42 protein-coding genes and 1 riboswitch (1 of these 43 running past the window's edge) are annotated in these 57,671 nt (G+C 69.4%); of the genes, 29 read left to right on the top strand and 13 right to left on the bottom strand.

Features of this window, described 5'->3' with window-relative positions:
* On the bottom strand, positions 1 to 1,438 hold the 5' portion of the coding sequence (gene ilvG / locus H9658_RS04745; RefSeq protein ID WP_191824527.1) for an acetolactate synthase 2 catalytic subunit. It extends 284 nt beyond the left edge of the window; 1,438 of the gene's 1,722 nt are visible here — the first part of the coding sequence; the start codon lies at positions 1,436 to 1,438; its stop codon lies off the left edge, out of view.
* A 43-nt stretch (positions 1,439 to 1,481) separates the two neighbouring features.
* The gene (gene ilvC / locus H9658_RS04740; protein ID WP_191824526.1) at positions 1,482 to 2,492 is read right to left on the bottom strand and encodes a ketol-acid reductoisomerase; all 1,011 of its coding nucleotides are present in this window, start codon (positions 2,490 to 2,492) and stop codon (positions 1,482 to 1,484) included.
* A 522-nt stretch (positions 2,493 to 3,014) separates the two neighbouring features.
* On the opposite strand from ilvC, the gene H9658_RS04735 reads away from it, so the two are divergent.
* From H9658_RS04735 to ggt, 3 genes are all read left to right on the top strand, one after another.
* The gene (locus tag H9658_RS04735) at positions 3,015 to 3,650 is read left to right on the top strand and encodes an ECF-type sigma factor (RefSeq protein ID WP_191824525.1); all 636 of its coding nucleotides are present in this window, start codon (positions 3,015 to 3,017) and stop codon (positions 3,648 to 3,650) included.
* Positions 3,647 to 6,397: a serine/threonine-protein kinase gene (locus H9658_RS04730; RefSeq protein WP_191824524.1), complete on the top strand. Its 2,751-nt coding sequence runs from the start codon at positions 3,647 to 3,649 to the stop codon at positions 6,395 to 6,397. The genes H9658_RS04735 and H9658_RS04730 overlap by 4 nt, the downstream gene beginning before the upstream one ends.
* A gap of 136 nt (positions 6,398 to 6,533) precedes the next feature.
* Entirely contained in the window at positions 6,534 to 8,249 is a 1,716-nt protein-coding gene (gene ggt / locus H9658_RS04725; RefSeq protein ID WP_225209737.1) for a gamma-glutamyltransferase, read from the top strand.
* Between the two features lie 82 nt (positions 8,250 to 8,331).
* Here ggt and H9658_RS04720 read toward each other — a convergent pair whose 3' ends face one another.
* Positions 8,332 to 9,909 carry a BCCT family transporter gene (locus H9658_RS04720; RefSeq protein WP_191824523.1) on the bottom strand — a complete coding sequence of 526 codons (1,578 nt, stop codon included), beginning with the start codon at positions 9,907 to 9,909 and terminating at the stop codon, positions 8,332 to 8,334.
* A gap of 462 nt (positions 9,910 to 10,371) precedes the next feature.
* Here H9658_RS04720 and H9658_RS04715 point away from each other — a divergent pair, with 462 nt between their 5' ends.
* The 6 genes from H9658_RS04715 (at position 10,372) to H9658_RS04690 (ending at position 21,798) form a co-directional block, all read left to right on the top strand.
* A complete protein-coding gene (locus H9658_RS04715; RefSeq protein ID WP_179567059.1) occupies positions 10,372 to 12,222 on the top strand; it encodes a methyl-accepting chemotaxis protein in 1,851 nt (616 codons plus the stop codon).
* Between the two features lie 217 nt (positions 12,223 to 12,439).
* Positions 12,440 to 12,540, top strand: a riboswitch (TPP riboswitch).
* Between the two features lie 109 nt (positions 12,541 to 12,649).
* Positions 12,650 to 14,560 (top strand): phosphomethylpyrimidine synthase ThiC, encoded by a 1,911-nt coding sequence (thiC, locus tag H9658_RS04710; protein WP_191824522.1) that lies wholly within the window; start codon positions 12,650 to 12,652, stop codon positions 14,558 to 14,560.
* 68 nt (positions 14,561 to 14,628) lie between these two features.
* The gene (locus H9658_RS04705) at positions 14,629 to 15,294 is read left to right on the top strand and encodes a two pore domain potassium channel family protein (protein ID WP_191824521.1); all 666 of its coding nucleotides are present in this window, start codon (positions 14,629 to 14,631) and stop codon (positions 15,292 to 15,294) included.
* Between the two features lie 253 nt (positions 15,295 to 15,547).
* Positions 15,548 to 17,878 carry a winged helix-turn-helix domain-containing protein gene (locus H9658_RS04700; protein WP_191824520.1) on the top strand — a complete coding sequence of 777 codons (2,331 nt, stop codon included), beginning with the start codon at positions 15,548 to 15,550 and terminating at the stop codon, positions 17,876 to 17,878.
* A gap of 121 nt (positions 17,879 to 17,999) precedes the next feature.
* Positions 18,000 to 18,896 carry a helix-turn-helix transcriptional regulator gene (locus H9658_RS04695; protein ID WP_191824519.1) on the top strand — a complete coding sequence of 299 codons (897 nt, stop codon included), beginning with the start codon at positions 18,000 to 18,002 and terminating at the stop codon, positions 18,894 to 18,896.
* A gap of 49 nt (positions 18,897 to 18,945) precedes the next feature.
* Positions 18,946 to 21,798 (top strand): TonB-dependent receptor plug domain-containing protein, encoded by a 2,853-nt coding sequence (locus H9658_RS04690; RefSeq protein ID WP_179567043.1) that lies wholly within the window; start codon positions 18,946 to 18,948, stop codon positions 21,796 to 21,798.
* Positions 21,799 to 22,254: 456 nt separating this feature from the next.
* Here H9658_RS04690 and H9658_RS04685 read toward each other — a convergent pair whose 3' ends face one another.
* Positions 22,255 to 23,370 carry an HDOD domain-containing protein gene (locus tag H9658_RS04685; RefSeq protein WP_179567041.1) on the bottom strand — a complete coding sequence of 372 codons (1,116 nt, stop codon included), beginning with the start codon at positions 23,368 to 23,370 and terminating at the stop codon, positions 22,255 to 22,257.
* A 162-nt stretch (positions 23,371 to 23,532) separates the two neighbouring features.
* Entirely contained in the window at positions 23,533 to 24,066 is a 534-nt protein-coding gene (gene ppa / locus H9658_RS04680) for an inorganic diphosphatase (RefSeq protein ID WP_179567039.1), read from the bottom strand.
* Between the two features lie 194 nt (positions 24,067 to 24,260).
* Between ppa and H9658_RS04675 the strand changes: the two genes are divergently transcribed.
* Positions 24,261 to 24,746 (top strand): hypothetical protein, encoded by a 486-nt coding sequence (locus H9658_RS04675; RefSeq protein ID WP_191824518.1) that lies wholly within the window; start codon positions 24,261 to 24,263, stop codon positions 24,744 to 24,746.
* 59 nt (positions 24,747 to 24,805) lie between these two features.
* Here H9658_RS04675 and H9658_RS04670 read toward each other — a convergent pair whose 3' ends face one another.
* Entirely contained in the window at positions 24,806 to 26,833 is a 2,028-nt protein-coding gene (locus H9658_RS04670) for a sodium-translocating pyrophosphatase (RefSeq protein ID WP_179567035.1), read from the bottom strand.
* Between the two features lie 256 nt (positions 26,834 to 27,089).
* On the opposite strand from H9658_RS04670, the gene H9658_RS04665 reads away from it, so the two are divergent.
* Positions 27,090 to 27,629 carry a hypothetical protein gene (locus tag H9658_RS04665; RefSeq protein ID WP_225209736.1) on the top strand — a complete coding sequence of 180 codons (540 nt, stop codon included), beginning with the start codon at positions 27,090 to 27,092 and terminating at the stop codon, positions 27,627 to 27,629.
* 289 nt (positions 27,630 to 27,918) lie between these two features.
* Here H9658_RS04665 and H9658_RS04660 read toward each other — a convergent pair whose 3' ends face one another.
* Positions 27,919 to 28,146 carry a DUF6434 domain-containing protein gene (locus tag H9658_RS04660; RefSeq protein ID WP_191824517.1) on the bottom strand — a complete coding sequence of 76 codons (228 nt, stop codon included), beginning with the start codon at positions 28,144 to 28,146 and terminating at the stop codon, positions 27,919 to 27,921.
* A 92-nt stretch (positions 28,147 to 28,238) separates the two neighbouring features.
* Between H9658_RS04660 and H9658_RS04655 the strand changes: the two genes are divergently transcribed.
* Positions 28,239 to 29,552, top strand: a complete 1,314-nt coding sequence (locus H9658_RS04655; protein WP_191824516.1) for a hypothetical protein — start codon at positions 28,239 to 28,241, stop codon at positions 29,550 to 29,552.
* A 195-nt stretch (positions 29,553 to 29,747) separates the two neighbouring features.
* Here H9658_RS04655 and H9658_RS04650 read toward each other — a convergent pair whose 3' ends face one another.
* Together H9658_RS04650 and H9658_RS04645 are read right to left on the bottom strand one after the other, a co-directional pair.
* Positions 29,748 to 29,975: a DUF6434 domain-containing protein gene (locus H9658_RS04650; protein ID WP_191824515.1), complete on the bottom strand. Its 228-nt coding sequence runs from the start codon at positions 29,973 to 29,975 to the stop codon at positions 29,748 to 29,750.
* Positions 29,976 to 30,116: 141 nt separating this feature from the next.
* Entirely contained in the window at positions 30,117 to 30,656 is a 540-nt protein-coding gene (locus tag H9658_RS04645; protein WP_218848141.1) for a hypothetical protein, read from the bottom strand.
* A gap of 136 nt (positions 30,657 to 30,792) precedes the next feature.
* On the opposite strand from H9658_RS04645, the gene H9658_RS04640 reads away from it, so the two are divergent.
* A complete protein-coding gene (locus tag H9658_RS04640) occupies positions 30,793 to 31,368 on the top strand; it encodes a TetR/AcrR family transcriptional regulator (RefSeq protein ID WP_179567025.1) in 576 nt (191 codons plus the stop codon).
* Between the two features lie 147 nt (positions 31,369 to 31,515).
* On the opposite strand, the gene H9658_RS04635 is transcribed toward H9658_RS04640, so the two are convergent.
* The gene (locus H9658_RS04635; protein WP_191824514.1) at positions 31,516 to 32,775 is read right to left on the bottom strand and encodes a 6-phosphofructokinase; all 1,260 of its coding nucleotides are present in this window, start codon (positions 32,773 to 32,775) and stop codon (positions 31,516 to 31,518) included.
* 145 nt (positions 32,776 to 32,920) lie between these two features.
* On the opposite strand from H9658_RS04635, the gene H9658_RS04630 reads away from it, so the two are divergent.
* The 3 genes from H9658_RS04630 to H9658_RS04620 all read left to right on the top strand — a co-directional run bounded on the left by H9658_RS04630 (position 32,921) and on the right by H9658_RS04620 (position 36,978).
* Positions 32,921 to 33,484, top strand: coding sequence for an adenylate kinase (locus tag H9658_RS04630; protein ID WP_179567021.1), 564 nt, complete (start codon positions 32,921 to 32,923; stop codon positions 33,482 to 33,484).
* 1,396 nt (positions 33,485 to 34,880) lie between these two features.
* Positions 34,881 to 36,368: a UDP-N-acetylmuramate:L-alanyl-gamma-D-glutamyl-meso-diaminopimelate ligase gene (mpl, locus tag H9658_RS04625; RefSeq protein ID WP_191824513.1), complete on the top strand. Its 1,488-nt coding sequence runs from the start codon at positions 34,881 to 34,883 to the stop codon at positions 36,366 to 36,368.
* A 28-nt stretch (positions 36,369 to 36,396) separates the two neighbouring features.
* The gene (locus tag H9658_RS04620; RefSeq protein ID WP_179567017.1) at positions 36,397 to 36,978 is read left to right on the top strand and encodes an LON peptidase substrate-binding domain-containing protein; all 582 of its coding nucleotides are present in this window, start codon (positions 36,397 to 36,399) and stop codon (positions 36,976 to 36,978) included.
* 504 nt (positions 36,979 to 37,482) lie between these two features.
* Here the strand turns inward: H9658_RS04620 and H9658_RS04615 are convergent.
* Positions 37,483 to 39,498: a bifunctional DedA family/phosphatase PAP2 family protein gene (locus H9658_RS04615; protein ID WP_191824512.1), complete on the bottom strand. Its 2,016-nt coding sequence runs from the start codon at positions 39,496 to 39,498 to the stop codon at positions 37,483 to 37,485.
* Positions 39,499 to 39,546: 48 nt separating this feature from the next.
* On the opposite strand from H9658_RS04615, the gene H9658_RS04610 reads away from it, so the two are divergent.
* From H9658_RS04610 to H9658_RS04595, 4 genes are all read left to right on the top strand, one after another.
* The gene (locus H9658_RS04610; RefSeq protein ID WP_191824511.1) at positions 39,547 to 40,221 is read left to right on the top strand and encodes a serine/threonine-protein kinase; all 675 of its coding nucleotides are present in this window, start codon (positions 39,547 to 39,549) and stop codon (positions 40,219 to 40,221) included.
* A 124-nt stretch (positions 40,222 to 40,345) separates the two neighbouring features.
* The gene (locus tag H9658_RS04605) at positions 40,346 to 41,161 is read left to right on the top strand and encodes an SDR family oxidoreductase (RefSeq protein ID WP_191824510.1); all 816 of its coding nucleotides are present in this window, start codon (positions 40,346 to 40,348) and stop codon (positions 41,159 to 41,161) included.
* A gap of 296 nt (positions 41,162 to 41,457) precedes the next feature.
* Positions 41,458 to 42,618: an ROK family transcriptional regulator gene (locus H9658_RS04600; protein ID WP_406848095.1), complete on the top strand. Its 1,161-nt coding sequence runs from the start codon at positions 41,458 to 41,460 to the stop codon at positions 42,616 to 42,618.
* Between the two features lie 161 nt (positions 42,619 to 42,779).
* Entirely contained in the window at positions 42,780 to 43,202 is a 423-nt protein-coding gene (locus H9658_RS04595; protein WP_179567002.1) for a VOC family protein, read from the top strand.
* A gap of 4 nt (positions 43,203 to 43,206) precedes the next feature.
* Here H9658_RS04595 and H9658_RS04590 read toward each other — a convergent pair whose 3' ends face one another.
* Complete coding sequence (locus H9658_RS04590) at positions 43,207 to 44,079, bottom strand: ion transporter (protein WP_179567001.1); 873 nt, start codon at positions 44,077 to 44,079, stop codon at positions 43,207 to 43,209.
* Positions 44,080 to 44,612: 533 nt separating this feature from the next.
* On the opposite strand from H9658_RS04590, the gene H9658_RS04585 reads away from it, so the two are divergent.
* The 3 genes from H9658_RS04585 (at position 44,613) to H9658_RS04575 (ending at position 48,837) form a co-directional block, all read left to right on the top strand.
* Entirely contained in the window at positions 44,613 to 45,788 is a 1,176-nt protein-coding gene (locus H9658_RS04585) for a glycosyltransferase (RefSeq protein WP_191824509.1), read from the top strand.
* Positions 45,785 to 47,536: a glycosyltransferase family 39 protein gene (locus H9658_RS04580; RefSeq protein ID WP_191824508.1), complete on the top strand. Its 1,752-nt coding sequence runs from the start codon at positions 45,785 to 45,787 to the stop codon at positions 47,534 to 47,536. Before H9658_RS04585 ends, H9658_RS04580 begins: the two co-directional genes overlap by 4 nt.
* Positions 47,537 to 47,604: 68 nt before the next feature.
* The gene (locus tag H9658_RS04575; RefSeq protein ID WP_191824507.1) at positions 47,605 to 48,837 is read left to right on the top strand and encodes an acetylornithine transaminase; all 1,233 of its coding nucleotides are present in this window, start codon (positions 47,605 to 47,607) and stop codon (positions 48,835 to 48,837) included.
* A 474-nt stretch (positions 48,838 to 49,311) separates the two neighbouring features.
* Here H9658_RS04575 and H9658_RS04570 read toward each other — a convergent pair whose 3' ends face one another.
* A complete protein-coding gene (locus H9658_RS04570) occupies positions 49,312 to 49,926 on the bottom strand; it encodes an HAD-IA family hydrolase (protein WP_191824587.1) in 615 nt (204 codons plus the stop codon).
* Positions 49,927 to 50,219: 293 nt separating this feature from the next.
* Between H9658_RS04570 and H9658_RS04565 the strand changes: the two genes are divergently transcribed.
* The 6 genes from H9658_RS04565 to azu all read left to right on the top strand — a co-directional run bounded on the left by H9658_RS04565 (position 50,220) and on the right by azu (position 57,523).
* Positions 50,220 to 52,916, top strand: a complete 2,697-nt coding sequence (locus H9658_RS04565) for a TonB-dependent receptor plug domain-containing protein (RefSeq protein WP_225209734.1) — start codon at positions 50,220 to 50,222, stop codon at positions 52,914 to 52,916.
* Between the two features lie 201 nt (positions 52,917 to 53,117).
* Positions 53,118 to 54,716 carry an NAD(P)/FAD-dependent oxidoreductase gene (locus tag H9658_RS04560; protein ID WP_406848094.1) on the top strand — a complete coding sequence of 533 codons (1,599 nt, stop codon included), beginning with the start codon at positions 53,118 to 53,120 and terminating at the stop codon, positions 54,714 to 54,716.
* Positions 54,713 to 55,141, top strand: coding sequence for a c-type cytochrome (locus H9658_RS04555; protein ID WP_225209733.1), 429 nt, complete (start codon positions 54,713 to 54,715; stop codon positions 55,139 to 55,141). The genes H9658_RS04560 and H9658_RS04555 overlap by 4 nt, the downstream gene beginning before the upstream one ends.
* Positions 55,142 to 55,185: 44 nt before the next feature.
* On the top strand, positions 55,186 to 55,695 hold the full coding sequence (locus H9658_RS04550; RefSeq protein WP_179566996.1) for a RidA family protein: 510 nt from the start codon (positions 55,186 to 55,188) through the stop codon (positions 55,693 to 55,695).
* 31 nt (positions 55,696 to 55,726) lie between these two features.
* On the top strand, positions 55,727 to 56,917 hold the full coding sequence (locus tag H9658_RS04545) for a pyridoxal phosphate-dependent aminotransferase (RefSeq protein ID WP_191824505.1): 1,191 nt from the start codon (positions 55,727 to 55,729) through the stop codon (positions 56,915 to 56,917).
* Between the two features lie 165 nt (positions 56,918 to 57,082).
* A complete protein-coding gene (azu, locus tag H9658_RS04540) occupies positions 57,083 to 57,523 on the top strand; it encodes an azurin (RefSeq protein ID WP_318241178.1) in 441 nt (146 codons plus the stop codon).
* Positions 57,524 to 57,671 lie beyond the last annotated feature (148 nt).

Raw genomic sequence — 57,671 nt, 5'->3', positions numbered from 1 at the left:
ACAGCTCCTGCCACTGCCGCACCATGCCCAGCGAACTGTTGTCCAGCAGCACGATCTTCACCGGCAGCTTGCAGCGCGCGATGGTCACCAGCTCCTGCACGTTCATCATGAAACTGCCGTCGCCGCTGACCAGCACCACGGTGCGGTCGGGGCAGGCGAACTGCGCGCCCATCGCCGCCGGCAGGCCGAAGCCCATCGTGCCTAGCGCGCCGCTGGTCAGGTGGTTGCGCGGATGGTTGAAGCGGCAATGCTGGGCCACCCACATCTGGTGCTGGCCGACGTCGCAGGCGATCACGGTGTCGGCCGGCGCCAGCTCGCTCAGCCGCTTCAGCAGGCCGGGCGCGTAGATGTCGTCGCCCGGCGCGTCGTAGCGCGCGCCGAACTTCTCGCGATGGCCGATGCAGCGCGCGTGCCACGCCTCGCAGGTGCTGGTCGCCGCGCTCAGCGCGCGCAGCGCCTCGGCCACGTCGCCGGGCACGGCGATGTCGGCATGGCGCAGCTTGGAGATCTCGCAGGCGTCGGCGTCCAGATGGATGACCCGCGCGAACGGGGCGAACTCGGCCAGCTTGCCGGTGGCGCGGTCGTCGAAGCGCGCGCCGACCACGATCAGCAGGTCCGACTCCTGCACCGCCATGTTGGCGGCGCGGGTGCCGTGCATGCCGAGCATGCCCAGGTAGTGCGGATGCCCATGCGGCAGCGCGCCCAGCCCGCGCAGGGTCAGCACGGTCGGAATGCGGGTGGTGTCGACGAACTGGCGGAACGCGTCCACCGCATCGGCCAGGGCGATGCCGCCGCCGCCGTAGATCACCGGCTTGTCGGCGCCGGCGATCGCCGCCAGCGCTTCGGCCAGGGCCGCAGCGTGCGGCGCCGGCGGTGCCGGCACCGCGGCCGGCACGTGGTCGGGCAAGTGCGAGGCGTCGCCCAACTGCACGTCCTTGGGCAGATCGATCAGCACCGGTCCCGGACGCCCTTCGCGGGCGATGCGGAACGCGTCGCGCACCACCTGCGGCAGGTCGTCCACGCGGCGCACCAGGAAGCTGTGCTTGACGATCGGCAGGGTCAGCCCGAACACGTCCAGTTCCTGGAACGCGTCGGTGCCCAGCAGCGGCGTGGCGACCTGCCCGGTCAGGCAGATCATCGGCACCGAGTCCAGCATCGCATCGGCGATGCCGGTGACCAGGTTGGAGGCGCCCGGGCCGGACGTGGCGACGCAGACCCCGACCCGCCCGCTGGCGCGGGCGTAGCCGTTGGCGGCCAGCGCCGCGCCCTGCTCGTGGCGGACCAGGATGTGCTTGAGCTGGCTGTCTACCAGCGCGTCGTAGAACGGCATGATGGTGCCGCCCGGATAGCCGAACAGCGTGTCCACGCCTTCGGCTTCCAGGGCCTGCGTCAGCCAGCGCGCGCCGTTGCGGGGCGTGCCGTGAGCGGAGGAGTTCATACGGTGGCGACCTTTCGGTGGAAGCGGGTGGGGGAGCCGCGGGTTACGCGGCTTGGCCTGTCGCGGCCGGCTTGGCGGCAGCAGCGGCGTCGCCGTTCAGCCAGACCATCTTGGCGCGCAGCTGCTTGCCGACCACTTCGATCGGGTGCTCCAGGTCGGCCTGCTTGAACTTGTTGTAGTTCGGCAGCCCGGCTTCGTACTCGGCGACCCAGTTCTTGGTGAAGGTGCCGTTCTGGATGTCGGTCAGCACGTCGCGCATGCGCTCCTTGGTGGCCGCGTCGATGACCCGCGGGCCGCTGACGTAGTCGCCGTACTGCGCGGTCTCGGAGACGAACTCCAGCATGCGGGTGATGCCGCCTTCGTAGAACAGGTCCACGATCAGCTTCAGTTCGTGCAGCACTTCGTAGTAGGCGATTTCCGGCTGGTAGCCGGCTTCCACCAGCACTTCGAAGCCGGCCTGGACCAGCGACGAGGCGCCGCCGCACAGCACCGCCTGCTCGCCGAACAGATCGGTCTCGGTCTCTTCCTTGAAGGTGGTCTTGATCAGGTTGGCGCGCGCGCCGCCCAGGCCGGCGGCGTACTCGAGCGCGAACTGCTCGGCCTTGCCGCTCTTGTCCTGGTACACCGCCCAGATGCACGGCACGCCGCGGCCGATCTCGTACTCGCGGCGCACCAGCGCGCCCGGGCCCTTCGGCGCGACCAGCACCACGTCCAGGTCGGCGCGCGGCTTGATCATGTCGAAATGCACGTTCAGGCCGTGCGCGAACAGCAGGCAGGCGCCCTGCTTCATGTTCGGCGCCAGCACGTCGTCGTACAGCTTCTTCTGCACCATGTCCGGGGTCAGCACCGCGACCAGGTCGGCATCCTTGACCGCCTCGGCGGGGCTCTTCACCACGAAGCCGTCGGCCTGCGCCTTGGCTTCGGTCGGGCCGCCCGCGCGCAGGCCGACGGTGACATCGAAGCCGGACTCGCGCAGGTTCAGCGCGTGCGCGCGGCCCTGGCTGCCGTAACCGACGATGGCGATCTTGGTGGTGGGCTGGGCGGAACTGGTCATGGGGCGAATGTCCTCGGAACGGTGTGGGTAGGAAGGGAACGTGTGTTTCGCGGTTACTAAAATGAAAAACCCCGCGCCGTTGCCGGTGCGGGGTCTGATCGAATCCAGGCTGCTTGTCGCTTACACGCCGGTTCGTCCCGCACTTGTGGGCGAGGTAATAAGCACGAGTACGAGGAGCGACGCGGCGGCGTCCGCGCGCAGCGCGGCGGGCAGGCGGGTCGGCTTCGGGCTGGTGTGGCGATGCAACATGCAGCGAGATAAACATGGCCTTTGCGGGGCTGTCAACCCTGCCGCCGGCGCGCAACCGCGAATGTGCCGAAAGCCGCACCAACACAGCATCGTTACGCCTGAAACGGTGCGCCGGCGCAGTGCGCGCGCGGCCGATTGCGCGGAAAATCGGCGCGTCCCGGGCCTGCCACGCGGCGTCAACAGGCGGCCGCCCTCCTGCGGTAATCTGGCGCGGCTGCCACGGCCCGGCCGTTGCCGGCCACCTTCAATCACTCCCGTTCGACGATCCGGCGCATGCATTCCGAATCTCTTCCCGTGGCGGTCGCTCCGCGCAAGGCCTCCGCGTCGGCCGTGGCCGAGAGCGAGCAGGTCACCAGCCTGCTGCAGCGCTGGCGCAGCGGCGACGCGCAGGCCGAAACGCAATTGCTGGAACTGGTCTATGCCGCGCTGCGCGAGATGGCCGCCGCGCGCATGGCGGCGCGCCAGGGCGACGCCTTGCTGCAGCCGACCGCGCTGGTCCACGAAGCCTTGCTGCGCATGCTCGATGCCGACGTGGAGTACCGCGACCGGGTGCATTTCTTCGCCCTGGCCTCGCTGAAGATGCGCGCGGTGCTGGTCGACTACGCGCGCGCCAACCTGGCCGCCAAGCGCGGCGGCGGGGCGATGATGATGACCCTGTCGCATGCCGACCGCGACGGCGCCGCGCCCAGCGAGGAATACCAGGTGCTGGCCCTGCACCAGTCGCTGCAGCGCTTCGCCGGTTTCGACCCGCGCGCGGCGCATGCGGTGGAGCTGGCCTATTTCGGCGGCATGACCCATGACGAGATCGCCTGCCTGCTGGAGGTGTCGGTGCCGACCGTCGAGCGCGACCTGCGCATCGCCCGCGCCTGGCTCAAGCGCGAACTCAGCGCCGATCCGGGCCGCCCATGAGCGAGGACCGCTGGCAACAGGTGCGCCAGCTGTTCGAATCGGTCTGCGACCTGCCGCCGGCGCAGTGGCAGCCGACCCTGGAGCGGCTCAGCCAGGATCCGGCGCTGGTGCAGGAGGCGCTGGCCCTGCTCGCCGCGCAGACCGTGCAGCTGCAGCAGTTGGCCGCGCCGTTGCGGGCGCTGGCCGGACGCATGGCCGCGCCGGAACTGGGCGTGGGCGACCGGCTCGGCCCGTGGCGGCTGACCCGCTTCCTGGCCAGCGGCGGCATGGGCAGCGTGTTCGTCGCCGAGCGCGCGGACGAGCAGTATCAGCAGCAGGTGGCGGTGAAACTGCTGCGTGGCCTGCCCGACGCGCTGACCGCGCAGCGGCTGGCCGCCGAACGGCAGATCCTGGCCAGCCTGCAGCATCCCAATATCGCGCGCCTGTACGACGGCGGCGCCACCCCGGGCGGGCAGCCGTACCTGGTGATGGAGTACGTCGACGGCATCGCCCTGGACCGCTATCTGCAAGAGCAGGCGCCGGACCTGCCGGCGCGGCTGCAGCTGTTCCTGCGCATCTGTCGCGCGGTGCAGGCGGCGCACCAGCGCCTGGTGCTGCATTGCGACCTGAAGCCGGGCAACGTGCTGGTGCGCGCCGACGGCGAGCCGGTGCTGCTGGACTTCGGCATCGCCCGGCTGCAGGACGCGGCCGACGGCGCCGAGCGCGGCCGCTTCTGCACGCCGCCCTACGCCAGCCCGGAACTGCTGGCCGGGCAGCCGGTGGGCGTGGCCGGCGACGTCTACAGCCTGGGCGTGATGCTGATCGAAGTGCTGTCCGGGCAGCGCCTGCCGGCGCAGACCGGGGCCGGCGCGGCGTGTCCGCGGCCCAGCGCGCTGGCGCGGCTTCCTGCCTTGCGCCGGCGCCTGCGCGGCGATCTCGACGCGATCGTGGCCAAGGCCTGCGCGCAGGATCCGGCGCAGCGCTATGCCAACGTCGCCGAACTGGCCGCCGATCTGCAGCGCCATCTCGGCCACCGCCCGGTGCAGGCGCGCCGCGGCGGCCGCCGCTATGCGCTGGCCCGCCTGCTGCGCCGGCGCTGGCGCGAAAGCGCGGTGGCCGCGGCGGTGCTGCTGCTCAGCGCCGGCTTCATGTGGCGCCTGCTGGAGACCCGCGCGCAGGCGCAGCGCGAGGCGGCGATCGCGCAGCAGGTCAGCCAGTTCATGACCGACGCGTTCGATGCCGCCGACCCGCGCAGCCGCGGCGCGCAGGGCACCGCGACGATCAGCGCGCAGCAGGTGTTGGACCGCTCCGCCGCGCAGCTCGACCGGGGCCTGGCGCAATCGCCGGCGGTGCGCGCGCGGCTGCGGGCCACGCTCGGCCGCGCCTACCTGAACCTGGGCCAGGAAGCGCGTGCCGAGGCGTTGCTGCGCCAGGCCGCGCGCGAACTGCGCAGCCCCCAGGTGGACGAACCGGCGTCGGCATCGCAGGCGCTCAGCGACCTGGCGGTGCTGCTGTACAACCAGGATCATGGCGATGCGGCCCTGGCGGCGGCGACCGAGGCGCTGCGCCTGGCCGAACGCAGCGAAGCGCGCGACCCCCTGGCCAAGGCGACCAATGCGTTGGGCCTGGCCTTGAGCCGTATCGGCCGCGCCGACGAGGCGGTGGCGATGCTGCAGCGTTCGCTGGCGCTGCGCATGCAGCCGGGTGTGAAGACCGACGGCGGCCCGTCGACGGCAATGCACAACCTGGGCCAGGTGTTCAAGGCCAAGGGCGACCAGGCGCAGGCCGAGCAGTGGTACCGGCGCGCGCTGGCGCTGAAGGAACGCGAATTCGGCGTGCGCAGCGTCGACTACCTGCACAGCGCCGAAGGCCTGGCGAAGGCGCTGGCCGCGCGTGGCGCCTTGCCCGAGGCGAGCGCGCTGATGCAGCGCAACCTGGAGCTGGCGCGCGCGCTGTACGGCGCGCACAGTCCGCTGCTGGCCGATGCGGAAAACGAACTGGCGTCGGTGTACCAGGATGCCGGCGATTTCGCCGCCGCACGCACGCACTATCTGCGGGCGCTGGCGATGCTGCCGGCGCTGGGCCTGGCGCAAAGCGTCGACCATGCGCGCTATCTCAACAACCTGGCCACGCTCGAGGAATCGCGCGGCGACCTGGCGGCGGCCGAAGACCTGTATCGGCAGTCCTGGCAGATCCGCCGCCAGCGTCTGGACGCGGACGATCCGATGACGCTCAACGCCGAAGGCAACCTCGGCCGCATGCTGCTGCGCCAGGACCGGCTGGGCGAGGCCGAGCCGTTGCTGCGGCACGCCTACGCGGGCATGGCGCGGCTGTATCCCGCCGATCATCCGCGGCAACTGGTGCAGCGCCTGAGCCAGGTGGAACTGCGCATGCGCCGCGGCGAGCTGGCGCGCGCGCAACGCGAACTGGACGCGCTGCGACCCGCGGCCGGCTGGCCATCGACGCAGCTGCAGCGGCGCCGCGACATGTTGGCCGCGGAACTGGCGCAGCGCGCCGGCGACCGCGCCGCGGCGCTGCGCGGCTGGGAACGGGTGGTGCAGGCGAACCAGGCCGAACTGGGCAGCGCGGCGGTGCCCACCGCGATGGCGCGGGTGTCGCTGGCCGAAGCCCTGCTCGCCGTGGAGCGGCGCGACGAAGCGCGTGCGCAGCTGCAACAGGCGCGTCCGGTGCTGGTCGCGCAGCTGGCGCCGCAGGCCGAGTTGCTGCGGCGGCTGGACGCCGGGCAACAGACGCTGGCGCTGCGCTGAGCGGGCGCGCGGCGCACGCAGCGCCGATACGTGCGCGGTCGCAGGCGCTCCCGTCGAGAGGGCGGATACGCCGCCGCAGCTGCGCGCGCGGCTCCGCTCGGGTAGGGTGGCGCGGTATCCGCTGTGGGGAATGCGCATGTCCGTTTCGAAGTTTTCCGTGGCATGCCTGGCGCTCGCGCTGGGCCTGCCGTCGCTGGCCGCTGCGGCCGACCGCGTCACCGGCCAGGCGTTCGCCACGCGCTCGGAAGTGATCGCGCCGCACGCGATGGCCGCCACCTCGCAGCCGCTGGCCACGCAGATCGCGCTGGACACGATGAAGGCCGGCGGTTCGGCGGTGGATGCGGCGATCGCCGCCAACGCCGCGCTCGGACTGATGGAACCGACCGGCAACGGCGTCGGCGGCGACCTGTTCGCGATCGTGTGGGATCCGAAGACCCACAAGCTCTACGGCTACAACGGTTCGGGCCGTTCGCCCAAATCGCTGACCCTGGCCGAGTTCCAGCGCCGCGGCTTGAAGGACATTCCGCCGACCGGGCCGCTGCCGGTGTCGGTGCCGGGCGCGGTGGACGGCTGGTTCGCGCTGCACGAGCGCTTCGGACGCCGGCCGATGGCGCAGAACCTGGCGCCGGCGATCCGCTACGCCCGCGAGGGCCACCCGGTGGCCGAGACGATTGCCTATTACTGGGACCGCTCGGTGCCGCGGCTGTCGCAGTATCCCGGCTTCAAGGAACAGTTCACCATCGACGGCCATGCGCCGCGCAAGGGCGAGCTGTGGAAGAACCCGAACCTGGCCGATACGCTGCAGCAGATCGCCGACGGCGGCCGCGACGCGTTCTACAAGGGGCCGATCGCGCGCACCATCGATGCCTATTTCAAGGCCAACGGCGGCTTCCTGAGCTACGACGACCTGGCCAGCCACCACGGCGAATGGGTCGAGCCGGTCAGCAGCAACTATCGCGGCTACGACGTGTGGGAACTGCCGCCCAACAGCCAGGGCATCGCCGCGCTGCAGATGCTCAACATCCTGGAGGGCTACGACTTCTCCAAGATCCCGTTCGGCTCGGCCGAGCACATCCACCTGTTCGCCGAGGCCAAGAAACTGGCCTTCGCCGACCGCGCGCGCTTCTACGCCGATCCGGCGTTCCAGCCGGCGCCGCTGGCCAAGCTGATCTCCAAGGACTACGCCGCGCAGCGCCGTGCGCTGATCTCGATGGACAAGGCCCTGAAGGAAGTGCAGCCGGGCACGCCGAAACAGTTGGAGGAAGGCGACACCATCTACCTGACCGTGGCCGATGCCGACGGCATGATGGTGTCGCTGATCCAGTCCAACTACCGCGGCATGGGCAGCGGCATGGCGCCGCCGGGGCTGGGCTTCATCCTGCAGGACCGCGGCGAGATGTTCGTGCTCAAGAAGGACCATCCCAACGGCTACGCGCCGGGCAAGCGCCCGTTCCAGACCATCATCCCGGCGTTCGTGACCAAGGACGGCAAGCCGTGGCTCAGCTTCGGCGTGATGGGCGGGGCGATGCAGCCGCAAGGGCATGTGCAGATCGTGATGAACCTGATCGATTTCCACATGAACCTGCAGGAAGCCGGCGATGCGCCGCGGATCCAGCACGAAGGGTCGACCGAACCGACCGGGCAGGCCACGGCGATGAGCGACGGCGGCGAGCTGAATCTGGAAACCGGGTTTTCCTACGACGCGATCCGCGCGCTGATGCGCAAGGGCCACCGCGTGATCTTCGCCGACGGCCCGTACGGCGGCTACCAGGCGATCGCGCGCGACCCGGTCAGCGGCGTGTACTACGGCGCCTCGGAAAGCCGCAAGGACGGGCAGGCCGCAGGCTACTGAGCCTGCGCCGCGGCAGTGCCGCCGTCGGCTCGCGTGCGGTAGCCGGCGCGCTGCGGCGGTGCGCGCGCCGGCGCCGGCGCGCTCACTCCTGCGCTTGCGCGCCGCCCACCTCGGTGCGCGTCTGCTCCTGCGCCGCCTGTTCGCGCGCGATCCATGCCTCGATCATGTGCCTGGCGCGTCGAGCGCGGCGGCGTTCCCGGGTGTGCTCGGCGTCCAGCACGCGGTAGAGCGAAACGATCACCAGCACCATCAGCAGCGCGAACGGCAGCGCGGCGATGGTGATCATGCCCTGCAGCGCGTCCAGGCCGCCGGCCAGCAACAGGACCGCCGCGATCAGCGCCACCGCCACACCCCAGACCAGCTTGCGCGCCAGCGGCGGGTCGCCGGCCTCGTCGGTGGACATGCTGGCCAGCACCAGTACCGCCGAGTCGGCCGAGCTGACGAAGAAGATCATCAGCAACAGCAGGGCCAGGCCGGACAGCAGCAGCGACCCCGGCAGGCTGTCGAACAGGGTGAACAGTACCGTTTCGTAGCCGTTGCCCAGCGCCTGCAGCATGTCGACGTGGCCGAACAGCTGCGACCACAGCGCGGTGCCGCCGAACACCGAGAACCATACGAAGCCGAGCAGAGTGGGAGCCAGCACCACGCCCACCACGAACTCGCGGATGCTGCGTCCGCGCGACACGCGGGCGATGAACGCGCCGACGAACGGCGCCCAGGCGATCCACCAGGCCCAGTAGAAAATGGTCCATTCGGCCACCCACTTGCTGCCGGAGAACGGCGACATGCGCAGGCTCATCGTCACCAGCTGGTTGAGATAGGAACCCAGCGTGGTGGTGAAGGTGTCGAAGATGAAGCCGGTCGGGCCGAGCACCAGCACCGCGGCCAGTAGCAACGCGGCCAGCGCCAGGTTGAAGTTGGACAGCCACTTGATGCCGCGCTCCACGCCGCTGGCGGTGGAGGCCATGTACAGCACGAAGGCCACGGCGATGATGGCCATCTGCACGGGGATGCTCGCCTGCACGCCGAACACGCGGTGCAGGCCGGCGGCGATCTGGATCGTGCCGAAGCCCAGCGTGGTGGCGACGCCGATCGCGGTGGCCACCACTGCGGCGATGTTCACCGCCTGCCCGATCCAGCCGCGATGATGGCGGCCGATGACCGGCTGCAGCATGTCGCTGACCAGTCCGCGGCCGTTGCGGTTGTACTGGAACCAGGCCATCGCCAGGCCGATCAGCGCATAGATCGCCCAGGGATGCAGGCCCCAGTGGAAGAACGCGTAGCGCATCGACGCGCGCGCCGCCTCCATGCTTTGCGGCGGCAAGCCTTCCGGCGGTTTGAGGAAGTGCGAGATCGGCTCGGCCGCACCCCAGAACACCAGGCCGATGCCCATGCCGGCAGCGAACAGCATCGACAGCCAGCTGGCGCGGGAGAAGTCCGGCTCGGCATCCTCGCCGCCGATGCGCAGATGGCCGAAGCGGCCGAAGGCCAGATACAGCATGAAGGCCAGGGTCAGGAACACCACCAGCAGGTACATCCAGCCGGCGCCGCGGATGACCTGGAGCAGCGTCGCTTGCACCACGTCGTTGAACGGGCCGGGCGCGATGCCCGCGATCAGCACCAGCAGGGCCACCAGCGCGATGGAAATACGGAACACCATGGAGCAGCGTCTCCGGGCAAGGGGTCGAGGGGGAGCGCGCCGGCCTTGCAGCGATGCGCAAGGGCAGGCGGCACGCAGCGGTTGCCGGTCCGGAATCGCCGCAGCGACAGCGAAGCGGCGGTCACTAACGAAGCCGGCAACGATACCCGGCGCATCGTCACGGTACCGTTATGGTGCGCTGCGGCCGGTGCCGGAGCGGTGCGGATCCAAGGTTCTTTCTTTCAGGCAAACCAGGCTACACGGCACGCAGCCGGGTCCGCCGCGTCCCACGCACTCGGCGCCGGCTCCCTTCACGACGCTGTCCGCTCCCATCGGCTGTGATTCTCGCCATCGCGGCGCGGCCATCGGCACCTGATTCCGCCAAAGCCCGGACATGACGCCGATCCCGGTTGCGCGTGTCTCCGCTCAGGTTGCACGGCGGCGGCCGATACCATGGCGGAAGAATTCCTGGAGGGGAAGACGATGTCGTTGTTCACACGCGGTCCGAACGCCGATGCCGGACATGCCGCGGCCCTGCCGGACGCACCGGTGGCGTTGCTGCGGTTGGACCCGCAAGGCCGGGTCTGCGCCGCCAATCGTGCCGCGCTGGACCTGCTCGGGGTGCACGCGGAGGCCGTGCTCGGCGAACCCAGCGAAGCGGTGTGGGGCCTGCCGCTGGCGTCGCTGGTCGGTGCGGAAGGCAGCTGGCTGGCGTCGGACGCCGATCCGGCGCGGCGCGTGCGCTATCAACGCGATCGCGACGGCGACGGTTGGCTGCTGTCGCTGCCGCATGCGGAAACCGCCGCGCTGCTGCGCGACGTCGCCCTGCTCGGCGCCGGGCAGGCGCAAGACGCCATCAGTCCGGCGCTGCAGGCGCTGGCGCAGCGGCTGCAGGCCGGTGCGCAGGCGCAGGCCTTGCTGGACCGGGTCGGCGAGCGCCTGACCGGGTGCGATCTGGACCTGGGACTGAGCACGCCGCTGTCCGCGCAGGAAACCGAGGCGATGGCCGGGCGGCGTCTGTCGGCCGGCTTCGGCAATCTGGCCGAGGCGATCCGCCAGGCGGTGGCGCTGTCGTTGCAGATCGCCGCCGACGTGCCGCACGTGGTCGCCGAGAACGAGGAACTGGCGCAGCAATCGCAGACCCAGATGGAGGCGCTGCAGACGGTGGTGGCGACCACCCGGCGGCTGCTGCAGGGCCTGCACGAGATGGACCAGGAGCTGCGCGCGGTGATCGCGGTGGCGGCCAGCGCCGACGACAGCGCGCGCCAGGGCGTGGAAGCGGCGCGTGCGCTGGGCCAGGCGATGCGCGAAGTGGAGCGTCGTTCGGCGCGCGCCACCGAGGTCATCGAGGTGATCGACGCGGTCGCGTTCCAGACCAACATCCTGTCGATCAACGCCAGCATCGAGGCGGTGCACGCCGGCGCCGCCGGGCGCGGCTTCGCCGTGGTCGCCAGTGAGATCCGGCGCCTGGCCGAACGCGCCGCCGCCGCTGCGCGCGACGTGCGCGTCATCATCGGCGAGACCGGCAGCGCCTTGCACGACAGCGCCGCCTCGGCGCAGCGCACCGAGCAGGTGCTCGGCGGCATCGGCCAACTGCTCGGCCGCGCCAGTGCGGCGATGGAAACCGTGGCCACCCGCGTCGCCGCGCAAGGCGAAGAGATCGGCGGCATCGATCGCGCGGTCGAGCACGTGGTCGGGCTCAGTCGCAGCAACCTGGAGCATGTCGCGCGCGTGGTCGAGCGCAGCGCGGCGCTGGCCGCAGGCAGCACCACGCTGCACGACTGCGTGGGCCTGTTCCGCTTGCCGTCCGATCCGATGCAGCAGCCGCGGCACGCGCGCATCCGCGAACTGGCCACGGCGACCGCCGGCAGGATCGGGCAGGCGCTGGCCGATGCGGTCGCACGCGGCCGCATCGGCGAGGACGCGCTGTTTTCCACCGACTACACGCCGATCGCGGGCATCGATCCGCCCAAGTACCGCACCGCCTTCGATGCGTTGTGCGACGAACTGCTGCCGCCGCTGCAGGAGCCGCTGCTGGCCGCGCATCCGTGGATCGTGTTCGCGATCTGCGCCAATCCGGACGGCTACGTGCCGACCCACAACCTGCGCTTCAGCCAGCCGCTGAGCGGCGACCGCGCCCGCGATCTGGTCGGCAACCGCACCAAGCGCATGTTCACCGATCGGGTCGGGCGCAGCGTCGGCCGCCATACCCAGCCCTATCTGTTGCAGGTGTATCGGCGCGACACCGGGCAGATCCTGTTCGACCTGTCGGTGCCGGTGCACGTGCGCGGCCGCCACTGGGGCGGGCTGCGCGTGGCCTACGTGCTGGAATGAGCGTCGCGGCGAACGCCGCACAAAAAAACGCCACCGGGGTGAGCCGGCGGCAGGGAGAGAGAGACGTCGTTCTTGTGGGACCCAGGCTAGGCCCGGTATTTCGCCGGGGTTTGCCGCAATGGCGTGCGCGCGTGCCGGCGCTGACAAGAAGCGGATCCGGTTGTGCACCGATTCAGCTGCGCGCGGTTGGCTGCGGCCGCGGAAACGGGTCTAATAGCCGCAGAAGCGGGGGTACCGTCGGCGCAGGCCGCGGTTGAGACAGTCCCTTCGAACCTGATCCGGTTGATACCGGCGTAGGGAAGCTTCGCAAGCCTGGTCCGTGCGCCGTTCGCGCCGGGCCGTGCCCGCGCCGCCGCTTCGTCCGTGATGCGAGTTCGCTCGCAACGCCTGCACTCGCTGCAGGCTCTCAGAAATAGGACGAATGCCGATGAATGCCGTACCCAGCCCGTTGCTGCAGCAGGCCGATACCCTGTCCGAGTCGGTGACCCGGCCGATCCCCGGTTCGCGCAAGATCTTCGTGCCAGGCTCGCGTCCCGACCTGCGCGTGCCGATGCGCGAGATCCAGCTGACCCGCACCCCGACCCTGTTCGGCGGCGAAGACAATCCGCCGGTCACCGTGTACGACACCTCCGGGCCGTACACCGATCCGGACGCGACCATCGACCTGCGCGCCGGCCTGGCGCCGCTGCGCGCGCGCTGGATCGCCGAACGCGGCGACACCGCGGCGCTGGCCCAGCTCAGCTCCGATTTCGGCCGCGGCCGCGAGCACAACGCGCGGCTGGACGCGGTGCGCTTCCCGGCCCGGCACCTGCCGCGACGCGCGCTGGCCGGCGCCAACGTCACCCAGATGCACTACGCGCGCCGCGGCATCGTCACCCCGGAGATGGAGTTCGTCGCGATCCGCGAGAACCAGCGGCTGGAGGCGGTGCGCGATGCGCTGCTGCGCCAGCAGCACCCCGGCGAGGCGTTCGGCGCCAGCATCCAGCACGTCATCACCCCCGAGTTCGTGCGCGACGAGATCGCCCGCGGCCGCGCCATCCTGCCCAACAACATCAACCATCCGGAAAGCGAGCCGATGATCATCGGCCGCAATTTCCTGACCAAGATCAACGCCAACATCGGCAACAGCGCGCTCAGCTCGGGCATCGCCGAGGAAGTGGAAAAGCTGGTGTGGTCGATCCGCTGGGGCGGCGACACGGTGATGGACCTGTCCACCGGCAAGCACATCCACGAGACCCGCGAGTGGATCATCCGCAACTCGCCGGTGCCGATCGGCACGGTGCCGATCTACCAGGCGCTGGAAAAGGTCGATGGCCGCGCCGAGGAACTGACCTGGGAGATCTTCCGCGACACGCTGATCGAGCAGGCCGAGCAGGGCGTGGACTACTTCACCATCCACGCCGGGGTGCTGCTGCGCTACGTGCCGCTGACCGCCAAGCGGGTCACCGGCATCGTCTCGCGCGGCGGCTCGATCCTGGCCAAGTGGTGCCTGGCGCATCACAGGGAAAACTTCCTCTACACCCACTTCGAGGACATCTGCGAAATCATGAAGGCCTACGACGTGGCCTTCTCGCTGGGCGACGGGTTGCGCCCGGGTTGCATCGCCGATGCCAACGACGCGGCGCAGTTCGGCGAGCTGGAAACGCTGGGCGAGCTGACCAGGATCGCGTGGAAACACGACGTGCAGACCATGATCGAAGGCCCCGGCCACGTGCCGATGCAGTTGATCAAGGAGAACATGGACAAGCAGCTGCGCGAATGCGGCGAGGCGCCGTTCTACACGCTGGGGCCGCTGACCACCGACATCGCGCCCGGCTACGACCACATCACCTCGGCGATCGGCGCGGCGATGATCGGCTGGTTCGGCACCGCGATGCTGTGCTACGTGACGCCCAAGGAACACCTGGGCCTGCCCAACCGGCAGGACGTGCGCGACGGCATCATGGCCTACAAGATCGCCGCGCACGCGGCCGACCTGGCCAAGGGCCATCCGGGCGCGCAGGTGCGCGACAACGCGCTGTCCAAGGCGCGCTTCGAATTCCGCTGGGACGACCAGTTCCATCTCGGCCTGGATCCGGAAAAGGCCAAGGAATTCCACGACGAGACGCTGCCCAAGGACGCGCACAAGCTGGCGCATTTCTGTTCGATGTGCGGCCCGCACTTCTGTTCCATGAGCATATCCCAAGACCTGCGCGGCGAGTCCGCGCAGGGCACCCAGGACGTGCGCGACTACGCCGCCGAGCACGGCGTCGGCGAGAGCGACGCGCTGCAGGCCGGCATGGCCGAGAAATCGGCGCAGTTCCTGGACGCCGGCGCCGAGGTCTATCGGCAGGGGTAGTCCGGGGCATGCCGCCGCCGTGGCGTGCGCTTGTCTATGATGCGCGCACGCCACCTCCGGAATTCCGCATGCTCCGCTACGCGCTCGCCTTGCGCCGCCATCCGTCCGCGTTGCTGCTGGGCGTGCAATTGCTGGGCCTGCTGCTGTATCCGCTGATGGAAGACACCGCCGCCGGGCGCGCGCTGTTCGGCGCGTTCGGCATCGTGGTGCTGGGCCTGGCGCTGTGGGTGGTCAACCGCAGCCCGTCGGTGCTGTGGATCGCCTGGTGCCTGGCGGTGCCGTCGGTGGTGCTGTCGATCGCCGCGGCGCTGCGCCACAGTCCCGAACTCGGCGCGTTCGCGCAGTTGCTGGAAAGCCTGCTGTACTTCTATACCGCGGCCAGCCTGATCGCGTACATGCTGCAGGACCACGAGGTCACCCGCGACGAACTGTATGCGGCAGGCGCGACCTTCACCTTGCTGGCATGGGCGTTCGCCTTCGCGTTCTCGGTGTGCCAGCAATGGCTGCCGGGCAGTTTCATCGGCGCGCAGACGACGCAGTCGCCGCGGACCTGGATGGAACTGCTGTACCTGAGTTTCAGCGTGCTGTCCGGGGTCGGCCTCAGCGACGTGCTGCCGGTGTTGCCGCTGGCGCGTTCGCTGGTGATGCTCGAACAGTTCGCCGGGGTGATGTATATCGCCCTGGTGGTGTCGCGACTGATTGGGCTCAGCGTCACACGCAAATCAAGAGCCTGAACTGTGGCTAAAAAAAACGCGCCAAGTGGCGCGTAATCTTGCAACGTTTATGTGAGTTTCGTCGGCGGAGAGAGAGCCTGTAGTGCTTCGCCGCGGTTGGCGGCGGCAACGACTAGGGTAGAATTTGTCGGCGTCGCCACGCCTGGCTGCATTCGTCGCATTGGTTTGCCGAATCTGCCCGTTGACGCCACGCGGCGCCATTTTGCCGCGACGTGGTTCCCACTCCATCGCGGATCGTCGTTGCCTTAGTCGCATGTCCTCTCCATCCTCCGCCACTCCACTGCTTCCGGAACGGTTGCAGGTCGGCGATTGCCTGGTGCTGCTGTCGCTGCGCGAAGTGCATGCGCCGCGCGCGCGGCGGCCGCAGCGGCTCACGCCCAAGGCGATGGGCGTGCTGCGCGTGCTGCTGGCGCAGCCGGGGCAGGTGGTGGAGCGCGAGACCTTGCTGGCCCAGGTCTGGCCGGACACGCAGCCGACCAACGATGTGGTGACCCAGGCCATCACCCAATTGCGCAAGGCGTTCGCCGCCGGTGCGAAGGGCGATGCGCCGGCCTACATCGAGACCCTGGCCAAGACCGGCTATCGCCTGGTGGCGCCGGTACAGGCGCTGGCCGAGGTGGAGGCCGATGCCGCTGCGGTGGCGAGCGAGGACCTGCGCGCCGATGCCGATGCCGACGTCGCCGCGCCGGCGGTCGCCGACGCAGCGCCGTTGCCGGCCGCGGTCGTGCCTGCGCCGCCGTCGCGCCGTTTGCAGGCGGTGCTGGCCGCCGCCGCGGGCGCCGGCCTGATGCTGCTGGCGATGCTGGTCTGGTGGCTGCCGCGGGGCGGCCAGGACCCGGCCGGCAGCGAGCAGGAGCGGGTGGTCGGCAGCCCGGAGCGGCCGTACCGATTGATCACCACGATGCCGGGCTTCGAGCTGGAGCCGGCCTTGTCGCCGGATGGCGCGCAGGTGGCGTATGCCGCCGGGATCGAGGGCCGCGCGGGGACGCAGCTGCTGGTGCAGGCGACCGGCCGTGCGGCCGGCAGCGCGCCGCCGCGCTCGCTCGGCGTGCCGGGCAAGGGCTATTCCGACCGCTTGCCGGCCTGGTCGCCGGATGGCCGCCGCATCGCCTTCGCCCGGCTGGGGCCGGAGGGTCAGTGCCAGGTGCTGCTGGTGGCCGCCGACAGGCCTGGCGTGGCGCGCGAAGCGACGCGCTGCGACGGCACCGAGCTGCTCAGTTTCGACTGGACGCCGGACGGGCGCGGCCTGCTGTTCGGCAGCATGACCGGGCGCCAGCCCAGCCGCGGGATCCGTGTGCTGGACCTGGCCAGCGGCCACTGGCGCGCGCTGCCCTACACGCTCGCGGCGGGCGATTTCGACTACGCGCCGCGTTATTCGCCCGATGGCCAGTGGATCGCGTTCGTGCGCAACCCGCAGATGGGCGGCCTGTGGCGGATGCCGGCCGGCGGCGGCCGGGCCGAGCCGCTGACCCGTGAGTTCGCCGAGATCCGTGGCTGGGACTGGACCCAGGACGGCCGTGGCCTGGTGTTCGGGCGCCGGGTCGACAGCGAGACGCGCCTGTACCGGCTGGATGCCGCCTCGCAGCGCCTGCGCGACCTGGACCTGGGCGACGCGCAGTCGCCGACCCTGTCGCGCGACGGCGAGCGGCTCGCGTTCGTGCACCGGCGCCCGCAGTTCGCGCTGTATCGCATCTCCGCCGCGGACCGTTCCGGCAAGCGCGACAGCCAGCGCCTGTTCGCCTCGACCGGGCGCGACAGCCAGCCGGTGATCGCGCCCGACGGCCGCCAGCTGGTCTTCACCTCCGACCGCTCCGGCAGCTTTGCGCTGTGGTGGGGCGACGTGACCCGGCCGCAGTCGCTGCGCCTGATCGAGGGCGTGCGCCCGGAAACCGGGCAGGCGCCGGCCTGGTCGGCCGACAGCCAGTCGCTGCTGGTCAGCGGCCGCGATGCGCAGGGGCGCTCGGTGATCTACGAAGTGCGGCCGCAGTCGGGCAGCGTCGTGCCCTTGCCGGTGCCGTCCGGCGAACCGCTGCAGGCGGAGTACACCGGCGATCCGGCGCAACTGCTGGTGCTGCTCGGCGAGAACGGCCGCACCCGTCTGCAGCTGTACGACCGGCGCAGCCTGCCATGGCGCCGGCTGGCGTCGCTGGACGATGTCTCGCAACTGCGCGTGGACCCGGGCAGCGGGCGGGTGCTGTTCACCCGCCTGGCGCGCAGCGGCCTGTGGCGCGCCGACGCGACCCTGGACCCGGCCAGCGTGGCGGCGGTCGACGCGGCGGTGCCATCGCTGTGGCGCTACCGCTCCTGGGCGCTCGGGACGGACGGCGAGGTGCGCTACCTGTTCCCGACCGGCGAGTGCGCCAGCCGGCTGGCGCGGATCGGCGGCGGCCTGGGCGACAGCGTATGCCTGGACCGCGACCGGCTCAGCGCGGTCAACGGCTTCAGCATCGATCGGCGCAGCGGCGACGTGTACGCGTCGCTGGCGGTGGAGGACGGCAGCGACATCGGCTTCATGCGCATGCCCGAGAGCACCGGCTGGTTCTCGGTGATCGCCTCCAAGTGGTTGTTGCACAAGGGAAAGTGAGCTTCGTAAGTCATTCGTGACGGCTTCGTGCCGATTTCGGACAAATATCGCCACATCGTCCTGACCCTGCCGCCACATCCGGCAACACTGCGCGCCGGTTAACGCAAAGCGGGTGCATCGGATGCGACAAGTCTTCCTGGCCGATCGTGGGCAGCAACGGATGCTGGACAACGAGGACGCGCCCGCCGGCTCGGCCTGCCTGGGCGCGGCGCGCCTGGGTAGCCTGCAGGCCTCGGCCGCCGCGTTCACGGTCTGGATCCAACTGCGCGGCAGCGCCTGGATCGAAGCCAAGGAGGGCCGTTTCGAACTGCAGCGCGGCCAGTGGCTTGCTTTCGAGCGCGATTCGCGGCCGCTGGTGCAGGCCGATCGCGACGGGCTGTGCATCGGCCTGAGCCTGGATGCCGACGCATTGAAGGCGCTGGGGCGCATGGCCGATGCGACCCTGTATGCCGGCCGTGGCGTGCTGCCGCCGCGCGAGGCGCGGATCGCGCTGCGGCTGTGGCGGCAGGCGGCGGCGCGGCCGGGCGATGTGCTGGCGATGCGTCCGGTGTTGCTGCACCTGGCCTCGATGCAGGGCGAGCTGTCGCACCGCGTGCAGCGTTGCCCAGGGCGTTCGCGGGTGCGCAAGCGCCAGGTGTTCGGGCGCATGCAACGCGCGCATCTGTATCTGGAAGGGCACCGCGACCGCGTGGTGCGGATCAGCGAACTGGCCGAGCTGACCAACTTCTCCAGTTGGTATCTGTCCAAGACCTTCCAGTGCCTGTACGAGGAAAGCCCGCAGGCGCTGTCGGCGCGGCTGCGCCTGGAGCGCGCTGCGGATCTGCTGCGCGACACCACGATGATGATCGGCGAGGTCGCCGCGGCCAGCGGCTTCGACAATTGCTGCAGCTTCGCCCGCGCCTTCCGTGCGCGCTTCGGGGTGTCCGCTTCGCAATATCGGCAGGCGGCGACCGTGCCGCCAGAGTCGGCAAAGTCTGCGAACGGCCGCAGCAAAGCGCCGGTGCTCACCGGAACGTAACGTGCCCAGGGCGCTTAACACGCCCCTAACGTTACCCCTGGAGAGATGAATGAACCTTCGCACTTCCGCAGTGCGGCTGGGCCTGTTGCCCGCCAGCATCGCGATCGCGTTGACGCCGGCCATGGCCGGCGCGCAAGAAGCCGCCGCGTCGACCACCACCCTGGACCGCATCGAGATCACCGGCTCGCGCATTCGCAGTGCCGACGTCGAGACGCAGCAGCCGATCCTGACCCTTGACCGCCAGGCACTGGAGCGCCAGGGCTACACGTCGGTCGCCGACGTGCTGCAGAACCTGACCTCGGCCGGCTCCCCGGCCATCTCGCGTGCCGACGCATTGGCTTCCGGCGAGAACGTCGGCGGCTACTACGTGGATCTGCGCAACCTGGGCGCCGAGCGTACCCTGGTGTTGGTGAACGGCAAGCGCCTTGGTGCGACCACCTACGGCCTGCAGGACCTCAGCCAGATTCCGATGGCCGCGATCGAGCGCATCGAAGTGCTGAAGGACGGCGCCTCGTCGATCTACGGCTCCGACGCCATCGCCGGCGTCGTCAACGTCATCACCCGCAAGCGCTTCGACGGCGCCGAGGCCTCGGTCGAGTACGGCCAGTTCGGCGAGGGCGACGGCGGCACCTCGCAGTACTCGCTCACCATCGGTTCGCAGGGCGAGCGCGGTGGCGTGACCCTGTCGGCCGAATACTCCAAGCAGGATCCGGTGTTCGCCAAGAACCGCTGGTTCAGCCGCGACGGCAGCCGTGGTCCGAACTCGACCCCGAACAGCTGGAGCCCGATCAGCCAGAACGGCTCCTGGTGCAACCCGCTCGCGGTCGATTGCACCGATCCGGACACGGCGGTGTGGCAAACCCTGAATCGGGGCGGCAACCCGAACAATCCGGCCGACTACCACACGCTGACCCCGTCCGAGTATTCCAACTCGAACCAGCAGATGATGACGCAGACCGGCATCGAGCGTAAGTCGGTGTTCGCCAACGCGAACTACGACCTGACCGATGCGATCGTGTTCAATGCCGACGTGCTCTACAACGAGCGCACCACCGATCAGCAGATCGCCGGCTATCCGTACCAGTCCGCGTCCTTCGACACGCCGCTGGCCGGCGACAGCGCGTTCAACCCGATCGGCCAGGACATCGATTTCCGCCGCCGCCTGTGGGAAGTGCCGCGCACCACCGAAAGCAAGCTGAAGACCACGCGCTTCGCGCCGACCGTCAGCGGCTACTTCGAATTCGCCGGCAAGACCTGGGACTGGGACGTCGGCGCCCTGTGGAACCGCAACGAAAGCACCAAGATCGGTCATGGCGACATGAGCCTGATCGGCTCGCGTCAGGCGTTGGGCTCGTCCTTCATCAACGCCAACGGCGTCGCCCAGTGCGGCACCGCCGCCAACCCGGTGCCGCTGAGCGCGTGCCGTCCGTGGAACCCGCTGCTGCCGTACGGCGTGGCCGGGCAGGGCTCGCTGGCGGATCCCGATCTGCAGAGCTTCCTGTTCCCCGACTTCACCGATACCGGCCTGACCAAGACCAACAGCTACACGGCCAACCTGAGCGGCACGCTGGCGACCCTGCCCGCGGGCGACCTGGGCATCGCGGTGGGCTATGAGCACCGCAAGGAAGAAGGCCGCTTCGCACCGGACGCGTTCGCGCAATCGGGCGAGAGCACCGGCCTGGGGTCCAAGACCACGGCCGGCAACTACAAGCTGGACGAGTTCTATCTCGAGTTGAACGTGCCGATCCTCAGCGACATGGCGTTCGCCAAGGAACTGACCATCAACGCCGCCAGCCGGTATTCGGACTACAGCAACTTCGGCGACACGGTCAATTCCAAGTTCGGTTTCACCTGGAAGCCGATCGACGAGTTGCTGGTGCGTGGCACCTACGCGGAAGGCTTCCGTGCTCCGACCATCCATGATCTGTACGGCGGCCTGAGCAGCAGCTTCGAGTCGTATGTGGATCCGTGCGGCGTGGGCGCTCCCAACAGCGTCAACGGCAACGCGGCGTGCGGCGCGGCGGGCGTGCCGGTCGGCTACACCCAGCTGGGCCAGGGCTACGTGCCGTGCACGACCTATCCGTGCCAGACCCCCGACGAGTTCATCAGCGGCGCCAACGCCAACCTGAAGCCGGAAACCTCCACCAGCAAGACCGCCGGTCTGGTGTGGAGCCCGCGCTGGGTGCAGGGCCTGGACATCTCGCTGGATTGGTACCGCTACGAGATCAAGGACATGATCATCGCCGACAGCGTCGACCGCATCCTGCGCGACTGCTACGTGCTGGGTGACGCCTCGCGTTGCGCGGGCGTGACGCGTGCGGCCGACGGCCACATCTCGGCCATGACCTACGGCGTGGCCAACCTCGGCCAGATGGAAACCGAAGGCTACGACCTGGGCGTGAAGTACCGTCTGCCGGAAATGGGCATCGGCAACATCCTGATCGACTGGCAGAGCAGCTACGTCAGCAAGTACGACGAAGCGGGCCAGAACAGCGCCGGCGACAACATCATGATCGGCCGCGTCGGCGAGCCGGGCATCTTCCGCGTGCGCTCCAACCTGGGCGTGAACTGGTCGATGGGCGACTTCGGTGTGAACTACACCCTGCGCTACTACTCGGGCATGAAGGAAAGCTGCATCACCCTGGCGCAGGGCTACTGCGACGCTCCGGACCATTTCGCCAACGGCGAGTCCGATCCGCTGCGTCACACCGGCTCCAACACCTTCCACGACCTGCAGGTCAACTGGAAGGCGCCGTGGGATGCGACGATCGCCATCGGTGCGAACAACGTGTTCGATCACCGTGGTCCGCTGATGTACTCGGCGCCGGATAGCAGCTTCGCTTACTACGGCGGCTTCGATATCGGTCGCTACATGTACATGAAGTACACCCAGCGCTTCTGACCCACCGGCGTTTGAGCAAGAAACAAGACGGGCCGCAAGGCCCGTCTTTTTTTGTTTGCCATTTCTGCCGAACGTTGCGGCGGCCAGGAGGCGAGGAGTCGCTTTTTTTTGTGGGAGCGACTTCAGTCGCGACGGCCTTCCCGGTAATGCGTGTTGCGACCGAGGTCGCTCCCGCAGAACCGGCAGCAGTGCCGACGCCCTGTTTCCCCCTGCGCAGCCGTCATGGCGGTGGCACGCACAGCGTGGCCGGGCGCAGCGAGGCTGCACCCATGTTTTTACCTGGATGGCCTGTGCCGGCGATGCATCGCCGGATTGCCGGCAAGCCGCCAGCGGCAGCGCCGCATGCGGCGCTGCGCACTTCATTCCTTTCGATCCGGTGCGCGATGGGGCCGGCTCTCGCGGAAGAGAACCGCTTTCCCATCACCTCCCTGCGCTGCGAGGGCAGCGCGGCCGCGGCTAGGCCGAGGTCAGCCCCATCAGGTTTTCCGCCTGTTCGCGCCAGGTCGGCAGCTTGTTCAGCGTGCCAGTCTTGGCCAGGTAGTCCTCGTCGATCTCCGAGCCGCTGGCTAGCGCCATCGCCACGTGCACCGCGCCGGTGACCCAGAAGCTACGGGTGCTGGACCGCTGCGGCTCGCGGTGGAACGCCACCGCCTCGATGATCGGCATCGGCAGGCCCCACAGACCGAGCAGGTAGGCGCCCGCCTCGGCATGGCCGGGACGTTCCTCGTCGCCTTCGACGGCCGGCTCGCGCTCGTTGCGGATGCCCGGCAGCAGCAGGCCGATGTCGGCCAGCAGCGCGGCGGTCGCGCCCAGTTCGGCGCTGGAGGACGGCAGCATCTTCGACGCCAGCTTCGACGCCAGCAGCGAGCGCTGCTGCAACGCGTTGCGTTCGGCATTGGACAGCGCCTGCACCGAGAACACTTCGCTGGCCAGGACCAGGTCGCGCAAGGTGGCGATGCCCAGCCGCGTCACTGCGGTGCGCAGGTCGGAAATCGTGCGGCCGTTGGAGAAGTACGCCGAATTGCACAGCTGCAGCACCTTGGCCGCGATCGCCGGATCGGCCGAGACCAGCTTGGCCAGGTCGGCGGCGTTGCTGCCGTCGTCCTGTTCCAGCGCATGCATCAGGCTCAGGTACAGGTGCGGCGGCGAGGGCAGCTTCTCGATGCGGCCGATGCTGGCGCGCAGCCTGGGATCGCCGAGCAGCTCCTGCAGTTCCTCGATGCTGGTGACCGCCTCGAGCAGCATTTCCGGCGACAGCGGCAGCGGCAGGAAGCGATGCGCCACGCCGATGATGCGCGCCGGCGGCGCGCGGTTGCTCTGTTCGGCGTCGATCAGCGCGATGCGGATGGTTTCCGGGCTCAGCGTGCGGATCTGGCCGAGCAGGGTGGCCGTGGTCAGGTCCGGCAGCGCCGGCGCGGCGATCACCGCATCCAGGTGCACGGTCGCCGCGGCGGCGATGGCGGCATTGCCGTCGGTCACGGTCTGGACCTGCCAGTCCTCGCCCAATTCGCGGATGTATTCGGTGACTTCGGCCGGCAGGCTCGCCTCGTCGCCGACGAACAGGATACGCAAGAGACTACCCCCCAAGAGGGGCCGGTTCACGCTCGACCGGCCCGGACATTCGTTCAGCAATGTACTCTAAACCCCGGAATGCGGCAGCGTCCGCATTCGTAAAACGTGAAGCGAGTCAGCCGCGGCGGTTGGTCCCCCCCACCGCGGCGTCGGTTGGTCGGGTCAGGCGCCGGCCTTGTAGCGCTCGACCGCGTCCAGCAGGATCTGCTTGGCCTCGGCGGCGTTGCCCCAGCCGTCCAGCTTGACCCACTTGCCCTTCTCCAGATCCTTGTAGTGCTCGAAGAAGTGGCCGATGCGCTCCATCCAGTGGCCCGACACCTGGGCGATGTCCTCGATGTGGCCGTAGCCCTCGAACACCTTGGCCACCGGCACCGCCAGGATCTTCTCGTCGCTGCCGGCCTCGTCGCTCATCTTGAGCACGCCGACCGGGCGGCAACGCACCACGCAGCCGGGCACCAGCGGCAGCGGCAGCACCACCAGCACGTCGGCCGGGTCGCCGTCGCCGCACAGGGTGTTGGGCACGTAGCCGTAGTTGCAGGGGTAGCGCATCGGCGTGGACAGGATCCGGTCGACGAAGATCGCGCCGCTGGCCTTGTCCACTTCGTACTTGACCGGCTCCGAATCCTTGGGGATTTCGATGACGACGTTGATTTCTTCCGGGAGATTCTTGCCGGAGGTGACCAGTTCCAGACCCATGCGCTAGCTCCAGTGGAGTGGCTTCAAAGAGGCCTGCATTCTAGTCGGTTGGCTGTTGCAATGCAGCGCGGGCGGATAAGCCTATTCCTACAAGGCTTTCGGACTCCGTACCGCTGCGCATGGGCAGGTGTCCGATAGTGTCCGGCCGCCTGCGAGGCGACCCTGTGTCCACAGTCCACCCAAGGAGCAAGGCGATGAAAGGAATCCGGTATTCGATGGGCCCGCTGCTGGCGGTCGTGTTGCTGGCCTGTGGCGCATTCCAGGCGCAGGCGCAGCAGGTCTACGTGGATGCGGTCGACTATCCCACCGCGGGCGCGGGCTGGGAGGCGTTCGACGACCTGGAGCGGCGGCTGGCCGAGGACTTCGACCAGAGCTGCGGCGACACCTTCTGCGAGGGCGAGTACAGCGACTACCAGCCGCTGCGCTACCGCTGCTCGGTGCGCCAGCGCGATGGGGCGATCGGCCAGTGCGTGTGGACCTTCGGGGCCAGCGAGGCCAGCATCGACCCGGCCACCGGCCAGGTGCAGGTGGATGCGAAGCTGTGGCAGTGCCCCACGCCGTTGCTGCCGCAGACCCGGCTGGTCGCGCTGTACCAGGCGCTGGCAGGGGAGCACCCGTTGTTCGCGGCGCTGCCGCACAGCCAGCGCAGCGTCAACGACGGTTTGATCGATTGCCTGTAGTCGCGCTGCGTGCGGCCCGGTGCCGGCGGATCGCCAGCGCCGGTGCCGGGCGCGTGCCGCTACAGCAGCGGCACCATCAGCAGTGCGACGATGTTGATGATCTTGATCAGCGGGTTGATCGCCGGGCCGGCGGTGTCCTTGTACGGATCGCCGACCGTGTCGCCGGTGACCGCGGCTTTGTGCGCCTCGCTGCCCTTGCCGCCGAAGTGGCCATCCTCGATGTACTTCTTGGCGTTGTCCCAGGCGCCGCCGCCGGTGGTCATCGAGATCGCCACGAACAGCCCGGTGACGATGGTGCCGATCAGCAGGCCGCCGAGCGCGCGCGGGCCGAGCAGCAGCCCGACCACGACCGGCACTGCCACCGGTAGCAGCGACGGCACGATCATTTCGCGGATCGCCGAACGGGTCAGCATGTCCACCGCGCGGTCGTACTGCGGCTTGCCGGTGCCTTCCATGATGCCGGGGATCTCGCGGAACTGGCGCCGCACTTCTTCGACCACGGCGCCGGCGGCGCGGCCCACCGCCTCCATCGCCATCGCGCCGAACAGATAGGGAATCAGGCCGCCGAGCAGCAGGCCGATGATCACCGTGTGGTCGGACAGGTCGAAGGCGAAGGTTTCGCCGGGATGCGCGGCACGCAGGTTGTGCGTGTAGTCGGCGAACAGCACCAGCGCGGCCAGCGCGGCCGAGCCGATCGCGTAGCCCTTGGTCACCGCCTTGGTGGTGTTGCCGACCGCATCCAGCGGGTCGGTCACCGCGCGTACCTCCGGCGGCAGCTCGGCCATCTCGGCGATACCGCCGGCGTTGTCGGTGATCGGCCCGTAGGCATCGAGCGCGACGATCATGCCGGCCATCGACAGCATCGCGGTGGCGGCGATGGCGATGCCGTACAGGCCCGACAGCGCGAACGCGCCCCAGATCGCTGCGCACACCGCGATCACCGGCAGCGCGGTCGATTTCATCGAGATGCCGAGCCCGGCGATGATGTTGGTGCCGTGGCCGGTGGTCGAGGCCTGCGCCACGTGCTGCACCGGTTTGTACTGGGTGCCGGTGTAGTACTCGGTGATCCACACGATCAAGCCGGTCAGCACCAGGCCGATCAGCGCGCAGCCGTACAGCTTGGTCGCGCCGGCGGCGGTGTCGCCCATCAGCTGCTGGGTCACCGGCCAGAACGCCGCTGCGGCCAGCAGTGCGGACACGATCACGCCCTTGTACAGCGCGCCCATGATCGAGCCGCCGGGCCGCACGCGCACGAAGAAGGTGCCGACGATCGAGGCGACGATCGACACCCCGCCGAGCACCAGCGGATACAGCACCGCGTTGCGCCCGGCCTCGGCCGCCATCAGCCCGCCGAGCAGCATGGTGGCGATGACGGTGACCGCGTAGGTCTCGAACAGGTCCGCGGCCATGCCCGCGCAGTCGCCGACGTTGTCGCCGACGTTGTCGGCGATCACCGCCGGGTTGCGCGGATCGTCCTCGGGGATGCCGGCCTCGACCTTGCCGACCAGGTCCGCGCCGACGTCGGCGCCCTTGGTGAAGATGCCGCCGCCCAGCCGCGCGAAGATCGAGATCAGCGAACTGCCGAAGGCCAGGCCGACCAGCGCGTGGAGGCTTTCCTCGACGCTGCGCCCCAGCCATTGCAGCACGCCGTAGTAGCCGGCCACGCCGATCAGGCCCAGCCCGACCACCAGCATGCCGGTGATCGCGCCGCCGCGGAACGCCACGTCCATCGCCGGCCCCAGGCCGCGCCGCGCCGCCTCGGCGGTGCGCACGTTGGCGCGCACCGACAGGTTCATGCCGATGTAGCCGGCCGCGCCGGACAGCACCGCGCCGATCGCGAAGCCGCCGGCGGTGTACCAGCTCAGGAAGAACCCGACCAGCAGCAACAGCGCCACGCCGGCGATGGCGATGGTCTGGTATTGGCGGTTGAGGTAGGCGCGTGCGCCTTCCTGGATCGCATCGGCGATCTGCCGCATGCGTTCGTTGCCGGCGGGCTGCGCCAGGATCCAGCGCGTGGACACGACGCCGTAGAGTACTGCCAAGACCGCGCACGCCAGTGCCACGGTGACCGCATATCGTTCCAGCATGACCCCTCCCAAGGATGTGGATGTCGCCCAAGCGTGTGGACGTACAGCGGGATCACACCGAAGGAGCCTGAGGCATGCAACGACTCCGCGGCCGCAACGCGCCGGTGGTGCGTATCGCAATGTGCGACCTGGCCTGAACGGCCCGAGTATGCGCCCGGGTCCTACGCATCGCCAGCGGCAGGCGCCCTGCGCTGTCTTGGCGCCGCGTTCAGTCGGCGCGTGGCAGCGTTGCGCATCGCTTCCAAGGAGCAAGCCCATGCAATCTACGATCCCGGCGCGGGTGCGCGCATTCGCTTCGACCCTGGCCCTGGGCCTGTGCGCCTGCGCGCCGCTGGCGGCGCTGGCCGCCGATCCGGTCCCGGAACTGCAGCGCCAGCCCGGCGCGCCTCAGGCGGTGGGCGTGGTGCACACGATCCGGCAGATCCCCGAGGCCTGCGTGCGCTTCGAAGGCGTCTACACCGGCGATGCGGCACAGCCCTACAAGTTTTCCGCGGTGCGCAGCAGCCCCACCTGCCAGCCGCGCGCCAAGTTGGTGGAGTTCGACCAGGCCAAGCCCAGCGAAGCCACCGGCTGGAAGTTCAACGACGTGATCCGCGTGCCCAGCGCGGCCTGTCCGTCGCAGCAGGTGGTGGTGCGGGTGTGGCGCAAGCCGGTGGCGACCAAGGCGGAGCTCGACGGCCAGGGCCAGTCGCGGATCTATCTGGAAGAGGCGAAGAAGCAGGCGGCGGCCGGCGCGATCGCGCAGGTGCCGCAGTTCGCCGCGCAGATGACGCTGGAAGGCAAGGCCTGCCGCTGAGCCGGGGTGCGGAGCGGCATTTCGCCGCGCGCGGCATCCCCAATTGGTTCCGGCGAGATTTGCGGGACGTCGCCCGCTGCGCGCCTGCTCACACGCCGCCGCCGATGCCATGCATGGACATCGGCGGGTGCGGCGCGTCCTCGCCTGGTGCGATGCGCATGCTCGCAAGCTTCATCGCGTCCAGCGCCGCTGGCGGCTGTCTCGGACTGTCGCGCCCCGCCGCCGATGCGCACTGCCGTTGTTTCAGGTGTGCAGTTCGGCGCGTGGGCGCATTCGAGCCGGTGCAGGCCTAGCGCGCCGCTTCCGGCCCTTGTCGCCGCCGCCGCAACCATTCGTCGGCAACCTCGCCCATGCTCCTGGGCACGCCGTCCTTGATCCACGCCATGAAGCCGCGATCGAACTTGAACTCGGCGCCGCATGTGCCGCTGAGGAAGCGGCGTACTGCCTGCGTATTCCGATAGGTCCTGTCGACCGGCGTCGCGCGCGTGATCGGGCCGTCGTGCCAGTCGAAGCTCATCTCGTTCCTTGCCGATCGCGCGCCGGTCGCGGTCTTGTATTTCGTCGCGCTCCTGGCAATAGTGCTGCACGCGCGAAAAGGTCCGAGCATCCATGCGATTTCAATCGATTGTCAGCGGCTTGTTGTGGCTGACGGCGGCGACGGCTGCGAGTACGGCCGCGATGCCTTCCGCCACGGCCTTGCCGGCCGCGCCGGATGCGGCGGCGCGCGCCCAGGCCGCCAACGACCAGTCCGTCCAGGACGCCATGCATGGCCGCTATCTGGATGCCTCGTTCGGCCTGCTGGCGCATCTCGGCGTCGCCTCGGCGGGCGATATCCAGGATGCGGACGTGTTCGACCAATGGGCGCAGGTGATGTCGTGCATGACCGGCATGCCGACGTTCAATCCGGCGAAGGCGGCGGACTTCCACGTGCCCGAAGAACAGCTCGCCGACCTGCGCGCCGCGCACGGCGTTTCCGCGCTTGCGGAGATCGTGCGCCGCGCGCGCCGCACCAGCATCGTGATCCTCGACGAGAACCATCTCGATCCGCGCGGCCGCGCGTTCGGGCTGGAGGTCGCGCGCGCCTTGCGCCCGCTCGGCTACACCGTGCTGGCGGCGGAGGCGTTGAAGCGCGATGCCGACGATGCGGTCTCGCGCGACAAGATGGCGGCGCTCTCGAAGGACGGCTACCCACGGCAGACGAGCGGCTACTACCTGCACGATCCGGTCTTCGCCGATTTCCTGCGCCAGTCGCTCGCGCTGGGCTACCGTCTGGTGTCGTACGAAACCACGCGGACGGACTACGCCGCCGATCCCGGCGAGGCCCAGGCGCAGCGGGAGCAGGACCAGGCCGACAACCTCATCCGGCGCGCGCTCGAGCACGCTCCCGCCAGCAAGATCCTGATCTATGCCGGCGAACACCATGCCGCCGAACGGCCGATCGCCGCAGAGGGCGGAAAGGTCGAGATGATGGCGCAGCGGCTCAAGCGCGCCACGGGCATCGATCCGCTGACGATCGACCAGGCGGGCCTGTCGCCGATCCCGATGAATCGGCCCGACGCCGACCTGTACGCCATCGCCGAACCCAAGACACATGGCCGCTCCGTGGTCTTGATGCGGCACGGCAAGCCGCTGACGGTGGGCCTGCTAGCGGGTTCGGTCGATCTGCAGGTCGTGCACCCGCGCACGACGCTCGTCGCCGGGCGTCCGCAATGGCTGGCGGGCATGGGCCGCACGCCGAGTCCGATCCCGCAGGCGCTGTTGCCGACCGCCGGCACCCGCCTGGTCCAGGCCTTCGTCGCGCGCGAGGGCGACGACGCGATCGCGCTGGACCAGGTGCTGGTCGCGCCGGGAACCGCAGCTCCCGCGTTGATGCTGCCGTCGCTGCCGGTTCGCTATGCCGTGCAGGAACGCGACGCGCGCTAAGGCCTGCAACGCGATCGGCGCCGCCTGGCCCAATCACGTCGCCAGGTCCTGGGCAGTCGCGAGGCTGCGCTGCGCAGCCGCACTTGGCAGCAGGTTGGAGAACTGATGCCACTGCGTTCTTTGTCGCCAGTTCTTAATCGAACGCACAGGCCACGCACGCGCAGTCGAACATATAGACCACGCGAACCCACGCAGCTATCGAGCTGGCGACAGTCCTGCCCGCCGCCGGCGCAGCCATTCGGCGGCAACGTCGCCCATGTTCTTGGGCGCGCCGTCCTTGATCCATGCCATGAAGGCGCGATCGAACTTGAACCCGGCCCCGCACGCGCCGGCCAGGAACCGGCGCACGGCCTGCGCATTGCGGTAGGTCTCGTCCACCGGCGTTGCGTGCGTGATCGGACCGTTGTGCCAATCGATGCCCATTCCGGTTCCTTGTCGCCGGTTTGCAGGGCGGATGCCGGTTGCCGTGCGATAGCGTCACCGCCTCCTGCGCCGTGAATCCGCAGCACCCTTGCGCCTGGACAACCATTATCCAAGGCGGGGAGCGTGTTCTCGCCAGGCGCCTCAGGAAGTCGAGGGCGCCGGACGCGGCTTCCGGAAGCTCAGCCACAGGGCGGAAAGCAGGAAGTAGAGGCCACCGAATCCAGCGTAGGGCGCGAGCTGGGCGAGGGTCGGCGCGGCGCCGAACGACTGGACGACGAAGAAGACGCCGGCGAGCGCCGATTGGGCGCCGCTGAGCATCATGAAGACCTGGCCGCCGAGCTTGCGGCGGCGGATGCCCACGGCGAGCTGGAACAGTCCGGCGAGCAGCGCCCATGCGCCGAAGACCAGGACGCCACCCGGGTTGCCGTGCAGCGCGAACGCGATGGCCATGGCGACGGCGGTGACGGCACTGACCAGCGCGTTGAACGTCTGCCCCGGGTTGGCCTGGAGTCCGCCGCTGCGCCGCGCATCCAGAACGTTCGCGAGCGCGTCCCAGGCCGGGTAAAGCACCAGGAGTGTCCCGGCGAGCGCCGCGGATCCGGGCGAGGAAAGGAGGACCGCGGCAACCCAGGCAAAGGCGGCGGCGGCGCGCAGGAAGTAGAAATTGCGAAGTGCGTTCATGGAGGACATCCTCGAAAGAGATACAAACCTACTAGTTGGTAGGTAAATAGTCAACGCATTCCTGAGACCCCTTGATCTAATGCCATACAGGGCTTGATGGATCGAGTGGCTACCTACCGGGTGGTAGAATCCAGCCATGACCACGCAGCAGAAACTGATCGATTCGGCCCGTTACCTGATCCAGACCCGGGGCTACAACGGCTTCAGCTACGCCGACGTCGCCGAACAGGTACAGGTGCGCAAGGCGAGCATCCACCACCACTTTCCTGCCAAGGCCGATCTGGCGCGTGCGGTCGTGGAGGAATCCCGCGCCCTGATCGTTGCGCAGACCCGGATGCTGGAGAGCGGCGTCTTCGATCCCGAGCAGCAACTCGGCTTCTATACCGGCTACTGGGAGCGGTGCATCGCCGACGCGTCCGCCCCTTTTTGCGTCGCCGGCATGCTCGCCAGCGAATTGCCCACCTTGCCCGACGATCTGGCCGAGCATGTGCGCGCGCACTTCCGCGACCTGTCGAACTGGCTGGAAATCGTACTGACCAAGGGCGCGCAACTGGGCCGCTTCCAGCTGCAAGGCTCCGCCCGCCTGGAGGCGGAAGCGTTCATGTCGATCGTGTACGGCGCGATGCTCACCGCGCGCGCCTATGGCGAACCGAAGGTGTTCGCGGAGATCGTCCAAAGCGGGCTGAAGAAGCTTCTGCGCCCGCCAGGGTGATCCGCCCGGCGCTCAACCGGCACAGCGCGTCGGGTGCAGGAGATGTGGCGTCGGGGACCCGGCTGCAGCGAAAGCGGCACTGTCCCGGCGGCCATGACCGAAGCGCGCTGGACGCCGGGGCCCGCGCCCCGGCACCCGCGCCATGCCTCACCCCTCCCAGGCCGGCAACTTCTTCTTAACCGCCACGTTCTTCAGCGCCACGTACTTCGGCAGGCCGTCGTTGCGGTCGTAGGGCGGATAGGCTTCGCCGCGGATCAGCGGCTGCAGATAGCGGCGCGCCTTCTCGGTGATGCCGAAGCCGTCCTTGCGCAGGAACGCCGGCGGCATCTTCTTCTCGTGGTTGGCGATCTTGCTCAGCGGCGCGGCCTCGATCTTCCAGCGGTACGGCGCATCGCTGCTGCGCACGATCACCGGCATCACCGCGTTCATGCCCTTCAGCGCGAACTGCACCGCGGCCTTGCCGGCCGCCTGGGCCTGTTCCCAGTCGGTCTTGGAGGCGATGTGGCGGGCCGAGCGCTGCAGGTAGTCGGGCAGGGTCCAGTGCACCTTGTAGCCGAGTTCGGCCTTGACCTTGCCGGCCAGGTAAGAGGCCACGCCCCCGAGCTGGCTGTGGCCGAACGCGTCGGTGCCGCCGCCGGCATCGGCGACGAAGCGCCCGTCGGCGGTCTGGATGCCTTCGCTGGCCACCACCACGCACCAGCCGACCTTGTCCACCACCTTGCGCACCTGCGCCAGGAACGCGGCTTCGTCGTAGGCGCGTTCGGGAAACAGAATGATCTGCGGCGCGTCGTCGGGCGACTGCGCGGCCAGGCCGGCCGCGGCGGCCAGCCAGCCGGCGTGGCGGCCCATCGCCTCGTAGACAAATACCTTGGTCGAGGTCTCGGCCATCGCCGCCACGTCCAGCGCCGCCTCGCGCACCGACACCGCGGTGTACTTGGCGGCCGAACCGAAGCCGGGACAGGTGTCGGTGACCGCCAGGTCGTTGTCGATGGTCTTGGGCACACCGATGCAGTGCAGCGGATAGCCGAATGCGTCGGCCAGCTGCGACACCTTCCACGCCGTGTCGGCCGAATCGTTGCCGCCGTTGTAGAGGAAGTAGCGCACGTCGTGCGCCTGCAACACCTGCAGCAGGCGCTCGTACTTGGCGCGGTCGGCCTCCAGCGACTTGAGCTTGTAGCGGCACGAGCCGAACGCGCCGCCGGGGGTGTGCGCCAGCGCGCGGATCGCCGCGGCCGACTCCTTGGAGGTGTCGATCAGCTCCTCGCGCAGCGCGCCGAGAATGCCGTTGCGCGCGGCCAGGACCTTGATCTTGCGCGCGCGCGCCTCGCCGATCACGGCGGCGGCGCTGGCGTTGATGACGGCGGTGACGCCGCCGGACTGGGCATACAGCAAGGTGCCTTGGGCCATGGTCGGGACTCGCTCCTGGGGTGGGGACATTGCCGGGACATTGCCCGGATGCGTTAAGCTGGGGGCCTTGCGGTACAGCGCAGGCGTGGCCCCCGAGTCTAACGCCGCCGGCCGCGCACGGTAATTTCCTCGAGGAGTCAGGTTGATGCGATTGGTTCTGTTGGGACCGCCCGGATCGGGCAAGGGCACGCAGGCGAGCCGCCTGAAGGACAAGCTGCAGATCCCGCACATTTCCACCGGCGACCTGCTGCGCGCCGAAGTCGCCGCCGGCACTCCGCTGGGCGTGCAGGCCAAGGAAGTGATGGCGCGCGGCGACCTGGTTTCCGACGATATCCTGCTCGGCATGCTCGAATCGCGGCTCGGCCGCGACGACGTCGCCAACGGTTTCATCCTCGACGGCTACCCGCGCAACCTGGCCCAGGCCTCGGCGCTGGACGAACTGCTGGCCAAGATCGGCCAGCCGCTGGACGCGGTGGTGCAGTTGGACGTGGCCACCGAGCTGCTGGTCGAGCGCATCGCAGGCCGCGCCAAGGCCGAAGGCCGCGAAGACGACAACCCCGAGTCGGTGCGCAAGCGCCTGCAGGTGTACAACGATTCGACCGCGCCGGTGATCGGTTTCTACGACAAGCGCGGCACCCTGGCGCGCGTGGACGGCGTCGGTTCGCTGGACGACGTGCTGACGCGCATCCTGGCGGCGATCGGCCGCTGAGCTAGCCTTGCGTCGAGCGGCCGCCTCGCTGCGGCGCTCGGCGCCTGCTGGTCCGACGCATCCGTAGCCCCTGCTTTGCAGGCCTGCCGCCATCGTGCTGGGCGCACTGTAGGAGGGGCTTCGGCCCCGACGGCTTCCGACCTCGGAAGGTTCGCCGCTGTGCTCGTCGCGGTTGAAGCCGCTCCTGCAGGGAACATGCACTTGGTGGGTTGGGTGCGTTGTGGGCGTGCTTCGGCCCGCGCACTGCCCGACGCCGTGTCAGGTTTGCCGCTTCGTTGGTCGCGACTGATAGCGAGGCTATCGGAGTCGCTCCCTAAGGGACTTGCGGCCTGCTTACTGGGTGCACTGTGGGAGGGACTTCATTCCCGACGCATTGCGCCGCCGGAAAGCACGCCGCTTCGCTCGTCGCGGCTGAAGCCGCTCCTACAGGGACTTGCGGCAAGCTGACTGGGTGCACTGTAGGAGGGACTTCGGCCCCGACGGCTTCCGACCTCGGAAGGCTCGCCGCTGTGCTCGTCGCGGTTGAAACCGCTCCTACAGGGAATATGCGCTTGGTGGGTTGGGTGCGTCGTGGGCGTGCTTCGGCCCCCGCACTGCCCGACGCCGTGTCAGGTCTGCCGCTTCGTTCGTCGCGACTGATAGCGAGGCCAGCGGAGTCGCTCCCTAAGGGACTTGTGGCCTGCTTACTGGGTGCACTGTGGGAGGGACTTCAGTCCCGACGCATTGCGCTGCCGGAAAGCACGCCGCTTCGTTCGTCGCGGCTGAAGCCGCTCCTACAGGGACTTGCGGCAAGCTGACTGGGTGCACTGTAGGAGGGGCTTCAGCCCCGACAGGCTGTGTCCGACGTCCGTACCTCTCACACTGCGCTTGTCGGGGTTGAAACCGCTGCTGCAAGGGATAAAGGGACGCAAGGCCGGCGTGTGCGGCGCGCGCAGGGCTCAAGCCCGCCAGGGCGTCGACCGACTCCGGCTGCCGCGCGTCCGTGCCACCTGGTCGGCGAGCCGCGTTCTGCGCCAGGGTTTAGCTATATCCGTCGCCAAGGGCGGGCAGGGCAAAACAAAACCATGCCTCCCGCCACGTGGACGCGGGCGGGAGGCCGGAAACGTTAGGTGCCAGCGAACGGGCTTGCTCAGGGCCCCACAACATGAGCTCCCTTGGGGATGGCCTCTTGGGGAGTAGGACCGCAGGGGGTTGCGGCTGGCTTGTTCATTTTCGACGCTGGCTCCCGACTTGCCTATCGGGAACTTTCTTCAGGGGGTGTGGGGGATTTCCCACTTGACGTCGCCGCCGTTTCGAGGGCAAGCGCGGGCCGCTCACCCCGCTGCGAGGCCCCGCGGCGGCCGGCAGCCGCAGCGTGCCGGTTTGCGCGCGTCGGGGGATCGGCGACAATCGCGCCATGAGCAAGATCCATATTCTCGGCATCGCCGGTACGTTCATGGGCGGTGTCGCCGCGCTGGCGCGCGAACTCGGCGATGAGGTCGAAGGCAGCGACCAGGCGATCTATCCGCCGATGTCCACGCAACTGGAGCACCTGGGCATCGCGCTGAAGCAGGGTTACCTGCCCGAGCACATCGGGGCCGACTGCGCGCAGGTGATCGTCGGCAACGCGCTGTCGCGCGGCAATGCCGCGGTCGAGGCGGTGCTGGATTCCGGCCGTGCCTACACCTCCGGCGCGCAGTGGCTGAGCGAGCGGGTGCTGCCCGGGCGCGACACGCTGGCGGTGGCCGGCACCCACGGCAAGACCACCACGACTAGCATCCTGACCTGGCTGCTGCAGGCGGCCGGCCGCGAGCCGGGGTTCCTGATCGGCGGCGTGGCCGAGGATTTCGGCGTGTCCGCACGTTTGGGCGGCACGGCGTCTTCGGCCGGCGATCCGCATCGCGATCCGGTCGCAGAGGCCGTCGTTGCGCGCCAGCACGCAGCGGTCGCCACCGGCCCGCGCGCGCGCGTCAGCGAAACCGAAGCCGCAGCCGCGCAGGAGCGGCCGCTGTTCGTGGTCGAGGCCGACGAGTACGACACCGCGTTCTTCGACAAGCGCAGCAAGTTCGTGCACTACCGGCCGCTGGTGGCGATCCTCAACAACCTCGAGTACGACCACGCCGACATCTTCCCCGACGTCGCCGCGATCCAGCGCCAGTTCCACCATCTGGTGCGCACCGTGCCGCGGCGCGGCCGGCTCATCGTCAACGGCGAGGACGCGCATCTGCGCGAGGTGCTGGCGATGGGCTGCTGGACGCCGGTGGAGCGCTTCGGCTTCGATCCGGCGTTCGAATGGAGCGCGCGTCCGCTCGCCGCCGACGGCAGCCATTTCGCTGTCTTGCACCGCGGCCAGGAACTGGGCGAAGTGCGCTGGCCGCTGCTCGGCCGGCACAACGTGATGAACGCGCTGGCGGCGCTGGCCGCCGCGCACGCGGTCGGCGTGGCGCCGGCGCAGGTGATGCCGGCGCTGGCGCAGTTCCGCAGCGTCAAGCGGCGCCTGGAAGTGCTCGGCCAGGCGCAGGGCATCACCGTCTACGACGATTTCGCGCATCACCCCACCGCGATCCGCACCACCCTGGAAGGGCTGCGCGCGAACGTGGGCGCGGCGCGCATCGTGGTGGCGATGGAGCCGCGCAGCAATTCGATGCGGCTGGGCGCGCATGCCGAGGCGCTGGCGCCGGCGCTGGAAGCGGCCGATGCGGTGGTGTTCCTGCAGCGGCCGGAGTTGGCCTGGGACGCCGGCAAGGTGATCGCCGCGGTCCGCGGCCAGGCCTGTGCCGCCGCGGACGTGGATGCGCTGCTGGCGGCGCTGCAGGCGCAGGCGCGTGCCGGCGACCATGTGGTGTTCATGTCCAACGGCGGCTTCGACGGTGCGCCGCGGCGCTTCCTGGCGGCGCTGCAATGAGCGTCGTGCCGCGCAGTGGGGCGCCTGCATGAGCGAGGAGCGCAGTACGCTGGCGCTGTTCCCGCTGCATGCGGTGCTGCTGCCGGGTGCGTCGATCAAGCTGCGCGTGTTCGAACGCCGCTACCTGGACATGGTGCGCGACTGCGGTCGCAGCGGCAGCGGCTTCGGCGTGTGTCTGATTCTGGAGGGCGCCGAGACCGGCGTCCCGGCCGTGCCGGCGGCGTACGGCACCGAGGCGCGCATCGTCGATTTCGATGTCGGTGCCGACGGCGTGCTGGTGCTGAGCCTGCGCGGCGAACGCCGCTTTCACGTGTTGCGCAGCCGGGTCCGCGACAACGGCCTGGTGGTCGGCGACGTGCACTGGCGCGAGCCGGACGAGGACGACGAGTTGCAGCCGCAGCACGCGCTGTTGTCGACCGTGCTGGACAGCATTCTGGACCAGGCCGCCGATGTGTATCCGGTGGTCGGCCCGCGCCTGCTCGACCAGGCCGCCTGGGTCGGCTGGCGCCTGGCCGAACTGTTGCCGCTGGACGAGCGCCAGCGCCTGGCGCTGCTGCAGGAAGACGATCCGCACGAGCGGCTGGAGCAGTTGCTGGGGTGGATTCCTTGAAGCCGGGATTGGGGATTCGGGATTCGCAGGAGTGCTGGCGGCGGATGCGTTGAACGCAGCCTGCGGTTTACAGCAGCATGTTCGTCCGGTAATGCCTGTGTGTGGGAGCGACTTCAGTCGCGACGCGCTCTACCTGGACGATCTGTCGCGATCGAGGCCGCTCTGGTCATGAACAGCGCGCAAGCCGGCCGTCGTCTCGACGGCAGCTGACTCGGAGAACGAGGGCGCGTCTCGCTGTGTGTTAGCGGGTCTGCTGCGGCGTGGAGTTGGACGTAGCACTGCGCTGCGGTCCGGAATGGAGCCGGGGGCCGGGAGCCGGGTGCGATATGCGATGTATGGGATTGCGCGGTCGCGCAAACGTCGCGGGCCGATGGCACGAGGCCAATCGAATGCATTCCTGCATGCATCGCCATTCGCCCACATGGCTGGGAGCGGGTGCTCCTGGCCATGATGGGCGGCACGGCACACCGGGTGGCCTTGGTCTTCGGCCGACCGCGAAAGCGCTCAGGGCGCCGCGACCGGCGCCTCGCCCTCGCTGCGCACCAGCAATACCGGCACATCCGACGGGCGATGCATGTCCTTGCGCGTGGGCAGCGCGTGCAGCGCGTCGGTGACCGCGTTGAGCGCGGGATCGGCGCCGCGCAGCGGGCGCCACAGGCCGATCAGGTTGAAGTGGCGTTCGTAGCGCAGGCTCTGCGCGCTGCCCAGCCACAGCGGCACGTTGCCCGGTTGCAGCCGCGCCGGGGCCGGCCACAGGCGCAATGCATAGAGTTCGCCGGGGCGCGGTCCGCTGCGCAGCATCAGCAGCGATTCCACCCGGGTGTCCAGCGTCGCCGGCAGCACCGGGACGCGTTCGGCCTGGGTCTTGTAGTCGAGCAACTGCAGCGCCTGCTGCCAGCCGGCTTGCGGCTGCACGCGCCAGCCGGCGGCTTCGAGCTGGCGCTGCAGCGGCGCCAGCGGTCCGGCCACCTGCAGGTCCAGCGGCCAGCGCTGGTCGTCGTCGAACTCGTTGCGCCGCGATGGCAGCAGCCGCCATTCGTCCTGCCACCACGTGGTGGCAGCCAGATCCATCAGCACCGGCGGCGGCGGTTCGAACTTGGCCAGCTTCTGCTCCAGGTTGCGCGGCGCGTACCACAGCGCCGCGGCGACGAAGCCGCCATAGAACAGCCAGGCCAGCGGCTTCATCCAGAACGCGCGGTTGAAGCGGCGGCGGTAGGCGATGCCCAGGACCAGCAGCCAGAAGATGCCGAACAACATGCCGCCGACCACGTCGCTGAGCCAGTGCGCGCCCAGGTACAGGCGGGCGAAGCCGATCAGGGTCACCACCACGCCCGACAGCAGGTACGGCCACACCCGCGAGCGCCCGGGCAGTTCGCGCGCGATCAGCACGGCAAAGAAGCCGAAGCTGATCGTGGCCATGGTCACCGCCACCGACGGGAAGCCGAAACCGCTGCTGGCCGCCGGCGGGCGCACCACGTGCACGGTGGTGCCGAGCAGCTTGGTCAGCGCCAGGCCGAAGGCCAGCGCCGCCAGCCAGTGCGCCGCGGCCATCCAGCGCTGGCGCCAGATCAGGTAGACCAGGCCCAGCGCGGTGGCCGGCACCAGCACCTGCCAGTCGCCGAGCGAGGCCAGCGCGGTCATCGGGTAGTCGGCCAGCGGATTGCGCAGCGCCAGCATCAGGTCGTGCACCGCCAGGTCCAGCCGCAGCGGCTCGCCGTGGCCGACCACCACCATCAGCAGCGCGAACCAGCCCCAGCCCAGCGCCAGCAGCATCACCGCCAGCATCGCCAGCGGTACCGACTCGCGCCGTTGCGGGTCGAACACCGCGATCGAATAGCGGCCCAGCACCGGGTGCCGGCGCGACCAGTCCAGGCCGCGCGCCAGCAGCGCGTCCATGTGCCCGGCCGACCACCGATAGCCGTACAGCACGATCGCCCAGACCAGGCCCAGCGCCAGCACCAGCAGGCCCAGCACCAGGAACAGGCGCCCGGCGACCGCGGCCACCGCATCGTAGGCCTGGCCGAGCAGCCAGCCCGGGCCCAGGAACAGCAGCGCCCAGGTCACCGCGGCGACGCCGCTGGCGACGAAGTAGCGGCGCAGCGGCATCTTCATCATCCCCGCCACGGCCGGCACGAACGGGCGGATCGCGCCGACGTAGCGCGCCACCAGGATGCTCTTGAAGGCATTGCGGCGGAACATCGCCTCGCCGCGATCCAGCAGCTGCGGATAGCGCCGGAACGGCCAGTAGTTGCGCAGCTGGTGGCCCCAGCGATGGCCGACCCAGTAGCTGAGCGCGTCGCCGGCCAGCGCGCCGAGGGCGGCGCTGACCACCGCGTACGGGCCGGAGATCTGACCCAATCCGATCAGCACGCCGATCGCGAACAGCAGCGGCAACGCCGGCACGATGGTGCCCAGCACGATGACCGCGTCGCAGAACGCGATCGCGAAGATGACCGCGCCGGCCAGGATGGGATGCGTTGCGACCCACTCCAGCGTGGCGTCGATCCATGATGCATTCATGGGGGGATTATAAGTGGGCGAGCATGGCGTTCCGCTTAAACTGGCGCGATGACACGCGCGCCGGCCGCTTCCACCCAGATCCTCAAGTCCGACAGCTTCGGACGCATCCTGCTGGTACGCGAAGCCGACGGCGACGGCGAGCACGTGTTCGTGCGCCGCGACCTGACCGCCGCGCCATGGTGGCTGCGCCTGCCGGCCTGGTGGCTGGCGCGGCGCGAGGCGCGGGCGCTGCAGCAGTTGTCGGGCATGTCGGCGACGCCGCAGCTGCGCGGTTGGGACGGCACCTTCCTGGACCGCAGCTACCTGGCCGGCGACGCCATGTACCAGCGCCCGCCGCGCGGCGACCTGGCCTACTTCCGTGCCGCACGGCGCCTGCTGCAACAGGTGCACCGGCGCGGCGTGGCGCACAACGATCTGGCCAAGGAAGCGAATTGGCTGGTGCTGGAGGATGGCAGCCCGGCATTGATCGACTTCCAGCTGGCGGTGCGCGGCGCGCCGCGTTCGCGCTGGATGCGGCTGCTGGCGCGCGAGGACCTGCGCCACCTGCTCAAGCACAAGCGCATGTACTGCCGGCAGGCGCTGACCCCGATCGAACTGCGCCTGCTCAAGCGCCACTCCTGGGTGCGCGAACTGTGGTTCGCCACCGGCAAGCCGGTCTACCGCTTCGTCACCCGGCGCATTCTGAAGTGGGAGGACAACGAGGGGCAGGGGCCGAAGCCCTGAAGTGCCGGGATTGGGGATTGGGGATTGGGGATTGGTAAAGCGCATGGCTGTGTCTGGGCTGTCCTGGCGGGGACGACAAAAGCGCTAAGCTGCGGCGAATCTCCAATCCCGAATCCCCAATCCCATGACGTTGCAAGGCAAAACCCTGTTCATCACCGGCGCCTCGCGCGGGATCGGTCTGGCGATCGCGCTGCGTGCGGCGCGCGACGGCGCCAATGTGGCGATCGCGGCCAAGTCGGCGGTGCCCAATCCGAAGTTGCCCGGCACCATCCACAGCGCCGCGGCGGCGGTCGAGGTGGCCGGCGGCCGCGCGCTGGCGCTGAAGTGCGACATCCGCGAGGAGGAGCAGGTGCGCGCGGCGGTGGCGGCGACGGTCGAGGCGTTCGGCGGCATCGATATCCTGGTCAACAACGCCAGCGCGATCTGGCTGCGCGGCGCGTTGGACACGCCGATGAAGCGCTTCGACCTGATGCAGCAGGTCAATGCGCGCGGCAGCTTCCTGTGCGCGCAGGCCTGTCTGCCGCATCTGCTGCGCAGCGCCAATCCGCACATCCTGACCCTGGCGCCGCCGCCGTCGCTGGATCCGAAATGGTGGGCGCCGCATACCGGCTACACGCTGGCGAAGATGGGCATGAGCTTCGTGACCCTGGGCCTGGCCGGCGAATTCGGCCCGCAGGGCGTGGCGGTCAATGCGTTGTGGCCGCGCACGCTGATCGCCACCGAGGCGCTGAACATGATTCCCGGTGTCGATGCGGGCAACGGCCGGCGTCCGGAGATCATGGCCGATGCGGCGCATGCGGTGCTGACGCGCACCGCGGCCGGGTTCCATGGGCAGTTCCTGATCGACGACGAGGTGCTGGCCGCGGCCGGCGTGACCGACCTGTCCGGCTACGCGCTGGATCCGGCGCAGCCGTTGTTGCCGGATCTGTTCCTGGATTGAGCGGGGCACGCGCCGGCCGTGCGGCGACGATGCGTTCTTCGCGCCGGTGGCCGCAGGAAGGGTTTCAGCTCCGATCGTGTTCCCGGACTGGAAACTCCCATTGCTTTGGTCGCCGCAGAGCGGCTTTCCTTGCAAGGTGCGGCCGGGAACCGATGAAGCGCCGGTCTTCTGGAGCGTCGGCCACGTTACGAAGTGGCGATCTTCCATGGCGATGGTCGGAGTTTAATAACTAAGGATGAATTAAATATTTCACCATTGCCCGCTATGCTTTCCCGACCTTCCGCCGATCCTCGCTCATGCCCGCTCCCGTCGCCGTCTCGCTGCCGCGCGCTTCCCGCCCTGCCCATGCCACGCATGCCGATCTGAGCGACAACGAGCGGCGCATGCTCGACAGCCTGCGCCTGTTCGGCACCGTCACCCGTGCCGATCTCAGCCGCATCACCGGGTTGACCGTGCAATCGGCGGTGCGCCTGATCGATGGCCTGGCCGAACGCGGGCTGGTGCTGATCGGCGCCTCGCTGGCGCATGGCGGCCGCGGCAAGCCGGGTGCGGCGATCGCGCTCAATCCCGCGCACGGCCACACCGTCGGCTATTCGATCGCCACCGATGCGCTGTCGCTGGCGCTGCTGGACTTCAGCGGCCAGGTCCGCGCCACCGCCGAGCACCCATTGCGTTCGACCGAGCCGGCGGCCTTGCTGGCGCAGTTGCGCGAGGCCGACGCGGCGCTGCTGGCCGAGGCCGGACGCGGACTCGGGCCGCGGCTGGGCGCGGGCGTGGCGATGACCGGGTTCTTCGTCGATGGCGCCGAGCGCATGAACCCGCCCGATCCGCTGCGCGCGCTGGGCGAACTGCCGATCGGCGACTGGCTCGCCGACGCGCTGGGCCTGCCGGTGTGGGTGGACAACGACGGCAGCGTCGCCGCGGTCGGCGAGAGCCTGCTCGGCGTCGGCCGCCAGTATCGCGACTTCGCCTATCTGTATTTCAGCTACGGTCTCGGCGGCGGCGTGGTGATCGACGGCGCCTGCCTGCGCGGCGCGCACGGCAATGCCGGCGAGTTCGCCGGCATGCTGCCGGGGCCGGGCCTGGAGCGCGGCACGCTGGAACTGCTGCGGCAGATGCTGGGCGAGGACGGGGTGGTGCTGGCCGACGTCAGCGCGCTGGTGGCGGCCTACGACCCGTCCTGGCCGACGATCGAGCGCTGGATCGCGCGCGCGGTGCCGGGCCTGTCGCTGATCGTCTCGGCGATCACCGCGGTCTTCGATCCGCAGGCGGTGGTGTTCGGCGGACGCATTCCGCGCGATCTGGCGCTGCGCCTGATCCCGCAGCTACGCATCGACAACCAGCCGCGCCGCGGCCAGGCGCGGCCGTTGCCGGTGCTGCTGCCGGCCGCGGCGATGGCCGACGCCAGCGCGGTCGGCGCGGCCACGCTGCCGTTGAAGGCCTGCTACTTCCGCTGAGCGGCGGGCGCAGCGGCGGCGTCTGCGGCTTGCCTGCGCCTGCACGCCGCGGGCGCTACCCTATGCGCCTGTGCAAGGACTCCGCTGTCGCGCTGCGCGTGGCGGCAACGCCGCAAGGCGCGGCGGTCCTGCCCATTCCCCCATCCACTGGAGTTGTCGCGATGAAATACCTGCACGCCATGATCCGCGTCCACGATCTGGAGAAGACCAGCAAATTCTTCACCGAGGGCCTGGGCCTGAGCGAAACCCGGCGCATCGACAACGAAGCCGGCAAGTTCACCCTGGTGTACTTCGGCGCGCCGCAGAACCCGGAGGCCGAAGTCGAGCTGACCTACAACTGGGGGTCGGACGAGGACTACGGCAGCGCACGCAACTTCGGCCACCTGGCGTTCGAGGTCGACGACATCTACGCGCTGTGCGCGCACCTGCAGGCGCAGGGCATCGTCATCAACCGCCCGCCGCGCGACGGGCGCATGGCCTTCGTGCGCAGCCCGGACCTGATCTCGATCGAACTGCTGCAGAAGGGCGAGGCGCTGGCCCCGGCCGAGCCGTGGGCATCGATGCCCAACACCGGCGTGTGGTGAGGACTCAGGGCGCTGCGGGATCGGGCAACGCCTGGCCGCAGCCCCGGCAGTAGCCGGCGCTGCGGTCGTGGCCTTGCAGGCCGCAGTGCGCGCAGGTGCGTTGATCCGGCACGCGGCTGCGGTCGGCGTCGCGCAGGCTGTTGGCCAGTTCGGCGGTGTAGATGCCGGTAGGCACGGCGATGATGCTGTAGCCGATCAGGATCAGCACCGAGGTGATGGCGCGGCCCAGCGGCGTGAGCGGCGCGATGTCGCCGAAACCGACCGTGGCCATCGTCACCACCGCCCAGTACATGGCGGTGGGGATGCTGGTGAAACCGTTGGCCGGCCCTTCCACCACGTACATCAGCGCACCGAAGATCACCACCAGGGTGATCACGGTGAACAGGAACACGAACACCTTGCGCCGGCTGCGCCATAGCGCGTCGACCAGCAGGCTGCTTTCCTCGACGTAGCGGGTCAGCTTGAGGATGCGGAACAGCCGCAGCACCCGCAGCACCCGCACCACCAGCAGCGTCTGCGCGCCGGGCAGCAGGAACGAGATGTAGGTGGGCAGGGTCGATAGCAGATCGATCACGCCCCAGAAGCTCAGCGCATAGCGCAACGGCCGCTTCACCGTCATCAGTCGCAACGCGTATTCGGCGGTGAACAGCGCAGTGAAGGCCCATTCCAGCACGTACATGGAACTGGCGTAGCGTGCGTGCAGCGCCGGCACGCTGTCGGCCATGATCACCGCGACGCTGGCCACGATCGCCGCGACCAGCAGCAGGTCGAAATTGCGCGAAGGCCGGGTGTCGTGCCGATAGATGATGTCGAACCAGCGTCGCCGCCAGCCGTGCTCGCGTGCGGGGGCGAGCTGGGGATCGGTGAACAGTCGCATCCGCGCATGCTAACCCGACGCCGGCGTCGGCGGACCCGCCGTCTGCGCGCGGCCGCGGGTGGGAGCCTTGCACGGCGCCGGCATGGTGGTGGCGTGGACACGCCAGCGGCCCCGGTGGGGGGCGACGGCAGGGCAGCGCGGCAGGCGGCGCCGCTCGCGGAGATGGCGGACGGTCGCAACCGTTGGCGCAGTCTGTCGCAGGCGCCGCTCCGGGGCGCGCCGGGCGCATCGAAAGCAGGGTAGTCGGCCTTTGCGCCGGCGACGGCTGCGCAAATGCGCGCCTGCGCGACCGGCAGACGCCGCGCAGGCGTCGCCGCCGCGATTCGTGCGCGCCGGCCGTTCATCACCGATCAAGCCGGGCGGCGATCCTCGCCGTCCTTGCCTTTGCAGGCCTTCGCCATTTTCTGCGTCAGTGCGTGACGTTGCGTTGCAGCGTATGCGCATGGATGCACGAAACCGGCATGCGACGGCAATCCGCCGCCACATCCGCTGCAGACCCTTCGGCGCTCGCCCCCGCGCCCCTGGATCTGTCCATGCCCTCGTCTTCGCCCGCCGCGTTGCAGGCCGCGCCGACGGTCTCCGTCGTCATCTGTACCTTGAACGAACACGAGGCCATCGGTCCGGTATTGCGCGAACTCGCCGCGCATCTGCGGCACGTCGACTACGAAGCGATCGTGGTCGACGACTCCGACGACGAGCGCACCGCGCAGGCGGTGACCGCGTATGCGGCCGGCAATCCGGCGGTGCGCCTGGTGCGCCGCCGCGGCGGCCGCGGTCTGGCCTCGGCCGCGATCGCCGGATGGGACAGCGCCCGCGGCCGTTGCCTGGCGATCATGGACGGCGACGGCCAGCACGATCCGGCGCTGATCGCGCGCATGCTGCGGCGCATGCGCGACAGCGAGGCCGAGGTGGTGGTCGCCAGCCGATATCTGGACGCGGGCGGTTCCGGCCTGTGCCGCCACCGGCATGCGCTCAGCCGCGTCGGCGTGCGCCTGAGCCAGGCGCTGCTTGGGCTGGGCGTGGCCGATCCGATGAGCGGTTGCTTCCTGATGCGCCGGTCCTGGTATCGGCAGGTGCGGCCGCAGCTGTCCGGCGTCGGCTTCAAGATCCTGGTCGATGTGCTGGCCTCGGCGCGGCGGCGTCCCTACACGGTGCAGGTGCCGACGCAGCTGCGCCGCCGCCGCGGCGGCGCCTCCAAGCTCGACGCGCGGGTGGTCGCCGACCTGGCCGCACTGCTGCTGGAAAAGCGCACGCGCGGCTGGCTGCCGGCGCGCATGAGCCTGTTCTTCGCGGTCGGACTCAGCGGCATGGGCGTGCACCTGCTGTCGCTGGGCGCGTTGCTGATGCTGGGCATGACCTTCTGGCTGGCGCAGTTGCTGGCGATCTGTACGGCGATGGGCTGGAATTTCCAGTGCAACAACCTGCTGACCTTCCGCGATCGGCGCCTGAGCGGCATGCGCCTGCTGCACGGCATGGCGATGTTCTATGCGGCCTGTCTCGGCGGCGCGATCCTCAGCGAGCTGATCGGCAGCGGCCTGCATGCGCTGCGGTTGCCGTGGTGGCTGGCCGGCGCCGCCGGCGCGCTGGCCGCGGGCGGGTGGAACTACCACGCCGCCAAGCGCGGCGCCTGGCGGCCCGAGGATGCTGCGGCCGGCGTCGCGCCGAGCCGCGACACCGTCGCAGCGTCGCCGCTGGCGATGAAGGAGTGAGCGAGCTGCGCAACCTCGTCGGCGCGGCGCCGCGCTGGCCGGCACTGGCCTTCGCCGCGATCGCGGCCTGCGCTTGCGTGTTCGCCTTCGTCGGCCTGGATGCCAGCGACTACTGGATCGACGAGCTGTACACGCTGCACGTGATGGGCCACGGCCAGGGCCTGGCCGAACTGTGGCGGCGCGCGCTCACCGACACCCATCCGCCGCTGTACTACGTGCTGCTGTATGCGTGGAGCCAACTGGCCGGCAACGGCGAGGCGGCACTGCGCCTGCCCAGCGCGGTGGCCGCGGTGCTGGCGCTGGGCGTGTTCGGATCCGGCCTGCGGCGCGTGTTCTCGCCGGCGGCGCTGGCCTTCGCCCTGGCGGCGGGCGCGGTGTCGGTGTTCTGGTTCGAGCAGAGCCAGAACGCGCGCAGCTATGCGCTGTGCCTGCTGCTGTCGGCTGGCCTGCTGAGCAGCGCCGTCGCCTTGCGCCGACGTGCGCAGACCAGCGACGTCTTCCCGTTCGCGCACTGGGCCGCGCTCAGCGTATTGGGACTGATCGCCAGCTTCACCCACGCCTATCTGCTGCTGTGCGTCGGCATGCTGCTGCTGTTCCTGATCGCGACGCAGCGCGATACGCGTCTGCGCGTGGCGCTGGCGGTATCCGGCGTGGCGATCCTGGCGCTCAATGTCGGCTTCGTGCTGTTGTTGCTGCACTGCACCCAGCAGGACGTGCACCAGCTGTGGTTCCGCAACGATGCCCGGTTCTTCTATGTCCAGTTGCTCAGCGCCAGCCGCGACCTGCTGTCCGCGGGCACCATGCTGGCGGTGCTCGCGCTGCTGGGCCGTTGGGTGTGGCGGCGCCTGCGCGCGGTTCCGCGCGACCCTGCGCGGACCCGCGGGCAGGCCGATTGGGTCGCGGCGCTGTGCGGCTGCGTGCTGGTCGGCATGGTGGTGAGCGGGATCGTGGTGAGCGTCGCGATTGCGCCGTCGTTTTCCGCGCGCAACCTGCTCACCGCCGCGCCGTTCGCCTGGGCCTTGCTGGCGCGCCTGTACGACGTGGCGGGACCGAGCGCGCGCAGCCATGGCGGGCGCATCGCCGCGGCCGTCCTGATCGTGCTTGTGGGCGCGCAGCTGTGGCTGCTGCGCGGCCGCCCGTTGCAGCGCAACGAGGCCTGGCGCGGGTCGGCGCAGGTCGTGCAGCGGCTGCCCGGTTGCCGCGATGTCGTGCTGCCGGTGGTGCTGCCGTACAAGTTCGGCCCCTCCAGCGCGCCGTACCGCAGGTTGGCCGAGCAGGACTTCTTCGGCCATTACCTGCAAGGCCATCGCCTGCGCGCCTACACGCCCGACGAACTTGCCGGGCGCACTGCCGCGGAAGGGCTCGCTGCGCAGTTGGCGGCACGGGCGCAGGCGGCCGCGGGTGGCGGCTGCGCGCTGCTGGCCTGGGGCGTGCACGACCTCAATGCGGCGGCGGCGCTGCGCCTGGCGCAGGACCTGGCGCGGCTGCCGGGCGTAGCCCCGAACCGGGTGCTGGTGCAGCCGGTGCTGCGCTGGCGCCGGCGCGGGCTGGGCTGGCATCCGGTCGCCGACGGATTCGTGTTCCTGGCGGCGCCGCCGCTGCGCGCCGGGCGGGCGCCAACCGATCCCGGCGTGCCTGCGGCGGTGGCGCGGCTGCCGGCGATGGGCGCACCCTGGGTGTCGAGCGCAGACGGCGCGGTGTGTGCGCCCGACTGCGCCGCATCGCTGGGCAGCGGCGCGAGGCCGTAGCCGCGGCCGCGCGCGGCCGCCGCGCCGGCGGTCTTATACTCGTGCGCTTTCTCCCAGGAATCCCTTCGATGACCGCTTCCTCCGCCGCGGATCTGATCGCCCTCGGCCAGCACTACTACCTGCCGATCTACCGTCCGCGCCAGCTGGTGCTGGAGCGCGGCCAGGGCGCCAAGGTGTGGGACAGCGAAGGCCGCGACTACATCGACCTGTCCGCCGGCATCGCCGTGTGCGGGCTCGGCCACAACGATGCGGACCTGACGGCGGCGCTGCTCGAGCAGGCCGGCAAGCTGTGGCACACCAGCAACGTGTTCTACAGCGAGCCGCCGCTGCGCCTGGCCGAGGAGCTGGTCGCCGCGTCGCGTTTCGCGCAGCGGGTGTTCCTGTGCAACTCCGGCAGCGAGGCCAACGAGGCGGCGATCAAGCTGGTGCGCAAGTGGGCTGCCAGCCAGGGCCGCGCGCCGGACCGGCGGGTCATCGTCACCTTCCGCGGCAGCTTCCACGGCCGCACCCTGGCCGCGGTCACCGCCACCGCGCAGCCGAAGTACCAGGAAGGCTACGAGCCGCTGCCCGGCGGCTTCCGCTATGTGGATTTCAACGACATCGTGCAGTTGGAGACGGCGATGGCCGCCGGCGACGTGGCCGCGGTGATGATCGAGCCGGTGCAGGGCGAGGGCGGGGTGATGCCGGCCGCGCCGGGTTTCCTGGCGCAGGTGCGCGCGCTGTGCGACCACCATGGCGCGCTGCTGCTGCTGGACGAGATCCAGTGCGGCATGGGTCGCACCGGCACCTTGTTCGCGCACTGGCAGGACGAGGTGACGCCGGACATCGTGACCCTGGCCAAGGCGTTGGGCGGCGGCTTCCCGATCGGCGCGCTGCTGGCCGGGCCGAAGGTGGCCGAGACGATGCAGTTCGGCGCGCACGGCAGCACCTTCGGCGGCAATCCGCTGGCCGCGGCGGTGGCGCGGGTGGCGCTGCGCAAGCTGGCGTCGGCGCCGATCGCGGCGAACGTGTCGCGGCAGGCGGCGGCGCTGCGGCAGGGGTTGGCCGCGCTCAACGACGACTTCAAGCTGTTTGCGCAGGTGCGCGGGCGTGGCTTGATGCTCGGCGCGGTGCTGAACCAGACGCATGCGGGGCAGGCCGGGGCGATCCTCGATCATGCCGCTGCGCATGGGTTGTTGACGTTGCAGGCCGGGCCGGATGTGTTGCGCTTCGTGCCTTCGTTGAATATCACCGATCAGGAAATGGCTGAGGGGTTGAAGCGGTTGCGGGCGGCTTTGCAGGCTTATGTCGGTAAGCGTTGAGCCTGATTGACGTTTGAGTGTCTGTTGGCTTTTGATTCAACGGCAACGGCAACGGCAACGGCAACGGTACAAGCAAAGCTTTCGCGCTTTGCGCGAGTCACTTTTCTTTGCTTGTGCAAAGAAAAGTAACCAAAAGAAGCGCTTTACCACAGCCGAAGGCTGGTCAAGCACACCCTGACTTCGCGCCCTCCGCGCTGCGCGCTCCGGGTCCGCGAATAGGCCGGGATTCACGGAAGGGGCATCCTGCCCCTGCCGTGAACGGCGCACATCCATGTGCGCCGCCCCTTCGGGGTTTTTCCCGTCCTATTCGCCGCTACGTAAGGGAACCCGGTTAAGCAAAGCCACAGCAACAGCAGCATCAACAGCCACAGCTACAGCCACAGCTACAGCTACAGCTACAGCTACAGCAGGAATGGCCGCGGGCGTTATGGCAGCTGCGGCGGACGCGGGCTCTGTCGGCGATAGGAGCGTCGTCTAGCCCAAGCCGTGCCGCGCAAGGGCGCGGCGCAGGGCGCGGGCGCCGCTGGCGGTTTCGGCGGGCATGCCGATCGCGCGGGCGCCGCGGACGTTGACGAACAGGTCGTCGATGAACAGGGCGTGCCGCGGGGCGATGCCGAAATGGTCGAGCGCGCGCCGGTAGACCTCGGCCTGCGGTTTGCGTCCGCCGAGTGCGCCGCTGCACAGGACGCGTCCCTGCAGCAGGGGGAATAGCGCCGGGACGATCTGCGGGATCGCCTGCGCCATCAGCGGGCCGTTGTTGGTCAGCACGCCGAGCGCGACCTTGCCGGCCAGCGCCAGCACGCGTTCGATCACGCCGGGGTCGCCACGGCTGCCAGCCACGCGCGCGGCGATCCAGTCGGCTTCGTCCACCTGCGCGCCCAGGCCCTGGCCTAGCCGGTGCAGATAGGCGGCGGTGGCGATGGCGCCGCCGTCGTAGGCGGTTTCCAGTCCGGAGGCGAACAGGACCTCCCGCACCTGCGCCGGATCGCAGCCGCAATGGGTGGCCAGGTGCGCGATGCGTGCCGCCCGCGAGTAGGCCGCCAGCACGCCGTCGAAGTCGAGCAGCAGCAATTTCGGGCTTGGATGGATCAACGCGGCCACCGCGTCTGGCGCTGCACGCAACGGCGCGGCCTGGAACATGGGTCGGGTCCGAAGTGTCGTTGGCCGAGATTAACCCACTCCCCCGCGGCGATGAACGCCACTACCCGCGGCTCGGCGCTCGCCACCCCCCACCCACCCGCTCGCGGCGCACCTACCCGTCGGATCCGGTCGTCCGGTGCCGTGCGCTGGCTATGGTCCCTGCACGCCGCGATCGCGGCGCCGCCGGTCGGGGAACCGGTGCGCATCCACGCCACATCCACGTCACCTCGGGGGTCTTGAACATGAGCAAGCGTTTGAACGCCGATCGTCTGGCGGAATCGGTATGCAGGGGACTGTGCAATGCACGGCACGGCCACGGGCTGGCCACGCTGACGCTGCTGCTGGCCGGCGCACAGGCGCTGCCGGCGCTGGCCGAAGAGCCGGGTGGCGAGGCCAAGACGCTGGATGCGATCACGGTCATTTCGACCGGCACGCGCAAGACCAACATGGCGGTCACCGACAGCCCGGCGCCGATCCAACTGGTGAGTGCGGAGATGCTCAAGCAGTCGGCCGCGCCCGACCTGATCAATGCCATCGCCAACCAGGTGCCGTCGTACAACGCCAATCAGACCGGCAACGACATGGCGAGCCAGACGCTCACCGCCAGCCTGCGCAATCTCTCGCCCAACCACACCCTGGTGCTGGTCAACGGCAAGCGCCGCCACATCACCTCCAACGTCAACACCACCACCGGCGCGGCCTCGGCCGATCTGTCGTTCATCCCGGCCGCGGCGATCGATCACGTCGAAGTGCTGACCGACGGCGCCGCCGCGCTGTACGGTTCGGACGCGATCGCCGGGGTCATCAACATCATCCTCAAGAAGAACCACGACGGCGGCGAAGTGGACGCCGGTTACGCGGGCTACAAGGATGGCGGTGGCGGCACCGATTCGTGGGGCGCCAACATCGGCTTCGGCAGCGACGCGGCGTATTTCAGCCTCAGCGCCGAGGTCGAGAACCGCAAGACCGTGTATCGCCTCGGTTCGTACAGTTATGCCGACTGCGTGGCCAACTATGCCGACTGCACCGCGGTGAATCCGAGCATGGCCGACTTCCTGGCCGACGACGTCGAGGGCATGACCCTCAACGGGCGCTTCCCCAACGTCAATGCCTGGCTCAACCCGCCGGAAGTGCACCGCAAGGCGCTGTTCTTCAACTCCGGCGTGGTGCTGAGCGACACCCTGGAGTTCTACGCGTTCGGCAGCTACGGCAAGAAGACCGCGCAGTCGGAGGAGAACTACCGCCGTCCCAGCCAGGACGGCGGCTACGTCGATCCGGTGACCGGCGCGGTCAGCCACAAGTATCCGCTGGGCTTCAATCCGTCCGAGGCCTCCGACGAGGTCGACTACGAGTTGACCGCCGGGCTGAAGGGCGTGCTGGCCGATTGGTCGTGGGATTTCTCCAGCAGCTATGGCAAGAACGAGATGGACGTGTACACGCTGAACTCGATGAACTTCAGCCTGTGGCAGGACTACGGCTATTCGCCCGAGGACTTCTACGACGGCAGTTTCTGGGCCAGCCAGTGGACCACCAACTTCAACGCCACGCACGATTTCGACGTCGGCCTGTCGCAGCCGCTGACCTTCAACGCCGGCGTCGAATACCGCCGCGACCAGTACGGCATCGATCCGGGCGATCCGACCTCGTACTACGGCGCCGGCGCGTCTTCGTTCCCCGGCTACAACCCGCTGTTCAACACCGGCTCCTACAGCCGCCACAGCTACGCAGCCTACGCCGACGTGGTGTTCAATCCGACCGAGAAGTGGCTGGTGGATGTCGCCGGGCGTTACGAGGACTACAGCGACTTCGGCAGCAAGGTGGTCGGCAAGCTGACCACGCGCTTCGACTTCACCGACACCTTCGCGGTACGCGGCACCGCCAGCACCGGGTTCCGCGCGCCGACCCTGCAGGAAGGCTATTACTCGGCGGTGCAGGTCGGCCCGACCAGCGCCACCCCGACCCTGCAGCCCAACAGCGCGGCCGCGGCGGCGCTGGGCTTCGGCAGCCTGAAGCCGGAGACCAGCACCAACTACAGCCTGGGCTTCGTGTTCCGGCCGATGCCCAACTTCGACAGCACGCTCGATCTCTACCGCATCACCATTTCCGACCGCATCGGCGTGGGCACCTTCGAATATTCCAAGGCCGGCCAGCCGGGCGACACGAATGGCGACGGCACCCCCGACGCCGCCTACAACGCCGCGCTGGGCCAGGCGCTGGTCGATTTCGGCTATCTCGGCGGCATCGATCCGGCTGCGCCGGGCGGCTCGCTCGACGCCACCGCGCGGCAGAACATCTCGGTGGCGATCTTCAACAATGCGCTGAAGACGCGCAGCACCGGCGTGGACTGGGTGACCAACTACATCAGCGAGTTCGACTGGGGCTCGATCGACTGGATGCTGGCGGCCAACTACAACAAGACCGAGGTGCTCAGCGCCAAGCCGGCGCCGGAGGTGCTCGGCGGCGCCACCATGTACAGCGCGGCGACGCTGATCAACCTGGAGAACAACGCGCCCAAGTACCGGTTCAACCTGGGCGCCACGTTCAACATCGGCAAGTTCAGCCTGCGCGTGACCGAGGCGGTCTACGGCCCGCAGTACCAGCTGATCGCGCCGTATGACGAGTGGAACGGCGACATCTTCCCCGACAGCGTGCTGAGCCAGCTCGACGTGGTCGACGTCAACGGCGCGCCGTACTACAAGCAGAAGATCGGCACGATGGCGCTGACCAACGTCGAACTGACGTTCCGACCCACCGAGCAGCTGACCGTCAGCGTCGGCGGCGACAACGTATTCAACAAATACCCCGACAAGGTGCCGGCGGCGGCGTACGACTACCTCGAGAATAACTACCTCAGCTACTACAACTCGCCGTACCTGACCGGCAGCCCGGTCGGCTACTTCGGCGCGCGCTACTACGCCAAGCTGACCTACCGCTTCTGAGCTGCGCGCGCCCCGCTTGAGCCCCTCTCCCCCCGGGAGAGGGGTTGGGGTGAGGGTCCGTCCGCCAGCGGCGCGTCCGCTCGCGCCGTGCCCCGCCGGCCGCACTCCTACCCGCTCCATCGCGACCTACCCGCCGCACACGGCCTGCGCCGCCGCCGCGGCGGCTATGGTCGATCCGCAATCCGTGAGGCGATATCGACGATGCAAGCACCAACCAGGGGCGCCATGACCCGCCGCCAATTGCTCGCCAGGATCGGCCTGGCCGGCGGCGGCGCGATGATGTACCAGGCGATGCACAGCCTGGGCCTGGCCGCCGAATCGCGCTTCGGCGGCGTGCCGCGGCTGGACGGCGACGCCAAGGGCGCGTCGGTGCTGGTGCTCGGCGCCGGCCTGGCCGGGCTGACCGCGGCCTATGAGCTGCGCAAGGCCGGCTATCGCGTGCAGGTGCTCGAGTACAACGCGCGTCCCGGCGGCCGCAACTGGACGCTGCGCGGCGGCGATCGCTACACCGAACTGGGCGGCTTCGAGCAGCAGTGCGGTTTCGACGAGGGCATGTACCTCAATCCCGGCCCGTGGCGCATCCCGCACCATCACAAGGCGGTGCTGTCCTACTGCAAGCAGTTCGGGGTGGCGCTGGAACCGTTCGTGCAGGTCAACTTCAACGCGCTGCTGCACAGCCGCGAGGGGTTCGGCGGCAAGCCGCAGCGTTTCCGCGACATCGACGCCGACTACAAGGGGCACGTGGCCGAACTGCTGGCCAAGAGCACCCGGCAGGGCGCGCTGGATGCGCAGGTGCAGCGCGAGGACCAGGAGATCCTGCTCGAGTCGCTGCGCAACTGGGGCGCGCTGGACAAGGACTTCGGCTACGTCAAAGGCCGCGAGAGCAGCGAGCGCCGCGGCTTCGCCAAATATCCCGGCGGCGGCCTGTCCGGCAAGCCGCAGTTCTCCGAACCGTTCACCACCCAGGACATCCTGCGCTCGCGGCTGTGGACCACGCTGGCGGCGGGCAACAACTACGAAATGCAGACCGCGATGTTCCAGCCGGTCGGCGGCATGGACCAGATCGGCAAGGCGTTCGCGCGCGAGCTAGGCGACGCGATCCGCTATAACGCACGGGTCACCCGCATCGACCAGGACGCGCACGGGGTCAGCGTCGCCTACCAGGACGGCGCCGGCGCCGAGCAACTGGCCAAGGCCGATTGGTGCGTGTGCACGATCCCGCTGTCGATCCTCAGCCGCATTCCGCTCGCGGTGGGCGAGAAGATGGCCGCCGCGATCGGGCAGGTGCCGTACGCGGCTTCGGTGAAGGTCGGGCTGCAGTTCAAGCGCCGCTTCTGGGAAGAGGACGAGGCGATCTACGGCGGCATCAGCTACACCGACCTGCCGATCACCCTGATCAGCTATCCGAGCACCGGTTTCCAGAGAGCCGGCAAGGGCGTGCTGCTCGGCGCCTACGTGTGGGGACTGGAGGCGTTCGAGTTCACCTCGATGACGCCGCAGCAGCGCGTGGCCAAGGCGGTGGAATACGGCACCCAGCTGCATCCGCAGTACCCGCGCGAATTCGACAACGGCATCGCCGTGGGCTGGCACCGGGTGCCGTTCACCCATGGCTGCTTCGGCGTGTGGAGCGATGCCGCACGCGCCGAGCACTACGAGAACCTGTGCCGGATCGACGGCCGCATCGCGCTCGCCGGCGAGCACGCCTCGTACATTCCGGCCTGGCAGGAAGGGGCCATCACCTCGGCACTCGACGCGATCGAGCGCCTGCATCGCCGCGTCGTCAACGGAGCCCGCGCATGAAGCTGGATCGTCACTGGATGCTCGCCGCGGCGGTCGCGGCCGGGGTGCTGGCGCTGATGCTGCCGCCGGCGATCGGCCCGGCCGCGGCGCAGAGTTCCGATGCCACGCCGCTGTATCCGCAGGCCGCGTTCGCCACCGCCTCCGGCGCCACCGTGTACGCGGCGATCTGCCAGAGCTGCCACATGCCCGGCGGGCAGGGCGCGCGCGGCGGCGGCGAGTATCCGGCGCTGGCCGGCAACCCCAAGGTGGCCGCTGCGCCGTACGTGGCGATGATGGTGCTCGACGGCCGCGGCGGCATGCCCGGTTTCGCCGGCATGCTCAACGACCAGCAGGTCGCCGAGGTCGTGCATTACGTGCGCAGCCAGTTCGGCAACGACTATCCCGGCAAGCTCAGCGCCGACGAGGTGCGCACGCTGCGGCACTGAGCCGGTTCCGTTTCATTCTCTTTTCCGATCGCGAGGAGTTCCGCATGCGCCGTTCGTTCGTTTCCCGCTCGCTCCGTGCCGGTCTATGCGCTGCGCTGTGGCTGCCCGCCCTGGCTGGCGCCGCCGAAATCGTGCGGCACAAGATTCCCAACAGCGATTTCCCGATTTCCGCGGCGGTGGAGATCCCGGCGGGCAAGACCACGGTCTATCTCAGCGGCGCGGTGCCGCGGCCGATCGATGCGAGCGCGCCGAAGGATTCGCCTGCCGCCTACGGCGACACCAAGGCGCAGACCGTCAGCGTGCTGTCGCAGATCGAGGCGCAGCTGCACGGCATGGGCCTGGGCATGCGCGACGTGGTCAAGATGCAGGCGTTCCTGGTCGGCGATCCGGCGCTGGGCGGGAAGATGGATTTCGCCGGGTTCATGGAGGGCTACCGGCAGTTCTTCGGCACGCCCGAACAGCCCAACCTGCCGTCGCGCTCGGCGTTCCAGATCGCCGCGCTGGGCAATCCGCTGTACCGCATCGAGATCGAAGTGGTCGCCGTGCGTCCGTAGGTTCTTCGCCCTGTCTTCCAAGGAGTCCGCCATGCAGCAGCCGTCGCGTTCGCGCCGCACTTTCCTCAAGGACTCGGCGCTGGTCGCCGCGGCCGGCTTCGGCGCGCCGTGGCTGGCGCAGGCCGCGCCCGCCGCGGCGCAGGCGACCAATGCCGACCTGGCGCCGGTGCTGATCAACGCCAACGAATATCCCGGCGGACCGTCGCCGGCCGCGCAGCGCGCGATCGCCGCGATCGCGTCCAGCGGCGGCCGTTACCTGGGCGAGCTGCAACTGGAATTGCTGCAGACCCTCGCCGACCAGCTCGGCGTGGGCATCGATCACCTGATGGCCTACGCCGGTTCCACCGAGCCGCTGGACTACACCATGCTGGCGTTCACCTCGCCCAGCGCGTCGCTGGTCACCGCCGACCCCACCTTCGAATCCGGCTGGCGCGCCGCCGCGCGCAACGGCGCCGAGGTGATCAAGGTGCCGCTGCGCAAGGACGACGCGCACGATGTGCAGGCGATGTGCGCCGCCGACGCCAACGCCGGGGTGATCTACATCTGCAACCCGAACAATCCCACCGGTTCGGTGACGTCGCGCAAGGACCTGGACTACGCGCTGGCGCACAAGCCCAAGGGCAGCGTGCTGGTGGTCGACGAGGCGTATCTGCATTTCTCCGACAGCGCCCGCAGCATGGTCGACCGCGTCGCCGCCGGCGACGACGTGATCGTGTTGCGCACCTTCTCCAAGCTCTACGACATGGCCGGCATCCGCCTGGGCTATGCGGTGGCGCGGCCGGAGCTGCTGGCCAAGCTGAAGTTCTACAGCGTCAACAGCCTGCCGGTGACCGCGGTCGCCGCCGGCCTGGTCAGCCTGCGCGATCCGGCGCTGGTGCCGCAGCGGCGCACGCTCAACAGCGCCATCCGCAGCGACGTGGTGCGCTGGCTCGGGGCGCAGGGCTATGCGTGCACGGCATCGGAAAGCAATTGCTTCATGGTCGACGTGAAGCGCCCGGCGAAAGAGTTCATGGACGCGATGGCCACCTATGGCGTGTTCGTCGGCCGCAGCTGGGCGTTGTGGCCGAGCCGGTCGCGCATCACCGTCGGCACCGCGCCGGAGATGGCGCGATTCAAGAGCGCGTTCGCGCAGGTGGCGGCCGGCAAGCGCGGGCCGCTGCCGGTGCCGGCGCCGAGGATGGCGCTGCACGATCCGCTGCATGGATTCTTCCGCAACGCCTAGGCATTGCCTGCGCCGGATGCTGCAGTGCACGAGGGCTTGTCGTTGACAAACATTTGCGCAAAGGCAGACAGTCGTGGCGACGCCGCTGCGCGCGCAGCGCATGCTGGCGAGGTTCGCGTTGCTGTGCCGTCCCCATTGAAGGAGTCCGTCTTGAAAGCGAAGTCGCTGTCCCCCTTGCTGGTCCTCGCCGCGCTCGCGTTCGCGCCGGCGGCCTGGGCCAAGACCTGCGCGGTGACCATCACCGGTACCGACCAGATGTCCTTCGACCAGCCCCAGATCAAGGTCGCCGCCGACTGCACCGAAGTGGCGCTGACGCTCAAGCACAGCGGCAAGCTCGCTGCCGCGGTGATGGGCCACAACTGGGTGCTGACCAAGACCCCGGACTTCCAGGCGGTGGCCAATGCCGGCACCAGTTCCAGCCTGGCCGACAACTACCTGCCGAAGAACGACGCGCGGATCATCGCGCACACCAAGGTGATCGGCGCCGGGCAGTCGGACACGGTCAAGTTCTCCACCGCCAAGTTGAGCAAGGGCGGCGACTACACGTTCTTCTGCTCGTTCCCGGGGCACTGGGCGATGATGAAGGGCAAGTTCGTGTTCGGCTGAGTCGCGGCGGTTGCGGTTGCGCTGCAGGTTGCGATCGGCGATCTGCAGCGCCTTTCGAACAGGATGGTGCCGCAGGCGTCGGCCTGCGTCAGCGCCGACGCACCTGTAGGAGCGGCTTCAGCCGCGACCGGGCTTTCCCGGTAAGGCC

This window comes from Xanthomonas bonasiae, assembly GCF_014836395.1.
Lineage (GTDB): Bacteria > Pseudomonadota > Gammaproteobacteria > Xanthomonadales > Xanthomonadaceae > Xanthomonas_A > Xanthomonas_A bonasiae.
This window is presented reverse-complemented; position numbering and strand designations above follow the sequence as displayed.

What these genes read in the sequence shown, in the direction of transcription:
- ilvC (WP_191824526.1), bottom strand. Translation starts at nt 2,492, where the DNA reads ATGACCAGTTCCGCCCAGCCCACCACCAAGATCGCCATCGTCGGTTAC.
- H9658_RS04735 (WP_191824525.1), top strand. Translation starts at nt 3,015, where the DNA reads ATGCATTCCGAATCTCTTCCCGTGGCGGTCGCTCCGCGCAAGGCCTCC.
- H9658_RS04730 (WP_191824524.1), top strand. Translation starts at nt 3,647, where the DNA reads ATGAGCGAGGACCGCTGGCAACAGGTGCGCCAGCTGTTCGAATCGGTC.
- ggt (WP_225209737.1), top strand. Translation starts at nt 6,534, where the DNA reads ATGTCCGTTTCGAAGTTTTCCGTGGCATGCCTGGCGCTCGCGCTGGGC.
- H9658_RS04720 (WP_191824523.1), bottom strand. Translation starts at nt 9,909, where the DNA reads ATGGTGTTCCGTATTTCCATCGCGCTGGTGGCCCTGCTGGTGCTGATC.
- H9658_RS04715 (WP_179567059.1), top strand. Translation starts at nt 10,372, where the DNA reads ATGTCGTTGTTCACACGCGGTCCGAACGCCGATGCCGGACATGCCGCG.
- thiC (WP_191824522.1), top strand. Translation starts at nt 12,650, where the DNA reads ATGAATGCCGTACCCAGCCCGTTGCTGCAGCAGGCCGATACCCTGTCC.
- H9658_RS04705 (WP_191824521.1), top strand. Translation starts at nt 14,629, where the DNA reads ATGCTCCGCTACGCGCTCGCCTTGCGCCGCCATCCGTCCGCGTTGCTG.
- H9658_RS04700 (WP_191824520.1), top strand. Translation starts at nt 15,548, where the DNA reads ATGTCCTCTCCATCCTCCGCCACTCCACTGCTTCCGGAACGGTTGCAG.
- H9658_RS04695 (WP_191824519.1), top strand. Translation starts at nt 18,000, where the DNA reads ATGCGACAAGTCTTCCTGGCCGATCGTGGGCAGCAACGGATGCTGGAC.
- H9658_RS04690 (WP_179567043.1), top strand. Translation starts at nt 18,946, where the DNA reads ATGAACCTTCGCACTTCCGCAGTGCGGCTGGGCCTGTTGCCCGCCAGC.
- ppa (WP_179567039.1), bottom strand. Translation starts at nt 24,066, where the DNA reads ATGGGTCTGGAACTGGTCACCTCCGGCAAGAATCTCCCGGAAGAAATC.
- H9658_RS04675 (WP_191824518.1), top strand. Translation starts at nt 24,261, where the DNA reads ATGAAAGGAATCCGGTATTCGATGGGCCCGCTGCTGGCGGTCGTGTTG.
- H9658_RS04670 (WP_179567035.1), bottom strand. Translation starts at nt 26,833, where the DNA reads ATGCTGGAACGATATGCGGTCACCGTGGCACTGGCGTGCGCGGTCTTG.
- H9658_RS04665 (WP_225209736.1), top strand. Translation starts at nt 27,090, where the DNA reads ATGCAATCTACGATCCCGGCGCGGGTGCGCGCATTCGCTTCGACCCTG.
- H9658_RS04660 (WP_191824517.1), bottom strand. Translation starts at nt 28,146, where the DNA reads ATGAGCTTCGACTGGCACGACGGCCCGATCACGCGCGCGACGCCGGTC.
- H9658_RS04655 (WP_191824516.1), top strand. Translation starts at nt 28,239, where the DNA reads ATGCGATTTCAATCGATTGTCAGCGGCTTGTTGTGGCTGACGGCGGCG.
- H9658_RS04650 (WP_191824515.1), bottom strand. Translation starts at nt 29,975, where the DNA reads ATGGGCATCGATTGGCACAACGGTCCGATCACGCACGCAACGCCGGTG.
- H9658_RS04645 (WP_218848141.1), bottom strand. Translation starts at nt 30,656, where the DNA reads ATGAACGCACTTCGCAATTTCTACTTCCTGCGCGCCGCCGCCGCCTTT.
- H9658_RS04640 (WP_179567025.1), top strand. Translation starts at nt 30,793, where the DNA reads ATGACCACGCAGCAGAAACTGATCGATTCGGCCCGTTACCTGATCCAG.
- H9658_RS04635 (WP_191824514.1), bottom strand. Translation starts at nt 32,775, where the DNA reads ATGGCCCAAGGCACCTTGCTGTATGCCCAGTCCGGCGGCGTCACCGCC.
- H9658_RS04630 (WP_179567021.1), top strand. Translation starts at nt 32,921, where the DNA reads ATGCGATTGGTTCTGTTGGGACCGCCCGGATCGGGCAAGGGCACGCAG.
- mpl (WP_191824513.1), top strand. Translation starts at nt 34,881, where the DNA reads ATGAGCAAGATCCATATTCTCGGCATCGCCGGTACGTTCATGGGCGGT.
- H9658_RS04620 (WP_179567017.1), top strand. Translation starts at nt 36,397, where the DNA reads ATGAGCGAGGAGCGCAGTACGCTGGCGCTGTTCCCGCTGCATGCGGTG.
- H9658_RS04615 (WP_191824512.1), bottom strand. Translation starts at nt 39,498, where the DNA reads ATGAATGCATCATGGATCGACGCCACGCTGGAGTGGGTCGCAACGCAT.
- H9658_RS04610 (WP_191824511.1), top strand. Translation starts at nt 39,547, where the DNA reads ATGACACGCGCGCCGGCCGCTTCCACCCAGATCCTCAAGTCCGACAGC.
- H9658_RS04605 (WP_191824510.1), top strand. Translation starts at nt 40,346, where the DNA reads ATGACGTTGCAAGGCAAAACCCTGTTCATCACCGGCGCCTCGCGCGGG.
- H9658_RS04600 (WP_406848095.1), top strand. Translation starts at nt 41,458, where the DNA reads ATGCCCGCTCCCGTCGCCGTCTCGCTGCCGCGCGCTTCCCGCCCTGCC.
- H9658_RS04595 (WP_179567002.1), top strand. Translation starts at nt 42,780, where the DNA reads ATGAAATACCTGCACGCCATGATCCGCGTCCACGATCTGGAGAAGACC.
- H9658_RS04590 (WP_179567001.1), bottom strand. Translation starts at nt 44,079, where the DNA reads ATGCGACTGTTCACCGATCCCCAGCTCGCCCCCGCACGCGAGCACGGC.
- H9658_RS04585 (WP_191824509.1), top strand. Translation starts at nt 44,613, where the DNA reads ATGCCCTCGTCTTCGCCCGCCGCGTTGCAGGCCGCGCCGACGGTCTCC.
- H9658_RS04575 (WP_191824507.1), top strand. Translation starts at nt 47,605, where the DNA reads ATGACCGCTTCCTCCGCCGCGGATCTGATCGCCCTCGGCCAGCACTAC.
- H9658_RS04565 (WP_225209734.1), top strand. Translation starts at nt 50,220, where the DNA reads ATGAGCAAGCGTTTGAACGCCGATCGTCTGGCGGAATCGGTATGCAGG.
- H9658_RS04560 (WP_406848094.1), top strand. Translation starts at nt 53,118, where the DNA reads ATGCAAGCACCAACCAGGGGCGCCATGACCCGCCGCCAATTGCTCGCC.
- H9658_RS04555 (WP_225209733.1), top strand. Translation starts at nt 54,713, where the DNA reads ATGAAGCTGGATCGTCACTGGATGCTCGCCGCGGCGGTCGCGGCCGGG.
- H9658_RS04550 (WP_179566996.1), top strand. Translation starts at nt 55,186, where the DNA reads ATGCGCCGTTCGTTCGTTTCCCGCTCGCTCCGTGCCGGTCTATGCGCT.
- H9658_RS04545 (WP_191824505.1), top strand. Translation starts at nt 55,727, where the DNA reads ATGCAGCAGCCGTCGCGTTCGCGCCGCACTTTCCTCAAGGACTCGGCG.